54 protein-coding genes, 3 tRNA genes and 1 pseudogene (1 of these 58 cut by a window edge) are annotated in these 55,471 nt (G+C 72.8%); 39 read left to right on the top strand and 19 right to left on the bottom strand.

Features of this window, described 5'->3' with window-relative positions:
- Positions 1-186: 186 nt before the first annotated feature.
- Complete coding sequence (locus ACGFZK_RS28520; protein ID WP_393851720.1) at positions 187-1,287, bottom strand: Gfo/Idh/MocA family oxidoreductase; 1,101 nt, start codon at positions 1,285-1,287, stop codon at positions 187-189.
- Positions 1,288-1,414: 127 nt separating this feature from the next.
- Here ACGFZK_RS28520 and ACGFZK_RS28525 point away from each other — a divergent pair, with 127 nt between their 5' ends.
- From ACGFZK_RS28525 to ACGFZK_RS28585, 13 genes are all read left to right on the top strand, one after another.
- Positions 1,415-2,506 carry an ROK family protein gene (locus ACGFZK_RS28525; protein WP_393851826.1) on the top strand — a complete coding sequence of 364 codons (1,092 nt, stop codon included), beginning with the start codon at positions 1,415-1,417 and terminating at the stop codon, positions 2,504-2,506.
- A 473-nt stretch (positions 2,507-2,979) separates the two neighbouring features.
- Positions 2,980-3,723, top strand: coding sequence for a hypothetical protein (locus ACGFZK_RS28530; RefSeq protein WP_393851721.1), 744 nt, complete (start codon positions 2,980-2,982; stop codon positions 3,721-3,723).
- Positions 3,724-3,800: 77 nt separating this feature from the next.
- Entirely contained in the window at positions 3,801-4,565 is a 765-nt protein-coding gene (locus ACGFZK_RS28535; protein WP_393851722.1) for a GntR family transcriptional regulator, read from the top strand.
- 148 nt (positions 4,566-4,713) lie between these two features.
- Positions 4,714-5,835: a TIGR03364 family FAD-dependent oxidoreductase gene (locus ACGFZK_RS28540; protein WP_393851723.1), complete on the top strand. Its 1,122-nt coding sequence runs from the start codon at positions 4,714-4,716 to the stop codon at positions 5,833-5,835.
- Between the two features lie 5 nt (positions 5,836-5,840).
- The gene (locus tag ACGFZK_RS28545; RefSeq protein ID WP_393851724.1) at positions 5,841-6,620 is read left to right on the top strand and encodes a phosphonatase-like hydrolase; all 780 of its coding nucleotides are present in this window, start codon (positions 5,841-5,843) and stop codon (positions 6,618-6,620) included.
- Positions 6,617-7,666 carry an ABC transporter ATP-binding protein gene (locus ACGFZK_RS28550; RefSeq protein WP_393851725.1) on the top strand — a complete coding sequence of 350 codons (1,050 nt, stop codon included), beginning with the start codon at positions 6,617-6,619 and terminating at the stop codon, positions 7,664-7,666. The genes ACGFZK_RS28545 and ACGFZK_RS28550 overlap by 4 nt, the downstream gene beginning before the upstream one ends.
- Positions 7,659-8,660 (top strand): 2-aminoethylphosphonate ABC transporter permease subunit, encoded by a 1,002-nt coding sequence (locus ACGFZK_RS28555; RefSeq protein WP_393851726.1) that lies wholly within the window; start codon positions 7,659-7,661, stop codon positions 8,658-8,660. Before ACGFZK_RS28550 ends, ACGFZK_RS28555 begins: the two co-directional genes overlap by 8 nt.
- A complete protein-coding gene (locus ACGFZK_RS28560; protein WP_393851727.1) occupies positions 8,647-9,453 on the top strand; it encodes an ABC transporter permease in 807 nt (268 codons plus the stop codon). Before ACGFZK_RS28555 ends, ACGFZK_RS28560 begins: the two co-directional genes overlap by 14 nt.
- A gap of 53 nt (positions 9,454-9,506) precedes the next feature.
- Positions 9,507-10,580 carry a 2-aminoethylphosphonate ABC transporter substrate-binding protein gene (locus ACGFZK_RS28565; protein ID WP_393851728.1) on the top strand — a complete coding sequence of 358 codons (1,074 nt, stop codon included), beginning with the start codon at positions 9,507-9,509 and terminating at the stop codon, positions 10,578-10,580.
- Positions 10,581-10,723: 143 nt separating this feature from the next.
- Positions 10,724-12,268 (top strand): alkaline phosphatase family protein, encoded by a 1,545-nt coding sequence (locus tag ACGFZK_RS28570; protein WP_393851729.1) that lies wholly within the window; start codon positions 10,724-10,726, stop codon positions 12,266-12,268.
- A gap of 108 nt (positions 12,269-12,376) precedes the next feature.
- The gene (locus ACGFZK_RS28575; protein ID WP_030016791.1) at positions 12,377-13,156 is read left to right on the top strand and encodes an HAD-IIA family hydrolase; all 780 of its coding nucleotides are present in this window, start codon (positions 12,377-12,379) and stop codon (positions 13,154-13,156) included.
- A gap of 172 nt (positions 13,157-13,328) precedes the next feature.
- Positions 13,329-13,925 (top strand): hypothetical protein, encoded by a 597-nt coding sequence (locus ACGFZK_RS28580; protein WP_393851730.1) that lies wholly within the window; start codon positions 13,329-13,331, stop codon positions 13,923-13,925.
- Positions 13,926-13,930: 5 nt separating this feature from the next.
- Positions 13,931-14,623, top strand: coding sequence for a class F sortase (locus ACGFZK_RS28585; RefSeq protein ID WP_393851731.1), 693 nt, complete (start codon positions 13,931-13,933; stop codon positions 14,621-14,623).
- A gap of 58 nt (positions 14,624-14,681) precedes the next feature.
- Here the strand turns inward: ACGFZK_RS28585 and ACGFZK_RS28590 are convergent.
- Positions 14,682-14,755 (bottom strand) — tRNA-Lys (locus ACGFZK_RS28590).
- A gap of 215 nt (positions 14,756-14,970) precedes the next feature.
- Between ACGFZK_RS28590 and ACGFZK_RS28595 the strand changes: the two genes are divergently transcribed.
- From ACGFZK_RS28595 to ACGFZK_RS28615, 5 genes are all read left to right on the top strand, one after another.
- Positions 14,971-16,302 (top strand): peptidoglycan-binding protein, encoded by a 1,332-nt coding sequence (locus tag ACGFZK_RS28595; protein ID WP_393851827.1) that lies wholly within the window; start codon positions 14,971-14,973, stop codon positions 16,300-16,302.
- Positions 16,299-18,218: an SPFH domain-containing protein gene (locus ACGFZK_RS28600; protein WP_393851732.1), complete on the top strand. Its 1,920-nt coding sequence runs from the start codon at positions 16,299-16,301 to the stop codon at positions 18,216-18,218. The genes ACGFZK_RS28595 and ACGFZK_RS28600 overlap by 4 nt, the downstream gene beginning before the upstream one ends.
- A 190-nt stretch (positions 18,219-18,408) precedes the next feature.
- The gene (locus tag ACGFZK_RS28605) at positions 18,409-19,002 is read left to right on the top strand and encodes a lytic polysaccharide monooxygenase (protein ID WP_393851828.1); all 594 of its coding nucleotides are present in this window, start codon (positions 18,409-18,411) and stop codon (positions 19,000-19,002) included.
- Between the two features lie 26 nt (positions 19,003-19,028).
- Complete coding sequence (locus ACGFZK_RS28610; RefSeq protein ID WP_393851733.1) at positions 19,029-20,699, top strand: AMP-binding protein; 1,671 nt, start codon at positions 19,029-19,031, stop codon at positions 20,697-20,699.
- A gap of 175 nt (positions 20,700-20,874) precedes the next feature.
- Positions 20,875-20,948 (top strand) — tRNA-Lys (locus ACGFZK_RS28615).
- Between the two features lie 92 nt (positions 20,949-21,040).
- On the opposite strand, the gene ACGFZK_RS28620 is transcribed toward ACGFZK_RS28615, so the two are convergent.
- Positions 21,041-21,799 (bottom strand): IclR family transcriptional regulator, encoded by a 759-nt coding sequence (locus ACGFZK_RS28620; RefSeq protein WP_393851734.1) that lies wholly within the window; start codon positions 21,797-21,799, stop codon positions 21,041-21,043.
- Between the two features lie 250 nt (positions 21,800-22,049).
- Between ACGFZK_RS28620 and ACGFZK_RS28625 the strand changes: the two genes are divergently transcribed.
- The 4 genes from ACGFZK_RS28625 to ACGFZK_RS28640 all read left to right on the top strand — a co-directional run bounded on the left by ACGFZK_RS28625 (position 22,050) and on the right by ACGFZK_RS28640 (position 26,357).
- Positions 22,050-23,213, top strand: a complete 1,164-nt coding sequence (locus ACGFZK_RS28625; RefSeq protein ID WP_393851735.1) for an LLM class flavin-dependent oxidoreductase — start codon at positions 22,050-22,052, stop codon at positions 23,211-23,213.
- 255 nt (positions 23,214-23,468) lie between these two features.
- Positions 23,469-25,154: a glycosyl hydrolase family 18 protein gene (locus ACGFZK_RS28630; protein ID WP_393851736.1), complete on the top strand. Its 1,686-nt coding sequence runs from the start codon at positions 23,469-23,471 to the stop codon at positions 25,152-25,154.
- A 158-nt stretch (positions 25,155-25,312) separates the two neighbouring features.
- Complete coding sequence (locus tag ACGFZK_RS28635; protein ID WP_393851737.1) at positions 25,313-26,161, top strand: helix-turn-helix transcriptional regulator; 849 nt, start codon at positions 25,313-25,315, stop codon at positions 26,159-26,161.
- Positions 26,121-26,357: a DUF397 domain-containing protein gene (locus tag ACGFZK_RS28640; protein WP_393851738.1), complete on the top strand. Its 237-nt coding sequence runs from the start codon at positions 26,121-26,123 to the stop codon at positions 26,355-26,357. The genes ACGFZK_RS28635 and ACGFZK_RS28640 overlap by 41 nt, the downstream gene beginning before the upstream one ends.
- A gap of 3 nt (positions 26,358-26,360) precedes the next feature.
- On the opposite strand, the gene ACGFZK_RS28645 is transcribed toward ACGFZK_RS28640, so the two are convergent.
- A complete protein-coding gene (locus ACGFZK_RS28645; protein WP_393851739.1) occupies positions 26,361-27,347 on the bottom strand; it encodes a LuxR C-terminal-related transcriptional regulator in 987 nt (328 codons plus the stop codon).
- Positions 27,348-27,612: 265 nt separating this feature from the next.
- On the opposite strand from ACGFZK_RS28645, the gene ACGFZK_RS28650 reads away from it, so the two are divergent.
- From ACGFZK_RS28650 to ACGFZK_RS28665, 4 genes are all read left to right on the top strand, one after another.
- On the top strand, positions 27,613-27,795 hold the full coding sequence (locus ACGFZK_RS28650) for a hypothetical protein (RefSeq protein WP_393851740.1): 183 nt from the start codon (positions 27,613-27,615) through the stop codon (positions 27,793-27,795).
- 5 nt (positions 27,796-27,800) lie between these two features.
- Positions 27,801-28,076 (top strand): hypothetical protein, encoded by a 276-nt coding sequence (locus ACGFZK_RS28655; RefSeq protein WP_393851741.1) that lies wholly within the window; start codon positions 27,801-27,803, stop codon positions 28,074-28,076.
- A 44-nt stretch (positions 28,077-28,120) separates the two neighbouring features.
- Complete coding sequence (locus ACGFZK_RS28660; RefSeq protein WP_393851742.1) at positions 28,121-29,326, top strand: peptidase S1 and S6; 1,206 nt, start codon at positions 28,121-28,123, stop codon at positions 29,324-29,326.
- A 97-nt stretch (positions 29,327-29,423) separates the two neighbouring features.
- On the top strand, positions 29,424-30,734 hold the full coding sequence (locus tag ACGFZK_RS28665; RefSeq protein ID WP_393851743.1) for a tachylectin-related carbohydrate-binding protein: 1,311 nt from the start codon (positions 29,424-29,426) through the stop codon (positions 30,732-30,734).
- Between the two features lie 40 nt (positions 30,735-30,774).
- Here the strand turns inward: ACGFZK_RS28665 and ACGFZK_RS28670 are convergent, their stop codons facing one another.
- Positions 30,775-31,485, bottom strand: a complete 711-nt coding sequence (locus ACGFZK_RS28670; RefSeq protein ID WP_393851744.1) for an ALF repeat-containing protein — start codon at positions 31,483-31,485, stop codon at positions 30,775-30,777.
- Between the two features lie 137 nt (positions 31,486-31,622).
- Positions 31,623-33,569: a putative bifunctional diguanylate cyclase/phosphodiesterase gene (locus tag ACGFZK_RS28675; RefSeq protein ID WP_393851745.1), complete on the bottom strand. Its 1,947-nt coding sequence runs from the start codon at positions 33,567-33,569 to the stop codon at positions 31,623-31,625.
- Positions 33,570-33,840: 271 nt separating this feature from the next.
- On the opposite strand from ACGFZK_RS28675, the gene ACGFZK_RS28680 reads away from it, so the two are divergent.
- Positions 33,841-35,076: a M6 family metalloprotease domain-containing protein gene (locus tag ACGFZK_RS28680; protein WP_393851746.1), complete on the top strand. Its 1,236-nt coding sequence runs from the start codon at positions 33,841-33,843 to the stop codon at positions 35,074-35,076.
- A 41-nt stretch (positions 35,077-35,117) separates the two neighbouring features.
- Here ACGFZK_RS28680 and ACGFZK_RS28685 read toward each other — a convergent pair.
- From ACGFZK_RS28685 to ACGFZK_RS28700, 4 genes and pseudogenes are all read right to left on the bottom strand, one after another.
- Positions 35,118-35,191 (bottom strand) — tRNA-Lys (locus ACGFZK_RS28685).
- Positions 35,182-35,806: pseudogene (locus ACGFZK_RS28690) on the bottom strand (bifunctional DNA primase/polymerase). The gene ACGFZK_RS28685 and the pseudogene ACGFZK_RS28690 overlap by 10 nt, the downstream one beginning before the upstream one ends.
- A 141-nt stretch (positions 35,807-35,947) precedes the next feature.
- Positions 35,948-36,295 carry a hypothetical protein gene (locus ACGFZK_RS28695; protein WP_393851747.1) on the bottom strand — a complete coding sequence of 116 codons (348 nt, stop codon included), beginning with the start codon at positions 36,293-36,295 and terminating at the stop codon, positions 35,948-35,950.
- A 262-nt stretch (positions 36,296-36,557) separates the two neighbouring features.
- Positions 36,558-37,127, bottom strand: coding sequence for an NADPH-dependent FMN reductase (locus ACGFZK_RS28700; protein WP_393851748.1), 570 nt, complete (start codon positions 37,125-37,127; stop codon positions 36,558-36,560).
- Between the two features lie 114 nt (positions 37,128-37,241).
- On the opposite strand from ACGFZK_RS28700, the gene ACGFZK_RS28705 reads away from it, so the two are divergent.
- Positions 37,242-37,718, top strand: a complete 477-nt coding sequence (locus ACGFZK_RS28705; protein ID WP_393851749.1) for a MarR family winged helix-turn-helix transcriptional regulator — start codon at positions 37,242-37,244, stop codon at positions 37,716-37,718.
- A gap of 45 nt (positions 37,719-37,763) precedes the next feature.
- On the opposite strand, the gene ACGFZK_RS28710 is transcribed toward ACGFZK_RS28705, so the two are convergent.
- Genes ACGFZK_RS28710 through ACGFZK_RS28720 form a run of 3 tightly spaced genes read right to left on the bottom strand, consistent with a single transcriptional unit; the run spans position 37,764 to position 41,880 of the window.
- On the bottom strand, positions 37,764-39,104 hold the full coding sequence (locus ACGFZK_RS28710) for an AAA domain-containing protein (protein ID WP_393851750.1): 1,341 nt from the start codon (positions 39,102-39,104) through the stop codon (positions 37,764-37,766).
- Positions 39,101-40,684, bottom strand: a complete 1,584-nt coding sequence (locus tag ACGFZK_RS28715; RefSeq protein WP_393851751.1) for a hypothetical protein — start codon at positions 40,682-40,684, stop codon at positions 39,101-39,103. The genes ACGFZK_RS28710 and ACGFZK_RS28715 overlap by 4 nt, the downstream gene beginning before the upstream one ends.
- Positions 40,672-41,880, bottom strand: coding sequence for a hypothetical protein (locus ACGFZK_RS28720; protein ID WP_393851752.1), 1,209 nt, complete (start codon positions 41,878-41,880; stop codon positions 40,672-40,674). The genes ACGFZK_RS28715 and ACGFZK_RS28720 overlap by 13 nt, the downstream gene beginning before the upstream one ends.
- Before the next feature lie 122 nt (positions 41,881-42,002).
- On the opposite strand from ACGFZK_RS28720, the gene ACGFZK_RS28725 reads away from it, so the two are divergent.
- Positions 42,003-42,599, top strand: a complete 597-nt coding sequence (locus tag ACGFZK_RS28725; protein WP_393851753.1) for a histidine phosphatase family protein — start codon at positions 42,003-42,005, stop codon at positions 42,597-42,599.
- 621 nt (positions 42,600-43,220) lie between these two features.
- Here the strand turns inward: ACGFZK_RS28725 and ACGFZK_RS28730 are convergent.
- Complete coding sequence (locus tag ACGFZK_RS28730) at positions 43,221-44,546, bottom strand: tetratricopeptide repeat protein (RefSeq protein ID WP_393851754.1); 1,326 nt, start codon at positions 44,544-44,546, stop codon at positions 43,221-43,223.
- Positions 44,547-44,788: 242 nt separating this feature from the next.
- Here ACGFZK_RS28730 and ACGFZK_RS28735 point away from each other — a divergent pair, with 242 nt between their 5' ends.
- From ACGFZK_RS28735 to ACGFZK_RS28745, 3 genes are all read left to right on the top strand, one after another.
- Positions 44,789-45,190 (top strand): hypothetical protein, encoded by a 402-nt coding sequence (locus ACGFZK_RS28735; RefSeq protein ID WP_393851755.1) that lies wholly within the window; start codon positions 44,789-44,791, stop codon positions 45,188-45,190.
- A 44-nt stretch (positions 45,191-45,234) separates the two neighbouring features.
- Positions 45,235-46,113 carry a spermidine synthase gene (locus ACGFZK_RS28740; protein ID WP_393851756.1) on the top strand — a complete coding sequence of 293 codons (879 nt, stop codon included), beginning with the start codon at positions 45,235-45,237 and terminating at the stop codon, positions 46,111-46,113.
- A 157-nt stretch (positions 46,114-46,270) separates the two neighbouring features.
- Positions 46,271-46,924, top strand: a complete 654-nt coding sequence (locus tag ACGFZK_RS28745) for a class I SAM-dependent methyltransferase (protein ID WP_393851757.1) — start codon at positions 46,271-46,273, stop codon at positions 46,922-46,924.
- A 10-nt stretch (positions 46,925-46,934) separates the two neighbouring features.
- Here ACGFZK_RS28745 and ACGFZK_RS28750 read toward each other — a convergent pair whose 3' ends face one another.
- Entirely contained in the window at positions 46,935-47,489 is a 555-nt protein-coding gene (locus ACGFZK_RS28750; RefSeq protein ID WP_393851758.1) for a hypothetical protein, read from the bottom strand.
- A gap of 79 nt (positions 47,490-47,568) precedes the next feature.
- Here ACGFZK_RS28750 and ACGFZK_RS28755 point away from each other — a divergent pair, with 79 nt between their 5' ends.
- The 6 genes from ACGFZK_RS28755 (at position 47,569) to ACGFZK_RS28780 (ending at position 51,641) form a co-directional block, all read left to right on the top strand.
- Positions 47,569-48,258, top strand: a complete 690-nt coding sequence (locus tag ACGFZK_RS28755) for a response regulator transcription factor (RefSeq protein WP_393851759.1) — start codon at positions 47,569-47,571, stop codon at positions 48,256-48,258.
- 7 nt (positions 48,259-48,265) lie between these two features.
- Positions 48,266-49,666 carry a sensor histidine kinase gene (locus tag ACGFZK_RS28760; protein ID WP_393851760.1) on the top strand — a complete coding sequence of 467 codons (1,401 nt, stop codon included), beginning with the start codon at positions 48,266-48,268 and terminating at the stop codon, positions 49,664-49,666.
- A gap of 36 nt (positions 49,667-49,702) precedes the next feature.
- Positions 49,703-49,867, top strand: a complete 165-nt coding sequence (locus ACGFZK_RS28765) for a DUF5993 family protein (RefSeq protein WP_393851761.1) — start codon at positions 49,703-49,705, stop codon at positions 49,865-49,867.
- 2 nt (positions 49,868-49,869) lie between these two features.
- Positions 49,870-50,523, top strand: coding sequence for a disulfide bond formation protein B (locus tag ACGFZK_RS28770; RefSeq protein WP_393851762.1), 654 nt, complete (start codon positions 49,870-49,872; stop codon positions 50,521-50,523).
- A gap of 30 nt (positions 50,524-50,553) precedes the next feature.
- Positions 50,554-51,246 (top strand): NADPH-dependent F420 reductase, encoded by a 693-nt coding sequence (locus tag ACGFZK_RS28775; protein ID WP_393851763.1) that lies wholly within the window; start codon positions 50,554-50,556, stop codon positions 51,244-51,246.
- 101 nt (positions 51,247-51,347) lie between these two features.
- A complete protein-coding gene (locus ACGFZK_RS28780; RefSeq protein WP_393851764.1) occupies positions 51,348-51,641 on the top strand; it encodes a hypothetical protein in 294 nt (97 codons plus the stop codon).
- A 57-nt stretch (positions 51,642-51,698) separates the two neighbouring features.
- Here ACGFZK_RS28780 and ACGFZK_RS28785 read toward each other — a convergent pair whose 3' ends face one another.
- On the bottom strand, positions 51,699-52,280 hold the full coding sequence (locus tag ACGFZK_RS28785) for a TetR/AcrR family transcriptional regulator (RefSeq protein ID WP_393851765.1): 582 nt from the start codon (positions 52,278-52,280) through the stop codon (positions 51,699-51,701).
- Positions 52,281-52,360: 80 nt separating this feature from the next.
- Between ACGFZK_RS28785 and ACGFZK_RS28790 the strand changes: the two genes are divergently transcribed.
- Positions 52,361-53,182 carry an SDR family oxidoreductase gene (locus ACGFZK_RS28790; protein WP_393851766.1) on the top strand — a complete coding sequence of 274 codons (822 nt, stop codon included), beginning with the start codon at positions 52,361-52,363 and terminating at the stop codon, positions 53,180-53,182.
- 9 nt (positions 53,183-53,191) lie between these two features.
- Here ACGFZK_RS28790 and ACGFZK_RS28795 read toward each other — a convergent pair whose 3' ends face one another.
- The 3 genes in view from ACGFZK_RS28795 to ACGFZK_RS28805 are tightly spaced (each overlapping or abutting the next) and all read right to left on the bottom strand, a layout consistent with a single transcriptional unit that may run on beyond the window.
- Positions 53,192-54,613, bottom strand: coding sequence for a GH1 family beta-glucosidase (locus ACGFZK_RS28795; RefSeq protein ID WP_393851767.1), 1,422 nt, complete (start codon positions 54,611-54,613; stop codon positions 53,192-53,194).
- Positions 54,610-55,434: a carbohydrate ABC transporter permease gene (locus ACGFZK_RS28800; RefSeq protein WP_393851768.1), complete on the bottom strand. Its 825-nt coding sequence runs from the start codon at positions 55,432-55,434 to the stop codon at positions 54,610-54,612. The genes ACGFZK_RS28795 and ACGFZK_RS28800 overlap by 4 nt, the downstream gene beginning before the upstream one ends.
- Positions 55,431-55,471, bottom strand: the 3' end of a protein-coding gene (locus tag ACGFZK_RS28805) for a carbohydrate ABC transporter permease (protein ID WP_393851769.1). The gene runs 958 nt beyond the window's last position; only the last 41 of its 999 coding nucleotides appear in the window; its start codon lies off the right edge, out of view — the gene reads right to left on this strand; it ends in the stop codon at positions 55,431-55,433. The genes ACGFZK_RS28800 and ACGFZK_RS28805 overlap by 4 nt, the downstream gene beginning before the upstream one ends.

Raw genomic sequence — 55,471 nt, forward strand, 5'->3', positions numbered from 1 at the left:
AACGACTCCCCGCTGCCCGCACCCGGCGGCGACGACCCGCCCGCACCCCGGAACCCGGCCCCCCCCCCCGCCCCCGCCCCCCCCCCCCGCCCCCCCCCCCCCCCCGCGCCCGCCCCCCCCCCCCCCCCCCCCCCCCCGCCCCTCATGCGTGGACTCGCCCGTCGGGCCCGTCGGGCCCGGTCGGCCTCATTCCGTGGCCGGGATCTCCACCACCACGCCCTCCTGGGACGACCGGCGGGCCGCCTCCAGGACGTCGAGGCAGTGCGCGGCCTCGTGCGCCGTCACGGGGGCGGGCCCGCCCGTGCGCAGGGCCGCCGCCACCGCCGCGTAGTACGCCGGGTAGTCGCCCTGCTCCGTCGGCACGGGGATCCCGCCGCCGGTCAGCGGGGACTCGCCGGAGCCGAGCCGTCCCCACAGGTGCGGGGGCTCCTCGCCCCAGGGCAGGTCCCCGTCCGGCCGGAGCCCGTCCCGCAGGGCACCCTCCTGCGGGTCGAGGCCGTACTTCACGTACCCGGCCCGGGAACCCAGGACGCGCATCCGCGGGCCCAGCTGGGCGGTCGTCGCGCTGACGTAGAGGTGCGAGCGGATCCCGTTCGCGTGCGTGACGGCAATGAAGGTGTCGTCATCGGTCTCGGCGCCCGGGCGGCGTACGTCGGCCTCCGCGTAGACCCGTACGGCCGGGCCGAACAGCACCAGCGCCTGGTCCACGACGTGACTGCCGAGGTCGTACAGCAGGCCGCCGATCTCCTCCGGGGCGCCCGACTCGCGCCAGCCGCCCTTCAGCTGCGGCCGCCACCGCTCGAAACGGGACTCGAAGCGCTGGACCTCGCCGAGTTCGCCGGAGGCGAGGAGGCGGCGCAGGGTGAGGAAGTCGTTGTCCCAGCGGCGGTTCTGGAAGACGGAGAGGAAGGTTCCGCTGCGGTCCGCGAGGGCAGCCAGCGCGCGGGCCTCGGCGGCGGTGGCGGCGAGCGGCTTGTCCACGACCACCGGGGTACCGGCTTCGAGGGCGGTGGTGGCGAGCGGGACGTGCGTGCGGTTCGGGGAGGCGATCACGACCAGGTCGAGGTCCCGGTCCCACAGCTCGGCGGCGGTGGCGGCGATGTGCACGTCGGGGAACTCCGCGCGGACCTGGGCCTGCCGGGCCGGGTCGGAGGTGACGACGGTGTCGAGGGCGAGCCCGTCCGTGGCGGCCACGAGGGGGGCGTGGAAGACGGAACCGGCGAGTCCGTACCCGATGAGGCCGACGCGGAGGGGCTCGGGGGAGGAGGGGGAGGCGGGGTTGCTCATGGAACCACTTTGACAACAGTGTTGCCGAAGTGCAAGGAAGGTGGACAATGGACTGGTGAACAGGGGTAGCGGGGACGGACGCGGCGGGGTGAACCTGCCGGTGCTGCGCGGGCACAACGAGGCGCTGATGCTGGATCTGCTGCGCGGCGCGGGCCCGGCGGGCCTGGGCCGCGCCGAACTCGCGGCCCGTACGGGGCTCACCCCGCAGGCCGTCAGCAAGATCACGGCGCGGCTCGGAGCCGACGGTCTGGTCGCGGAGGCCGGCCGCGCCGCGTCCACCGGCGGCAAGCCGCGCACCCTGCTCCGTCTGGTGCCGGACGTGCACCACGCCGTCGGAGTGCACCTGGACCGCGACGAGCTCCGGGCGGTACGGGTGGACCTGGCCGGCCGCGTCGTCGCCGAGAGCCGTGGCCCGCTGGACTTCGGGGCCGGCCCGGAGGCGGTGGTGGAGGCCGTCGTACGGGCGGTCGCGAGGGTCGGGGATCCGGCCGGGCTGCCGCTCCTGGGCGTCGGGGTGGCCGCACCGGGGCCGCTCGACCACCGGGCCGGGACGATGGGGCGGGTGACGGGGTTCCCGAGTTGGAAGGGCTTTCCGCTGCGGGGGGTGCTACAGGGGCGGCTGGGCCTGCCGGTACTGCTGGACAAGGACACGAACGCCGGTGCGGCCGCGGCTGCCGGGGCGTGGCTCCGGGTCGCCTGGCCGGACGCGGATTCCGGGCGCGGCACGGATGCCGCCCCGGACGGGTATGCGTACCCGCTTGCCGGCGGAGGGCCACGGACCTGCGTGTACCTGCACGTCGGGACCGGGCTCGGCGCGGGGTTGTGGCTGGGCGGCGCGGTCTACCGCGGTGAGCGCTCGGCTGCGGGGGAGTTCGGGCACCAGGTGCTCCTGCTGGACGGCCCGCCCTGCCGGTGCGGGGCGCGCGGCTGCGTGGAGGCGCTGTGCCTGGGGGCGGTGGCCCGAGGTGACATTCCCGAGGCGGCACGGATCCTGGGCGAGGCCGCGGCCAATTTGGTCGCGCTGCTGGATGTGGACCGTGTGCTGCTCGGAGGACGTGTGGTGGCGGCGGCGCCGGACGTCTTCGTGGCCGGGGTCGGGGCCGTTCTCGCGGCCCGCGCGCTGGATCCGGGCCGGCCGGTGGTCGCCCTGGCGGGGGCGGGGGTGGCGGAGGGGGCGGCGGAGCTGGCGCTCGGGCCGGTGTTCGGGCGGGTGGGGTGACGTTCCGGGTGCGGGTGCGGGTGCGGGTGCGGGGTGCCGGTGCCGGGTGCGGCGCCGTTGCGGGGGGGGGGGGGGGGGGGGCCGGGCCGGGGGGGGGGGGGGGGGGGGGGGGGGGGGGGCCGGGGCGGGGGGCGGCGCGGTTGCGGGGGGCGCTGCCCCCGGACCCCCGCGCCTCAAACGCCGGCGGGGCTGAAGGGCGCCTCAAGCGTCGGCGGGGCTGAAAGAGCACCTCAAGCGTCGGCGGGGCTGAAAGGGCGCCTCAAGCGTCGGCGGGGTTGAGTGGGGTGACCGGGCCGGATTGGGCCGGTCAGGTTGAAGGGGCTTGACCCCTGCGGCATTCGGGCGTAAACCGGAACAACTCAGGCGTGGCGCCCGGAGGGGGTTCGCGCGGGGGTGGCAGGGTGCGGGCAGGGCCGGGGTGATTGTCACCTGGTCTGATCATCGTCCCGTCCGGCGAGCAGCGAAGGTCTTCCATGCGACTGCGCAAAGCCCTTGCCCTCACCGCCGTTCTCTCCGCCGCCCTGGCCGCCGCCACCGCGCCCACCGCCGGGGCCGACATCGGCGCGGGCGGTGGCCGCCCCGCGCCCGCGCTGCCCTCCCGCGCGCAGGCCACCTGCGGCGACGGGAAGAGCACCGCCTTCCCGATCGGCGCGCGCATCCGCGGCGGCCCCGCCGTGTACCGCGCCGGGGCCGCGCCGCAGACCTGGTTCCTGGACCTGACCAACACCACGAACTCCGAGTGCACGGCCATCCACCCGATCGTCGTCTTCACCGACAAGGCCCGCACCCTGCGCCCCGCGCACCTGCGCATGGAGTTCGACGCCCCCGGCGGCACCTTCCCCGTCAGCCTGGAGCGGAGCGACCGCGACGAGATCATCGCCGTCTTCGACGGCGGCGACGCCTTCCCCGGTTTCGCCGTCGGCCCCGGCGGGTCCATGACCGTCAAGGTGGGCCTCTCCTTCGCCCCGGACGCCCCCCTCGGCGAGGTCGTCGCCGACGCCGCCCTCGTCCAGCGCAAGGGTGACGACGGCGACTGGATCGGCGAGGCGGGCGGCTACCAGTTCTCGGTCGAGAGCCCCGCGGACCCCGTCGAGGCGGGCTCCCTCGCCCACACCGGACCGCGCGACTGGGCGTACGGCGCCGGGGCCGTGGCCGCGCTCGCCACCGGTGGCGGACTGCTGCTCGGCGCCCGGCGGCTGCGCCGTTCCGTGAGCTGAACGCAGGCCGCAGAACGCGGCGGCCGCCCCTGCGCCCCCTCACCGTGCGGCGCCGGCCGCCCGCATAGAGTCCGAACGTGGAAGAACAGACCCAGCGCCACCGCCCCGGCTCACCCGTGCGTTCCGGCATCCCCGAGCACGGCCGCATCCCCAAGTACTACGCCGTCAAGGCGCGGATCGCCGAACTCCTCGGCGAGCTCGGCGAGGGCGGCACGCTGCCCACCGAGCGTGATCTCGCCGAGCGGTACGAGGTGTCCCGCGAGACCGTCCGCCAGGCCCTGCGCGAGCTGCTGCTGGAGGGCCGGCTGCGCCGCTCCGGCCGCGGGACCGTCGTCGCCGGCCCCAAGCTGGAGCAGCCGCTCTCGCTCGCCAGCTACACCGAGGGCGTACGCCGCCAGGGCCGCCGCCCCGGCCGGCACCTCATCGGCCTGGAGCAGTTCCCCTGCCCGCCCGACCTCGCTCCCGGCATCGGTGCCGAGCCCGGTGAGCCCGTCTGGCACCTGGAGCGGGTCCTGCTGGCCGACGACGAGCGCGTCGGCCTGGAGAGCACGTACATCCGGGTGGGCCGGGTCCCTCGCCTGGACAGCGATTTCCGGCCGGACTCCTCCTTCTACGGATACCTCCGCGACAGCCTCGGCATCTCCTTCGGCGAGGCCGACGAGAAGCTGGAGACGGTCCTGGCGACCCCACGCGAAGCCCTGCTGATCGGTACCCCGCCCGCTCTCCCCATGCTGCTCATCCACCGCTTCTCGCGGGATCAGGAGGGCCGGCCGCTGGAGCGGGTGCGTTCGCTCTACCGTGGTGACCGGTTCAGCTTCACGACCCGTCTGCGGGCCGAATAGCCCAGGAGGGACCGGGCAGTAACGGACGTAAAGGGATGTATTCACATCACAGAAAGGTAACGGGTCTAGTCCAAGTGTCGAGCTCTGTTCACCGGCGCTTTGCCGGACCGATCCCCCCGGGTCACGGGACCCACCCACGGTGGACGACGTGAGAGTCATAGTCGTCGGAGGCGGCGTGGTCGGCACCATGCACGCCTGGCAAGCAGTCGAACGCGGCCACGAGGCCGTCCAGATCGAGCGAGAAGCGGAGGCCCGCGGCGCGTCATTGCGTAATTTCGGCCAGATCTGGGTCAGCGGACGGGCCGGGGGCGAGGAGCTCGACACCGCCCTGCGGGCCCGCGAGCTCTGGGAGCGCATCGGCAGGCAGGTGCCCGGCCTGGGCTTCCGGGCCAACGGCTCCCTCACCCCCGTCCGCACCCCCCGCGAACTCGCGGTCGCCGAGGCGGCCCTGGACCGCCCGGACGCCGCCGCCCGCGGCTACAAACTGGTCACCGCGGCCGAGGCGCGGGAGATCAACCCGGCACTGAGCGGCGCGTTCGAAGCCGCCCTGTGGTGCGAGCGGGACGCGGCCGTGGAGCCGCGCACCGCGCAGCTCCACCTCCGCGAGGCCCTGCGCGCCACCGGCCGCTACACCTTCCTCGCCGGCCGCGAGGTACGCGAGGTGGTCGGCCCCGGCGCCGTCCGCGACGACCACGGCGATGTCCACCGCGCAGACGCGGTGGTCCTGGCCACCGGAGCCTGGCTGTCCGGCCTGGTCCGCGAACTGGTCCCCGGCCTGCCCGTGCGCCGTGTCCGCCTCCAGATGATGCAGACCGACCCGCTCGGCGAGCGGCTGACCACCTCGGTCGCGGATGCCGACAGCTTCCGCTACTACCCGGCCTACCGATCCCCCGCGCTCGACGACCTCAACGCCGCGCAGGAGCAGGCGCCGATCGCCGCCGAGCACAAGATGCAACTGCTGATGGTGCAGCGCCTGGACGGCGGACTGACCATCGGTGACACCCACGAGTACGAGCACCCCTTCGCCTTCGACACCCTCGAAGACCCCTACGAGCACGTCGCCGCCGTGGCCGAGTCGTTCCTGGGCCGCCCGCTGCCGAGGATCCGCCACCGCTGGGCGGGCGTGTACGCGCAGTGCACCGACACCACCCGCGTCGTCCACCGCCAGCAGGTGGCCGACGGCGTCTGGCTGGTGACCGGACCCGGCGGGCGCGGCATGACCTGCTCGCCCGCCATAGCCGAAACCACCGCGAACGAACTGGGCTGGTAAGTCAGATGACCACCGCGAACACTGCCGATACGGCCGACACCGCGAACACCGCCGACACCGCGACCACCGCCACCGCCACGAGCACCGCGCACAAGCTGATCGTCCTCGACATGGCCGGCACCACCGTCGCCGACGGCGGCCTCGTCGAGCGCGCCTTCGGGCAGGCCGCCGAGCGCCTCGGCGTCGTACCCGGCACCCCCGACCACGCCGCGAAGCTCCAGTACGTCCTCGACACCATGGGCGAGTCCAAGATCTCGGTCTTCCGCCACCTCTTCGGTACGGAGGAACTCGCCCGGCGCGCCAACTCCGCCTTCGAGGAGGCCTACGCCGATCTCGTCGACGGCGGTCTCGTCACCCCGCTCCCCGGCGCCCGCGCCGCGATCGACAAGCTCCGCGCCGACGGCCGCACCGTCGTCCTGACCACGGGCTTCGCCCGCGTCACCCAGGACGCCATCCTCGACGCCCTCGGCTGGCAGGACCTCGCCGACCTCACCCTCTGCCCCGCCGACGCGGGCGGCCGCGGCCGCCCCTACCCGGACATGGTGCTCACCGCGTTCCTGCACACCGGCGCCGTGGCCGACGTACGCGACGTCGTCGTCGCGGGCGACACCGCCTACGACATGCTCAGCGGCCGTCGCGCCGGAGCCGGGATCGTGGCGGGCGTCCTCACCGGCGCCCACGACCGCGCGGCGCTCACGGACCACGGCGCGACCCACGTCCTCGGCTCCGTCGCCGAACTCCCCGCCCTCCTCGCCACCCTCGCGCCCCGCGAGGAGCGGGCGTGAGCGGTATCCGGTTCGACGGGGTCAGCGTCGCCTACGGCGGCAACACCGTCCTGGACTCCCTCGACCTCACCGTCGAACCGGGCGAGGTGATGGCCCTGCTCGGCCCCTCCGGTTCGGGCAAGACCACGGCCCTGCGCGCCGTCGCCGGTTTCGTACGGCCCTGCGCGGGCCGGGTGCTGATCGGCGGTCGCGACGTCACCGCGCTCCCACCGCACAAGCGCGGCATCGGCATGGTCGTCCAGCAGTACGCGCTCTTCCCGCACATGCGGGTCGAGGACAACGTCGCCTTCGGTCTCAAGGCGCAGAAGGCCGCCAAGGCCGAGATCCCGGGGCGCGTCGCCGAGGCGCTGGAGATGACCGGGATGGCGGCCTACGCCAAGCGCTACCCCCGCGAGCTCTCCGGCGGCCAGCAGCAGCGCGTGGCCATCGCCCGCGCCCTCGCGATACGGCCCGGGGTGCTCCTGCTCGACGAACCGCTCTCCGCGCTCGACGCGCAGCTGCGCTCCGGGATGCTCACCGAACTGGCCCGCCTGCACCGCGAACTGCCCGACGTGTCGATCCTGTACGTCACCCACGACCAGGTGGAGGCGCTCACCCTGGCCGACCGGATCGCCGTCATGGACCGGGCCCGGCTGCAGGACTGCGGGACCCCGCAGGAGCTCTACCGGGCCCCGCGCACCGAGTTCACCGCCTCGTTCGTCGGCAACGCGAACCTGCTGCCCGTGACGGTGGCGGAGCGCGGCGCCGTCTTCGAGGGCCGGGCGCTGACCCTCGACCGCGGCCGCGCGGAGCCGGGCTCCACGGCCACCCTGTGCGTACGGCCGCACCTGCTCGGCCTCGGCGCCGGCCCCAACGCGCTGAGCGGCACCATCGCCGAGGTCCAGTGGCGCGGCTCGACGCACCGGCTGTACGTGGACGTCGGCGGGCACCGGGTGAAGGCGGACCTCCCCGAGCTGCGGGAGACGCCCGCGCTGGGGGACCGGGTCACGCTGCACTTCGAGCCGCGGGACGCGGTGCTGCTGGCCGCGGGGGTGTCGGATGGCTGAGCGCACACGGCGCGCCGCGGCCGTCCCGGCTCAGGAACGGGGCTCCGCCCCGGACCCCGCGCCTCAAGCGCCGGCGGGGCTGAAAGACCGGGGCCCCGCCCCGGACCCCGCGCCGCGCACGCCGGCGGGGCCGAAAGGCCGGGGCCCGGCCCCGGGCCCCGCGCCCCGCACACCGGCGAGGCTGGATCCAGTCTGGGCGCTGCCGCCCGTGGTCGTGCTCGGGCTGGTGTTCCTGTACCCGCTCGCGCTGGTCGTCCAGCAGTCGTTCAGCCCCGAGAACGGCGGCGGCGCCTTCGACTCGTACGCCTCCGTCTTCGCCTCGCAGAGCTTCCGCGAAGCCCTCGGCACGACCGTCTGGCTGGCCGTCGGCGCCACCGTCGGCTGTCTCGTCCTCGGCTTCACGCTCGCGCTGGTCATCGCCTTCGTGCCCTTCCCCGGGGCCCGGGCCGTCGCCAAGTTCATCGACGTCTTCCTCTCCTTCCCCTCCTTCCTCATCACCCTCGCCCTCCTCTTCGTCTACGGAACCGTCGGCATGGCCAACGGCCTCGTCACCGACCTCACCGGCGCCGCCGAGGGGCCCTTCCACTTCCTCACCACCCCCTGGGGCGTCCTGCTCGCGGAGATCACGTACTTCACACCCTTCGTGATGCGCCCGCTGCTCGCGGCCTTCTCCCAGCTGGACACCGCCCAGCTGGAGGTCGCCGCCGGCCTCGGCGCCCGCCCGGCCCGGATCGTCCGGCAGGTGATCCTGCCGGAGGCCCGGCCCGCGCTCGCCGCCGGCGGCAGCCTCGTCCTGGTCATGTGCCTCAACGAGTTCGGGATCGTGCTGTTCACCGGCGCCAAGGACGTCACGACCCTCCCGATGCTGATCTACGGCAAGGCCATCCTCGAATCGGACTACTCGGCCGCCTGTGTGGTCGCCGTCGTCAACATCGCGATCTCCGTGGGCCTGTTCGGCCTCTACCGGGTGGTGGGCCAGCGTGCTGGTGCATAGCAAGAGCGGCCGCTGGGCCGCCTGGGGCCTGTTCGGCCTCCTCTTCCTGCCGCTGTTCGCGCTGCCCCTGCTCGTCGTGGTCGCGGCCTCCTTCTCGACCCACTGGTCCGGGGCCTTCCCCTCCGGCCCGACGACCGGGAACTACGCCGCCGCCGTGCGCGGCGAATCTCTCCAGGCCCTGACCACCAGCCTGGTCACCGCCGTCGCGGCAAGCCTCCTCGCGCTCGCCGTCGGCACCTGGGCGGCGCTGGCCGCGGCCGCGCTCGGGAAGCGCGGGAAGCGCGGGAAGCGGATCCTGGACACGCTGTTCATGCTGCCGGTCGCCGTTCCGTCCGTGGTGGTCGGGCTCGCCGTGCTCGTCGCCTTCAGCCGGCCGCCGGTCCTGCTCAACGGCACCAGCTCGATCGTCATCCTGGCGCACACGATCCTTGTCACGGCGTTCGCCCACCAGTCGGTTTCGGCGGCGATCGTACGGCTCGACCCCGCGTACGAGCAGGCGGCGGCCTCTCTGGGCGCCCGTCCCGCGTACGTGCTGTGGCGGGTCAGGCTCCCCCTCCTGCTGCCGTCCCTCTCGGCCGCGGCCGGACTCTGCTTCGCCCTGTCCATGGGCGAGCTGAGCGCCACGATGATGCTCTACCCGCCGGACTGGATGCCCCTGCCGGTGCGGATCTTCACCGCCACCGACCGCGGTTCGCTCTTCGGCGGCTCCGCCGTCGCCGTGGTCCTGATGGCCATGACCCTGCTGGTCCTCCTGGCCGTCTCCCGCGTCCGTACCAGGGCCTCGTACCGCTGAACCGTGCACGGCCCCGTCACCCTGCTGACTCCCTTTCCCCGTAAGGAAGTTCCATGACCGGCAAGAGACTTCTCCGCGCCACCGCCGCCGTCACCGGCAGCCTCGCCCTCGCCGCCCCCCTCACCGCCTGCGGCGGCTCCTCCTCCGCCGACTCCGCGGGCGGCGAGCAGGTCGTCACCGTCTACAGCGCCGACGGCCTCAAGAGCGAGAAGGGCGACGGCTGGTACGACAAGGTCTTCGCCGACTTCACCAAGAAGACCGGCATCGAGGTCAAGTACGTCGAGGGCGGCTCGGGCGAGATGGTGCAGCGCGCCGTCCGCGAGAAGACCAACACCCAAGCCGACGTACTGATCACCCTGCCGCCCTTCATCCAGCAGGCCGACGGCAAGGGCCTCCTCCAGTCCTACAAGCCGCAGGGCTCCGACAAGGTCAACGGCGCGGACAAGGCCGCCGACGGGAAGTGGACCTCGGTCGTCAACAACTACTTCGGCTTCGTCTACAACAAGAAGGAGCTGGCCGAGGCCCCCAGGACCTGGGAGGAGCTGCTGGACGCCAAGTACAAGGGCAAGCTGCAGTACTCCACCCCGGGCGTCGCGGGCGACGGCACCGCCGTCCTCATCAAGTCGATGCACGACTTCGGCGGCAAGGAGCCGGCGATGGAGTACCTGAAGAAGCTCCAGGCCAACAACGTCGGCCCGTCCTCCTCCACCAGCAAGCTCGCGCCGAAGACCGACAAGGGCGAGCTGCTCGTGGCCAACGGCGACGTCCAGATGAACTTCGCGCAGTCCAAGTCCATGCCCAACCTGGGCATCTGGTTCCCGGCGAAGGAGGGCGGCAAGCCCACCAGCTTCGCCCTCCCGTACGCGGCCGGCCTGGTCGACAAGGCCCCGCACACCGAGAACGGCAAGAAGCTCCTCGACCACCTCCTCAGCGAGGAGGCCCAGAAGCTGGTCAGCGGGGTCGGCGGCGGCTTCCCGGCGCGCACCGACGTCAAGCCCACCGACGCCAACGCCGTCGAACTCACCAAGATCATGTCCGGTGTCGAGATCTTCGAGCCGAACTGGGCGGACATCGACAAGAACCTCACCGGCTACGTCGACGCGTGGAAGTCGGCAACCGGAAGCTGACCGGCTACTTCCTGGCCACCCAGCACCGGCAGAGTGACGCTTGCATAACTGGTCTGGACCGAGGACCGCACCCTCGGTCCGGACCCGGCGTATGCGGAATGTCCCCGCTCTTTTCGCCGCTCACTTGCTCCCAGGAGGAGTACGTGTCCCCTGCCCTGCCCGGACGTCGTGCCGTCAGCGCGAGCGCCGTCACCGCCGTCACCTCCGCCCTGATCGCCGCCGCCGTCGCGGCCACCCCCGCCGCCGTCGCGGCCACCCCCGCCGCCGCCGCGGCCAACACCGACAAGGTTCTCGTCATCGGCATCGACGGCGCGGTCCTGGACCGCGTCAAGGTCGCCAACGCGCCGCACCTGAACGGCCTGATGGCCCAGGGCCTGACCGCCCGCAGCACCCTCTACGCGGGCCCCATGGCCGCCACCTCCTCGGGCCCCGGCTGGTCCACCATCGCCACCGGAGTCTGGCCCGACAAGCACGGCGTGAGGGACAACTCCTTCACCGGCAAGAACTACACCGCCTACCCGGACTTCCTGACCCGCATCGAGAACGCCAAGCCGGCGCTCAACACCTACGCGGCCGCCGACTGGGAGCCCATCACCTCCACCGACCAGAACGGCCCGGTCTTCTCCTCCAAGGTCGACAAGCGCCTCTCCCTCAAGGGCGACCGCGACGGCTACCGCAGCGAGGACCCGAAGATCGCCGCGGCCGCCGCCACCGAACTGCGCGACCAGAACCCGGACGCCGCCTTCGTCTACCTCGGCGAGATCGACGCGGCCGGCCACTCCTACGGCGCGGACAGCCAGCAGTACCTCGACACCGTCGCCCGCGTCGACACCCTGGTCGGCCGGCTCCTCACCGCCGTCCGCAACCGCCCGACGTACGCCCAGGAGAACTGGAAGATCCTGGTCACCACCGACCACGGCCACACCAACTCCGGTGGCCACGGCGGCTCGACCGTCCAGGAGCGCGGCACCTTCGTCATCGCCAAGGGCGCGGGCATCCCGGCCGGCTCGGTACGCGACGACGTCCGGCTGGCCGACGTCGCCGCCACCGCGCTCGCCCAGGTCGGCGTCAGCGGCACCGGCCTCGACGGCGTCCCGCTGAACGCCCCGGACAACGACCCCTTCGACACCCTGCGCCCGAACCTCCAGGCCCGGGTGGACGAGACGGGCATCCCGGCCGGGGTGAAGGGCTTCACCCACACCCCGCCCGCCGGCTGGTCCGTCGACAACTCCGGGATGGGCACGGGCGGTGTCACCGAGTGGGCCGGCTGGGCTTTCGCGACGGACGAGTTCTGGAGCCAGTCGCAGCGCGACCAGTGGCGCGAGCTGAACGTCCGCGGCCGTGACGTCTTCGCCGTCGCCGACTCCGACGAATGGGACGACAAGAGCCACACCGGCACCTTCGACTCCACCCTCGTCACCCCCAAGTGGAAGGTCGGCGGCGGCAGCACGCGCCATCTGACCTTCCAGACGCACTACCGTCACGAGGCCGGCCAGACCGCCCAGGTCCTGGTCTCCTACAACGGCGCCGCCCCGGCCGTGCTGAAGACCTACGCCGCCGACGCCCTCGCCACGTCCGAGTCCCTCGCGCTCCAGGTCCCGGCCGGTGCCACCGACGTCCAGGTCCGCTTCCGCTACAGCGGCAACAACAACTGGTTCTGGACCGTCGACCACGTCCGCCTGGGCTGATCCCCACCTCGCGGTCCGGGCTGTGGACGGCCAGGACGTCCACGGCCCGGCCCCGATAAGGTGGTACAGACCAGAGGTCGCAGGTCACCGAGAGCGGAGAACAGTCCAGTGGCAGAGCGCAAGCCGATCGAATCCTGGCTCACCGACATGGACGGGGTGCTCATCCACGAGGGCACCCCGATCCCGGGCGCCGATGCCTTCATCAAGCGGCTGCGCGAGTCCGGCAAGCCCTTCCTGGTGCTGACCAACAACTCGATCTACACCCCCCGCGACCTCCAGGCCCGCCTGAGCCGCATGGGCCTCCAGGTCCCCGTCGAGAACATCTGGACCTCGGCGCTGGCCACCGCGAAGTTCCTCGACGACCAGCGTCCGGGCGGCACCGCGTACGTCATCGGCGAGGCCGGCCTGACCACCGCGCTGCACGACATCGGCTACATCCTGACCGACCACGAGCCCGACTACGTGGTCCTGGGCGAGACCCGGACGTACAGCTTCGAGGCCATGACCAAGGCCGTCCGCCTGATCAACGCGGGCGCGCGCTTCATCTGCACCAACCCCGACGAGACCGGCCCCTCCACCGAGGGCCCGCTCCCGGCCACCGGCGCCGTCGCCGCGCTGATCACCAAGGCGACCGGCAAGAAGCCGTACTTCGCCGGCAAGCCGAACCCGCTGATGATGCGTACCGGCCTGAACGCCATCGGCGCGCACTCGGAGACCAGCGCGATGATCGGCGACCGGATGGACACCGACGTGCTGGCCGGTCTGGAGGCGGGCATGCAGACCTTCCTCGTCCTCACCGGACTGACCACCGAGCAGGACACCGAGAAGTTCCCGTTCCGCCCGACCAAGACGGTCGCCTCGATCGCCGACCTGGTCGACCTGGTCTGACACGGAGCGCCGATTCCGGATTTCGGATTCCCGATCGCCGATCGCGCCGCATCGCGGATCGCGTACGGCCGAACGGGCGTGCCGCGTTTGGGCCCAAGGCTGACCCGTACGGCGCCGCTCCGGATGCGCGGCGCCGCGCCGCGCGTGAATCTCCTTGTCGAGGAGGTTCATCATGCGCAGTGTTCCGATCGCTGTCCGCGCCACCGCGATGGCCGTCGTCCTGGCGGCATTCTCGGCGGTGACCGCGCCGATCGCCCTCGCGGGCGAAGAGGACCGCGGTGACCGCGGCGACCGCGGCAGCGTCACGGTCGACCCGAATCCGGCTCACCCCGGAGCGCAGGTCAAGCTGCGCGTCCAGGGCTGTGACGGCACCCGCGGAGCGGCCAAGTCCGCCGCCTTCGTGTCGGACGTCGACCTCTACGGCCGGGACGGCGGCCGCAGCCCGCTCTACGGCGACGCCCTGATCAGCTCGCACATCTCGCCCGGGTGGCACTCCGTCCGGGTGATGTGCGACGGCCACGAGAAGATCAGCGGGTCCGTCCAGATCTCCCAGTACCGCCCGTCCCACCACGCCACTCCCGTCTGGCCGGTCCACGCGGGCGGCGGCGGCATGTCCGCCGAGCTCGCGGCGGAGTCGGCCAAGAAGGACCACAGCGCCGACGGCCCGGGGCTTCCGCACACGGTGATCGGCGCCGTCCTCGCCGCCGTGGCCACCCTGGCCGTGGCGGGCCGGGCGCTCACCCTGCGCCGCCGCCGCAGCGGTGAGTGAGGCCGGTGAGCAAGGACAAGGCCTCCGCCGGCGGCCGGCTGCTGACCTTCGCCGCCTGGGCGGTGCTGGTGCTCGGCCTGTGGCTGTGGGGCCGCCAGCTCACCGTGCCGCCGGCTCCGCCCGCCGGTCAGGCGGGCGGGACGGTCGGTCCGGGGCTGCCGGCCGCGCACGCCCCGCTCGCCGCGGCCCCGCCCCAGCGCGTCGACGTGCCCTCCATAGGCATCCAGGCCCCGGTGATCCCCCGGGGCCTGGACAAGGACGGTGCGATCGAGCCGCCCCCGTACGACCAGCCGGGCACCGTGGGCTGGTGGGACCGGGGCACCCAGCCGGGGACGGCCGGGACGGCGCTGATGGTGGGGCACGTGGACACCCGGTCCAAGCCGGCGGTGTTCTACGGCCTGAGCTCGGCGCAGCCGGGGGACAAGGTGCGGGTGGTGCGGGCGGACGGTTCGGTCGCCGAGTTCACCGTCGAGGACGTACGGGTCTACGAGCGCGCGGCCTTCGACGCGGACAAGGCGTACGGCCAGCGGGTGCGGGGCCGCGCGGAGCTGAGGCTGGTGACCTGTGGTGGCACGTACGACAAGGTGGCCAAGGAGTACACGGCGAACGTGGTGGTCTCCGCCTACCTGACGGGTGCGGCACCCCGCCCGGCCACGCCGGCCACGCCGGTCCCGGCCACGCCGGGCACGTCGCTCTGAGCAGCGGGAAACGAAGAAGCCCCTCACAGCTTTCGCCGTGAGGGGCTTCCTCCGTCTGTGCGCCGCCAGGGACTCGAACCCCGGACCCGCTGATTAAGAGTCAGCTGCTCTAACCAACTGAGCTAGCGGCGCTTGCTGACAGGGAAAACTCTACCCCACGTCCGGGGGTGTCCGTGACCAGCCACGCCCGCCTTGTCCGATTAACCCATGTTTGAGGGGTTCATCGTGCACGATATGTCTGCGCGTGCCGGATCTGATGCTTTATCAGGTCCGGCTCCCGCCGACCAGTGGACGAGCAGGGGAGTGGACGGAACCGCATGACGATGCAGCCTCCGACGCATGTGCAGATGCCGATGCCCGGTTTCGAGGAGTACGAGCCCGCGGGCGACTGTGTGTGCCGGGGATGCGCCCAGCGCCGCCGCGCCCTCGCCCGCGCACGGGCCATACCGCTCCGGGACGGGGGGCACCCGGCCGTACGTGGCGCCCGCAGGGCGCTGGTGCTGGCCACCGCCGCGGGAGTGGTGCTGGGCGGCGGCGGCGCGACCGCGATGGCCGCCGCCGCTCCGGCCGCCGGGCCGGGACCGGTGGCCCTGGACGACCCCGGCTCCCCGCAGGGCGCCCGGACCCCGCTGCACGGCCCGAAGGGCGGTCCGGTGGGCAAGCCCGGCGCTCCGGCCAAGCCGGGCGCCGTGCGGCGGATCGACCGCGCGACGATCATCAACCGGGCGAAGCTGTGGCTGGACGCCAAGGTCCCGTACAGCATGTCCGAGTACTGGACGGACGGTTACCGGCAGGACTGCTCGGGCTACGTCTCCATGGTCTGGAACCTCGGTTCGAACGAGTGGACCGGCAGCCTCGACAAATTCGCCACCAAGATCACCAAGGATGAGCTGCTGCCGGGGGACATGCTGCTCTTCCACAACCCGGCGGACCCCAACAACGGCTCCCACGTGGTCATCTTCGGCGGCTGGGTCGACGAGACGCACACGCACTACGTCGCCTACGAGCAGACGCGCCCGACCACGCGGAAGCTGGCCACGCCCTTCGGGTACTGGAGCAACGCGACCAAGTACCTCCCGTACCGGTTCAACGGGGTGCCGGGCGGGATCCTGCCGGAAGCCCCGGCGGGCCCCAAGCCGGGCGACGCGAAGGCCTTCCCGGGCGCGGGCAAGTTCGGCCCCGGCGTCACGAACGACTACGTGGCCCAGCTCGGCCGGATGCTGATCGACCGCGGCGCGTACCGCTTCTACCCCAAGGGGCAGCCGAGCCGTACGTGGCGGGACGCCGACCGGCTGGCCACCCAGGCCTTCCAGCGCGCACAGGGCTGGTCGGGCGCGGAGGCGGACGGCATCCCGGGCGCGCACACCTGGCGGCTGCTGGTCGAGAAGCAGGGCAAGGACATCCCGCCGACGGTGGCGGGCGCGCCGGGACCGGGCGGGGTACGGGCCTACCCGGGCGCCGCGGTGTTCCGCCCGGGCCAGTCGGCCGAGGCCATCAGGGCCCTCGGCCGTCAGCTGGTGAAGAAGGGCTTCGGCAAGTACTACACATCCGGTCCGGGGCTGCGCTGGAGCGAGGCCGACCGCCGCAACGTCGAGGCCTTCCAGCGCGCGCAGGGCTGGACCGGCGCCTCGGCCAACGGCTACCCGGGCCCGGAAACCTGGCGCCGGCTGTTCGCATGACGGAGGTAACGATGTTCCCCACGCGCACCACCTCGACCACGGGCACCCTCCGAGTGCCGCCGCTGGCCGCCCCGGTGGCGGTCCGCGCTCCGGAGCCCACTCCGGCGCCCGCGCCCGCGCCCGCTCCCGCACCTGCGGCCGCATCCGTTGCTGCGCCCGCGCCCGTGCTCGTGCCCGCAGCCCACCCGGTGTGGGCCGCGGAGCCGATGCCGATGCCGATGCCGACGCCGACGCCGACGCCGACGCCGGAGTACGTGGCCGTGGCCACGGCCGAGGCGGCACCCGCCCCTGCCGCCGCCCCCGCCCCCGTCGCCGTTGCCGTCGCCGTGCCGCGCGAGGCGGCCGCGCCGGACCACGCGGTCGCCGAGACCTCGTTCGGCTGGGCCGCGGCACAGGCCGCGCGCCCGACGCCCGAGCTGCCGCACGGCTGGGAGGTGCCGGCGGCCCGGGCCCACCCGTACGACGAGGGGGACCAGGGCGCCGAGCCGCCGGCCGCCGCCGGTCTGGACATTCCGCACCCGCAGGACGAGGAGGCCCACGCCGGGGTGGCCACCCTGCGCCTGCGGACCGCCGAAGCCGAAGCCGCGCCCGAAGCCGCGCCCGAAGCCGCGCCCGAAGCCGCGCCCGAAGCCGCGCCCGAAGCGGAGGTCGTGGCGGAAGTCGCCGCCGAGGCCGAGGCCGCGCCCGGACCGGCGGCAGCCGGCCACGCAGCCGGCCCCGCTCCCGAACCGCCGGATGCGGCGACGCCGCACTCCGGCATCCCCGGGCCCGGACCGGTCGAGATCGTCGCCCAGGCGGTGGCGCGCGGTCTCGCCGAGGACGGCGTGCCGGACCTTCCGCGCCCCGGCGCCCCCCACGGCACCTCGGTGATCGAGGTGCCGGTGCACCTCCCGTTCCGCGGTACGCAGCAGCCCCCGGCCCCGGTGGCGCCCGTAGCTCCCGCCCGGGCCACCGCACCCACCGGCCGCGCCGACCGCGCCGACGGCGCCCCCCGCCCCGCCCCCGGCCGCCGCGTCCCCCGCGGCGACGACCGGCTCCGGGAGCACCGCGGCCCGGTGCTGCCCGGCTGGGTCGGCGTCGCCGTCGGCGGTCTCGCCCTCGCCGGCTGCGTGGCCGTGCTCTGGCGGGCCGGGGTCGTCCCCGCCGCCTTCGTGGCCGCGTTCGGCGCGGCCCCCCGCGCCTACCACGGCCTGCGCGCCACCCACTGGCCCCCGCTCGCCTTCCTCGGCATCGTCGCCCTCGTGGCGCTCGGCGGACTGGGCCGGGCCCGCACCGGCCACGCCTGGGTGCTCACCCTCTTCGGCCGCTACCGCGGCACGGTCCGCCGTACCGGCCTGACCTGGGTGAGTCCCCTCCTGCTGCGCCGCCGGGTCGACGTACGCCTGCGGCACTGGCGCAGCGACCCCATGCCCGCCGTGGACTCCGGGGGCCTCGCCCTCCAGGTCGTCGTCCAGGTCGTCTGGCAGGTCAGGGACACCGCACGGGCCACCCTCGCCGTCGAGGACCACACGGAGTACCTCGCCGAGCAGGTCGAATCGGCCATGGCGCGCGTGCTGTCGCAGCTGCCCGCCGACGCCTTCCACGAGGACGCCCCGACCCTGCGCGACGCCGAGGCCGTCGGTGACGCGCTGACCCGGATGCTGGCGGCAGAGACCGAGGCCGTCGGGATCGAGGTGTTCTCCGCCCAGCCGACCCGGATCGAGTACGCGGCCGAGGTGGCCGAGGCCATGCGCCGCCGCCGGGTCGCGGCGATCGACGCCAAGCACCGGGACACGGTGCTGACGTCGGTGGTGGACGCCGTGGACGACACCGTCCACCGGCTGACCTCGCGCGGGCTGGTCGAGCTCGACGACTACGAGCGCAAGGCGCTGGTGAAGGACCTCACGGTCGCCTTCTACACGGGCCGCTCCGAGTAGGGAGCGGCAGGGGGAGTTCGGCGGTACGGGAACGGGTGGCCGGAAGGTAACGGACCACCCGTTTTCCCATTGGTATGGACATGGCCAACTCTCGTCAATAATCTGGGACTTGGTCTAGACCTAATCCCCACACGCGCGCGCTCTCATCGAACTCCCCCCACGTTCAAGGAGCATCATGCGTCCCATCCGCATGCCCAAACGGGCCGGCGTCGCCGCGCTCGGCCTCGGCCTCGTCGCCGGAATCACCCTCGTCAGCGCCCCCGCCGCCAGCAGCCACGGCTACACCGACACCCCGATCAGCCGCCAGAAACTCTGCGCCAACAAGACCGTCTCCGACTGCGGCGCGATCCAGTGGGAGCCGCAGAGCGTCGAGAGCTTCAAGGGGTTCCCGGCCGCCGGCCCCGCCGACGGAAAGATATGTTCCGGCGGCCTCTCCCAGTTCTCCGAGCTCGACAACCCACGGGGCGGCGCCTGGCCCGCCACCAAGGTGACCAGCGGGCAGAGCTACGGCTTCCGGTGGCAGTTCACCGCCAACCACTCCACCACCGACTTCAAGTACTACGTCACCAAGAACGGCTGGACCGGCACCAAAGCCCTCACCCGCGCCGACCTCGAACCCCAGCCCTTCCTCGCGGTCGCCTACAACGGCGCCCGCCCCGCCATGAGCACCGTCCACCAGGGAGCGATGCCGAGCGGCAAGACGGGCCGGCACCTGATCCTGGCCGTCTGGACCGTCAACGACACCCCGATGGCCTTCTACGCCTGCTCCGACGTTCAGTTCTGACGCTACGTCAGCTACCCTCCGGCGGCATGCGGACGACGACTGCGCCCGAAACCGTCGCGGAGCTCATAGCGCGCCAATGGGGCGACCACCGGCCCGGGCTGAAACACGAGGACGGCATCCTCACCCACCACCGGACCGCCCAGGAGGCCGCCGCGCGCGCCGCGCTGCTCGTCGACCTCATGCCTCCGGGGGCCGAGCCACACCTCGGGATCCTGCTCGACAACACCCCCGAGTTCCCCTTCTGGCTCGGCGCGGCGGCCCTCGCCGGGGCCGCCGTCGCCGGGATCAATCCCACCCGGCGCGGCCCCGAGCTGGCCCGCGACATCCTGCACACCGACTGCCGGATCCTGATCACCGAGCGCGCCCACCTGCCGCTGCTGCGCGGCCTCGACCTGCCCGGCGTACGCGTCCTGGTCACGGGCACCGAGGAGTACGGGGCCCTGCTCGCCCCGTACGCGGCCGCCAAGCCCGGCGAAGCGGCCCTGCGCGCCCCCGCCCCCGACTCCCGCCTCCTCCTCTACTTCACCTCCGGTTCCACCGGCGCTCCCAAGGCCGCCATCTGCACCCAGGGCCGGCTCGCGGCCGCCGGATCCGCCCTGGCCCGCCAGTTCTCCGTCACCCCGGACGACGTCCACTACATCTGCATGCCGCTCTTCCACGGCAACGCCGTCATCGCCGACTGGCTCCCGGCGCTCGCCGGCGGGGCCCCGGTGGCGCTGCGGCGCCGTTTCTCGGCCTCCGCGTTCCTGGACGACGTGCGGGCGTACGGGGCGACGTACTTCACCTACGTCGGGCGGGCGGTCCAGTACCTCCTGGCCACCGAGCCCCGCCCCGACGACCGCGAGCACACCCTGCGGCTCGGCTTCGGCACCGAGGCCGGGGCGGTGGACGCGGCCCGCTTCGCCGAGCGGTTCGGGGTCCGGCTGGTGGAGGGCTACGGAGCCACCGAGGGCGGCGCCTCCGTCCAGCGCACCCCGGACACCCCGCCGGGCGCCCTGGGCCGGGCGGGTGCGGGGGACGACCTGGCGGTGATCGACCCGGCCACGGGCGCGGAATGCCCGCCCGCGGCCCTCGCCCCGGACGGCCGTCTGCTCAACGGCTCGGAGGCGATCGGCGAACTGGTCAACCGGGGCCGCAGCCTCTTCGAGGGCTACTGGCGCAACCCGGCCGCGGAGGCCGACCGCACCCGGGACGGCTGGTACTGGACGGGAGACCTCTTCTTCCGCGACGCGGACGGGTTCCTCTACTTCGCGGGGCGCACGGACGACCGGCTCCGGGTCGACAGCGAGAACCTGGCCGCGGCGATGATCGAGAACATCCTGGCCCGCTGGACGGACGCGGCGGCGGTCGCCGTCTACGCCGTCCCGGACGAGGTGGCGGGGGACCAGGTGATGGCGGCGCTCGCCCTCCGGGAGGGCGCGGAGTTCTCCCCGGAGGCCTTCCGGGCCTTCCTCTCGCGCCAGCCGGACCTGGGCACGAAGATGGCCCCGCGCTACGTCCGCATCGTCGAGGCCATGCCCACCACGGCGACGAACAAGGTCCACCGCGTCTCGCTGCGCGGCACGGGCTTCCGCTGCTCCGACCCGGTCTGGCACCGATCACCGGCCGGGACCTACACCCCCCTCGACCCCCCGACCCTGACCACCCTCCTCGCCGCGTACAAAGCCCAGGGCCGCAGCCACCTCCTGCCCCGCTGACCGATGGGCGTCCACGCCGGGCCATCTCAGCCTCGCCGGCGTGTGAGGCGCGGGGTATGGGGCGGAGCCCCAGGTTCTTCGGGCCGCGCGGGCCCCGCGACGTGGCGCCCGCCACCTCCCCGGGTAATGGTTTTGAGCACTCCTGAGGACCGGGTAGTATTTTCTCTGTCAGCAGGCGCCGCTAGCTCAGTTGGTTAGAGCAGCTGACTCTTAATCAGCGGGTCCGGGGTTCGAGTCCCTGGCGGCGCACCTGTCCTTCGGGCGGTTTCCGGTCACCGGGAACCGCCCGAAGTGTTTTCCGGGCCTGTCCGCCCACCCGCCCACCCGCCCGCCCACCGCCGCTAGAGCGTGAGCGACAGCAGCAGCGGTGCGGCCTTCCGGTTCAGGGTGTCGGCAGCGGCCCGCAGCCGGTGCGCGTGCTCGACCGGCATCGACAGGGCCAGGCAGCCCACCGAGGCCCCGGCCGTGATCGGAACGGCCGCGCAGACCGTGCCCACCGCGTATTCCTGCAGGTCCAGCATCGGCACGGTGGCCGGCTGGGCGTCCAGCTTGGAGAACAGGATCCGCTCGTTCACGATCGTCTTGGACGTGAGACGGGCGATCTTGTGCCGGGACAGGTGGTCGCGCCGCCCGTTCAGGTCGAGCTGCGTCAGCAGGCACTTCCCGACCGCGCTGGCGTGCGCGGCGGAGCGGAAGTCGACCCACTCGTGGACCTTCGGGGTACGGGGACTGTCCGCGAACTGCGTGATCCGGACCTCGCCGTCCACGTACCGGCTGATGTACACGGCCGCGCCGACCGAGTCGCGCAGCCGGTCCAGGGTCTCCTGGAGCTTGTCCGTGAGTGCCTGCTGCCGGTCGATCCCGGAGCCGAGCAGGACGAGGGAATCCCCCATGGCGTAGGCACCGTCGGACACCTGCAGGACATATCCCTCCCGGCGCAGCATGAGCAGCATCGGAGCGAGATGGACTGCGGGCAGGCCGGTCTCACGCGCGATCTGCACGTCCGTCACACCACCGGTGTGACGCGCGATCGTTTCGAGTACGCGTAGTGCGTACTGCACCGAGTGGAACGGCGCGGTCGGCTCGGGCTTCAGCGCCACGGTTTCCCCCTAGCAGGTTGTTACCGCTTGCCCTACCACGATAGCCATCAAGAGGCCCATGTGGAGCGCCTGTTGAGGAGATTGATGGCTCAATCATGTCTGTCTGCCTCGATCTACTCCATTGGCATATGCCAAGGTCATGCGCGCCACGCCGCCGCACCGGGAATGCCTGGCGGCCGCTCACGGTTCGAGTTCTTCGTACGGTGTCGCACTGATGTCGTGCGCACGGTAGAGCGAAACAGGAGCGACGATGAGTGACACAGGGGACGACACCCGGGACAGCGCGAGCGCCGGCGCGGGCGCAGGCGGGGACGGGAACCGGAACGGGAGCGCGGGCCGGAACGGGATCCGCGGCACCGCGCACGGCCGGGCGACCGTGCCCCTCTCCGTTCTGGACCTCGTCACCGTCGGCGCGGGCAGCACCGCCCACGCCTCCCTCCGCACGAGCGTGGACATCGCCCGCCTCGCCGAGTCCCGCGGCTACCACCGCCACTGGGTGGCCGAGCACCACTCCATGCCCGGCGTCGCCAGCTCCTCGCCCGCCGTGATCCTGGCCCACCTCGCCGCGCACACCTCCCGCATCCGGCTCGGTTCCGGCGGGGTCATGCTGCCCAACCACGCCCCGCTCGCCGTCGCCGAGCAGTTCGGCACCCTTGAGGCGCTCGCGCCCGGCCGCATCGACCTCGGACTCGGCCGCGCCCCGGGCACCGACGGCCGCACGGCCGCCGCACTGCGCGGGCCCGGGCGCCTCGACGAGGCCGCGGACGAGTTCCCCCGGCGCCTCGCGGAGCTCACCCGCTTCCTCGACGACGACTTCCCGGACGGGCACCCGTACGCCCGCGTGCACGCCGTACCGGGGCCGGTCCAGGGCCCCGCCGGACGGCCGCCGCTGTGGCTGCTCGGCTCCTCCGGCTTCAGCGCCCGCCTCGCCGGCGAGCTCGGCCTGCCCTTCGCCTACGCCCACCACTTCTCCGCGGCCGGCACCCTGCCCGCACTCGACCTCTACCGGCAGAGCTTCCGCCCCTCGGCCGTCCTCGACGCCCCCTACGCCGTCATCGGAGTCTCGGCGCTCGCCGCCGACACCGACGCGCAGGCCCGCGCCCAGGTGCTCACGGGTGCGCTGTCGATGCTGCGCCTGCGCACCGGACGGCCCGGCCTGATCCCGACGCCCGAGGAGGCGGCGGCGTACGACTTCTCCCCGCCGGAGCGGGAGTTCGTGGACGGCTGGCTGGCGAACGTCGTCCACGGCACCCCGGACGAGGTCCGCACCGGACTGGACGACCTGGTGAAGCGGACGGGCGCGGACGAGCTGATGCTGACCGCCAACGCCCATAGCGGGGCGGCCCGGTTGCGTTCGTACGACCTCGTCGCAGATGCGTACGGCATGCCCGCGCAGGCGCCCGCCGCTGATTGACGGCATGCGAACGGCGTTTGGCTGGTTTGTTGCCGAAACCTTGCGAGGGGCCGCCTGAAGGCAGCCTTAAACCGCTCGTCACCCGGGGTGGCGAGCGGTTTCTGATGTGCGCTCAGGTCTCTGACTTGGGGAAATATCGCGGGAGTGGTCTAGTCCTTCTTTGGTCCGAACCATTGACGCGGGGCTGAGGTGATCGCTATCACTTCTCTCACCCGAACCGCTTGATCTCCCCTCCCACCCCCACGGAGACAGTTCATGCACATCCGTAAACCCCTCATCGCTGCCGCCGCCACGGCCGCGCTGGCAGCCGGAGCGCTGGCCTCCTTCGCGGGACTCGGCACGGCCCAGGCCGCCGGCGCCGGCACCACCGCCGCGGCGGGTGGTGTCCGCATCGCCTACTACGACCAGTGGAGCGTGTACGGGAACGCCTTCTACCCCAAGCACCTCGACACCCGTGGCATCGCGGGCAAGCTGGACGTCATCAACTACTCGTTCGGCAACATCCACCCCACCAACCTCACCTGTTTCGAGGCGAACAAGGCGGCGGGCGACGACAACAACCCCAACGCCGGTGACGGCGCGGGTGACTCGTACGCCGACTACCAGAAGTCCTTCAGCGCCGCGGACAGCGTCAGCGGGGTCGCCGACAAGTGGGACCAGCCGATCGTCGGCGTGTTCAACCAGTTCAAGCAGCTGAAGGCCAAGTACCCCCACCTGAAGATCAACATCTCGCTGGGCGGCTGGACCTACTCCAAGTACTTCAGCGACGCGGCGAAGACCGACGCCTCCCGCAAGAAGCTCGTGTCCTCCTGCATCGACCAGTACATCAAGGGCAACCTGCCGGTCGAGGGCGGCTACGGCGGCCAGGGCGTCGCGGCCGGCATCTTCGACGGCATCGACATCGACTGGGAGTACCCCGGCTCGTCCGGCGGCCACCTCGGCAACCACTACGCCCCCGAGGACAAGCAGAACTTCACGCTCCTGCTCAAGGAGTTCCGCGAGCAGCTCGACGCCCACGGCGCGGCCAACGGCGGCAAGAAGTACCTGCTGACCTCGGCGCTCCCGGCCGGCCAGGACAAGATCAAGTACATCGAGACGGACAAGATCGGCGCGTACCTCGACTACGCGAACATCATGACGTACGACATGCACGGCGCCTGGGACAGCGACGGCCCGACGTACCACCAGTCCCCGCTCTACTCCCCGGCGGGCGACCCGACCGACCCGATCGCGCCGGGCACCCAGAAGTACAGCATCGACAACGCGATCGACTCCTGGATCGACGGCAACGCGGCCTACGGGATCACCGGCGGCTTCCCCGCCGGCAAGCTGACCCTGGGCTACGAGTTCTACTACCGCGGCTGGAAGGGCGTCCCCGTCGGGGCGAACAACGGCCTCGCCCAGTCCGCGACCGGCGCCTCGGGCGCCCGGCCCACCAGCCAGCAGGCCGGCATCGCCAACTACAAGGAGCTCGGCGGCCTCGTCGACAACCCGGCGACCACCTTCTGGGACGACCAGGCCAAGGCCTCGTACTTCTACAAGGACGGCGAGTTCTTCACCGGCCTGAACCAGAAGTCCATCCAGGCCCGGGTCGACTACGGCAAGCAGCGCGGCCTGGCCGGCGCGATGATGTACTCCCTGCTCGGCCTGGACAACAACACCACGCTGCTGAACCAGATCTCGGACGCGCTCGGCTCCGCCACGGTCCCGCCGACCACGCCGCCGACCACCCCGCCCACGACGCCGCCGACCACGCCTCCGACGACCCCGCCGACCACCGGCTGCGGCTCGACCCCGGCGTACGTCGCGGGCACGGTCTACACCGGCGGCACGGAGGTCTCCCACAACGGCCGCAAGTACAAGGCCCAGTGGTGGACACAGAACGAGACCCCGGGCACCACGGGTGAGTGGGGTGTCTGGAAGGACCTCGGCGCCTGCTGATCTCCCCCCACCCCGCGCCGAGCGACGCCTCCGCCCTGCCCCCTCTCCGGGGGTGGGGCGGAGGTGTGTGACATGGTTGCGGGATTCCCGACACCGGTGCGTGTCGACGTCGCTACGCTCGGCCACAAGCTCGTTCTCCGCTTGGAGGTGCCGTTCCCATGGCTGTCGTCCGTGACATCGATCCCAGCGCCTCGCCGCTGGACTACTACAGCTACGAGCTGCGCCGGCTGAGAGAAGAGGCGGGCCTCAAGCAGGCGCAGCTGGGCGCGATCATCTTCTGCACCGGTTCCCTGATCGGCATGATCGAGAACGGCAAGCGGGTCCCGACGCGGGACTTCTCCGAACGGGTGGACGCTGCGCTGGGCACGGGTGGTGTGTTCTCCCGCCTGGTGGGGTTGGTCCTGCGGAGTCAGCTGCCAGCCTGGTTTCAGGCCTATGCGGAGATGGAGGCCAGGGCGACGCACATCTCCTCGTTCCAGCCTCAGCTGGTCTACGGACTCCTGCAGACCGAGGCGTACGCACGAGCGGTCCTCCAGGCGGGGTGGGGAGAGAAACTCGACGAGGCGGTCGCCGCGAGGATGGAGCGCCAGCGCATCCTGACCCGGGAACGTCCGCCACTTGTCTGGGTGGTGCTGGATGAAGCGGTGCTGCACCGGCCATTCGGCGGCCGCGAAATAATGCGGGACCAGCTGAGCCACCTGCTGAAGTTCCGGGATTCTCGCGAGATGCGGATCCAGATCCTTCCCTTCAGTGCCGGCCATCACCCTGCCACTGTTGGGGCGTTCAACGTTCTCCGGTTCGAAGGAGACCCGGATATCGTCTATGCCGAGAGCTACGGTTCGGCTCATGTGACAGCGAATCCCGAGACGGCCAGTGACTGTGCACATCGCTACGACCATTTGCAGGCCGCAGCGCTCTCTCTGGAGGAATCGGCGGCTCTGATCGCCCGTGTACGGGAGGAACGTTATGGGGACCACGCAGGACCTGACGGGCGTGCTGTGGCGTAAGTCCAGCTACAGCGGCGGGACCGGCGGCGATTGCGTCGAGTGCGCCCCGGTCGGTGCCGCCGCCTGGCGCAAGGCCTCGTACAGCGGAACCACCGGAGGAGACGGCCGGGTGGCTGTCCGGGACTCCAAGAACCCCGACGGGCCGGTCTTCACGGTCACGGCAGCCGCGTTCGACAGCTTCGTCCGGAGTCTCTGACCGTCAGAGCCAGCCCTGCTGCGCCGCCTTGAGGCCCGCTTCGAAGCGGCTCGTCGCGTGGAGGCGTTCCATCAGGGCGGACATCTGACGGCGGACGGTCCGCAGGGACACCCCGAGGCGCTTGCCGGCGGCCTCGTCCGTCATGCCCGAGGCCAGGAGCTTCAGCAGTTCGAGCTCCGTCGCGGTGGGGCGGCTGTCGCTGGGGCGGGGGCGGTCCGCTCCCAGCGGTACGGCGGAGTTCCACGTCTGCTCGAACAGGGTGGCCAGGGACGCCACGATCCCGGGCGCGCTGGTGCACAGGGCGCCCAGCCGGGAGTGGTCGGGGTCGATCGGGACCACCGCCACGGTCCGGTCGAATATCAGGAGGCGGGGCGGCAGGAGCGGGCTGGTCCGCACCTGGCCGCCCTGCTCGGTCAGCCACCGGGCGTAGGCCAGTGTCGTGGGATCGTTGCGCGCGCTGTCCTGGTAGACCGAACGCATCTCGATGCCGCGGGCCAGCGCACGCCGGTCCAGCGGCCGGGAGGACTCCAGGCTCGCCTCGGACAGCGCCCCGCCCGGCAGGATCGCCAGGCATTCCCGCGTCAGCCCGTGGGCCAGCTGCTCCAGTCGGCTCTGGATGGCGTCCATGCCCACGAGCCGTTCCGCGCCGTCGACCTCGGTGTTCGGGCTGAGCTCCGCGAACTCGGAGACCACCTGCGCTGCCGCCGCCTTGCTGCGGGCCAGCTCCTGCTGCTGCCGGGCCAGTTCTTCCTCCTGGCGGCGCAGCAGCAGCTCCAGGCCCAGTTCGGGTCTCACCGCCCGCAGCGCGCCCGGGCAGTCGCGTGACGGTCTGAGCAGGTCGAGGTCGACGAGCCGGTCCAGGCCCTCGCGGACCTGGGTCTCGGTGAGGCCGAGGCGGGCGCTCAGCTCGGCCACGCCTCCCGAAGGGTCGGCCAGCATGCCCCGGTACACGGATTCCACGTCGGCCCCGAGGCCCAGTGTTTGCAGCAAGTTCCAGCCCCCCAGCAGTAGTTGGGCGGGCCCGGCGAGCGCCGCCCCGGTGATCGTAGGCGAAGTCTGTCACCAAGGTGCCAGGCCTGTTGGTGACAGTCGGAACCTCTTCTTCGCGGGTCCTGACGGCAGCAACATGGTGTTCACCGGGACGGCGGGGACGAAAGTCACCGACTCAGGCCAGAGCCGCAAGGACGATCCGGATCAGCGCGCAGCACACCGCACCGAACGAATCGCTTCCCGGCTCCTGACCTTGGGGGAAACCATGTCCCGCACCGCCCGCTTCGCCGCCGTCGCCGCCGTCTTCACCGCCCTCTGTGCCGGCGCGGTCACCACCACCTCGGTGACCGTCTCCGCCGAGAGCCGCCACATCAGTGCCTCCGCCGACGGCAGCATCAACTGGGACACGGCGCCCACGTCCGTCGAGGACAGCATCAACTGGGACTAGCCGGCATGCGCGTCGTGCGAGCCTCCCTCTCAGGGCCTTGTCATGATCCGGTCAGCACCCGTGTGCTCGCCCTCGTCTCCGATCTGATCTGGGCCCACACCCCCGCCGCGCACGGACTCGAGCACTTGCGGACCAAAGCCGCCGACGACGGCGTGCACGTCTACCTCTTCCTGCGGGCCGCCTCCGAAGCCGCGGCCCTCACCCAGGCCCACGCCATCCTCGACGGCGCCCGCGCCCCGCTGCGGGCGCACGGCTACCGCACCACCGAGCCGCACCGCTGACGGCACCCCCGGCCCTCCCCGCGCACGTTCCCCAGGAGAACGCAGTGACCACCACCCTCCGTCAGGCTGCCCGCAAGAGCGCGGTAGCCGCCCTCTCCACCGCCCTCGGTGCCGGACTGCTCACCGCCGCGGCCGTCGCCGCCGCCCCGGCCGCACAGGCCGCGACCACCTGCGGCGGGACCGCCTCGATCTACGGCGTCCTGCCCGACGGCCGCCTCACCTTCAGCACCATCACCCCGGCCACCGGCCAGTTGAAGAAGGTGCGGGTCGGAGCGGCCCTGGGGTTCGAGCCCAAGGCGATGGCCACCCTCAACTTCAACACGATTCTGGTGACCTCGACGTCCGGTGCGCTCTACCGCCTCGACGTCCTCACCAACAACGAGTCCCTCGTCCTGGAGCGCCCGCCCGTCAAGATCTTCGACAGCGGCTGGACCCACGACAAGCTCACCTACGACGGACACGGGCACCTGTACGGCACGGCGGGCGGGGTCCTCCTCCAATATCTGGTCTCGCAGCCCAAGCCGACCGGCTCGGCGCACATCGGCCAGCGCAGGGAGATCGGCACCGGCTTCGTCCTGAAGACCCTCACGGCCGCCGGCGACGACCGGCTGCTCGCCACCACGTCGGCCGGCGCGCTCCACTCCTACAAGATCGGCAGCGACGGCAGCTGGGACCGCGACGACCTCAAGACCACCGGCTGGTCCGGCTTCGACCAGGTCGTGTCTCCCGGCGGGGGCCTCTACTACGGCCGGATCGAAACCACGGGCGCCATGTACTGGTACAAGGACGCCAACCCGGCCGACGGCAGCGGCACCGACATCGCCTACCACAACGACACCCCCGTCAACACGGGTGGCTGGACGCAGGCGCTGCTCTCCGCCCAGCCGGCGTCCTTCAGCTGCACCACCACCGTGGACCCGCTCGACGGCAAGGACATACCCGCCGTGAAGGCGGCCGGCCGCGACCTGATGAACAAGCACGACGGCGGCGCCTGGAACAGCACCGCCCAGTGGAACTGCCTGGAGCAGCTGTGGGACAAGGAGAGCGGCTGGCGCTACTGGGCCGACAACCCGAACTCCACGGCGTACGGCATCCCCCAGGCCCTGCCCGGTTCCAAGATGGACGCCTTCGGCGATGACTGGCGCACCAACCCGGTCACCCAGATCAAGTGGGGCCTGTCCTACATCGACGGCCAGTACGGCACGCCCTGCGGCGCCTGGACCCACTTCCTGAACAACAACTGGTACTGAGCGGCCCCCGAGTCCCGCCCGCTCTCCCGCTCTCTCCCCCCTCACCTCCCCGGCCCGACGCGCGTACGTCAGGGCTGCCCAGAATCCGGAGACACCCATGTTCTCGTCGTCCCTCAAGCGCCGCCTCGCCGCCACCCTGGCCGTCTCTGCCACCACCCTCGGCATGGTCACCCTCACCTCGGCGCCGGCCCAGGCCGCCGCGATCTGCGGCGGCGACGTGTCGGTCTACGGCACCCTCGCCGACGGCCGCCTCACCTACACGGCGATATCCCCCAACACCGGCGACCGGGTGAAGACCCTGATCGGCTCGAACCTCGGCTTCACGCCCAAGGCGATGGCCACCCTCAACTTCAACACCGTTCTCGTGACCTCGACGGCCGGCGACCTCTACCGCGTCGACATCCAGACCAACGACAACGCGCTGGCCCTGGCCGGAGTCACCAAGATCTGGGACGGCGGCTGGACCTTCGACAAGATGACCTACGACGGCGCCGGCCACCTCTACGGCACGGTCGCCGGCGAGCTCCACCGCTACAACGTCTCCCAGGCCAAGCCCAGCGGGCCGGCGCACATCGCCAAGCACGCGGTGATCGACACGGGCTTCGTCCTCAAGACGCTGGCCGCCGCGGGCGACGACGTCCTCATCGCCAGCACCGCCGACGGCCGGCTGCTCTCCTACCAGATCAACGGCGTCGGTGACTGGGAGAGTTCGGAGCTCAAGGGCTCCGGCTGGTCGGCGGTCGACAGCCTGGTCTCACCCGGCGGCGGGCTCTACTACGGCCGTACGAACGGCGGCATGTACTGGTACCACGACGCCGACCCCACCGACGGCAAGGGCGATGACATCGCCTACCACCCCGCCGACCCGGTCGACGCGAGCGGCTGGACCCAGACCCTGCTCTCCGCCTTCGCGGGCGACTGCACCTACCGGCCGCCGGCGCCCCCGACCCCCACCCCCTCCACCAAGGGCGGGCAGATCGCCCGCAGCGAGATCATGAGCCGCGCCGCGAACTGGCTGAGCCGGGACGTCCCCTACAACCAGGGCGCGTACGCCTCCGACCCGGACGGCGACCACACCTACCGCACCGACTGCTCCGGCTTCGTCTCCATGGTCTGGCACGCCAGTACCAGCTACACGACGCAGAGCCTGCCGGGCGTCACCGCCACCATCTCCAAGTCGGACCTCCAGCCCGGTGACGCGCTGAACACCCTGGACGGGCACGTGGTGCTCTTCGAGAAGTGGGTCGACAAGGCCGCCGGCAAGTTCTCGTACATCCACGAGGCCAACACCAACGACGACATGATGCGCGGCCAGGACTACCTCAACGGGGGCAGCGACGGCCGCATCGCCGGCCACGCCGCCTCGGGCTACGTCGCCCTGCGCTACGACAAGGTCGTGAACGGCTAGCCCAGCCGGACCGCCCGACGGGCGGTCCGGCCTCCTCGTGTCAGAACTGGTACTGGCCGACGGTGATGAAGTACCGGAGCTCCTCCGGAGTGCCGCCGTCCAGGAGCCGCTGGATCTCCGCATACAGCGCGTCGCTGATGCCCGGGCGGGCGAGGATGGTGGCGACGGCGACGCGGTCGTCCTCCGCCTGGGCGAGCCGCAGGCCGGTGGCGAGGAAGGCGACGCGGTCGGCCGCGGTGCCGTCGAGGGCCTTGTTGATCTCGCGGGTCACGCCCTTGCCGGGCTTGCCGGCCAGGATTCGGAGGATGGCGACCGTGTTGTCCTCGTCCTGTGCCTTGGCGAGGCCGGTGGCGAGGAAGGCGACGCGGTCGGCCGGGGTGCCGTCGAGGGCCTTGTTGGCCTCGCGGGTCACGCCCTTGCCGGGCTTGCCGGCCAGGATTCGGAGGATGGCGACCGTGTTGTCCTCGTCCTGTGCCTTCGCGAGGCCCGTGGTCAGGAACGCCACGCGGTCCTCGGGGGTGCCGCTGAGGGCCGCGTTCGCCGCGCGGATCACGGACTTGCCGCTCGCCGGGTCCGCCAGGATCTTGGCGATGGCGGCGGCGTTCTCCGTGTCGGAGCCCAGCGCCGCGCCGGCCGGCGCCGTGACCGACGCCTTGACCGGCGCGGCGGAGGCGAGGGCCGGGGTGGCGAGCAGCAGGGCCGGGGCGATGGCGACGGCGGTCAGGGCGAGTGCGGTACGGGTGAGCTTCATGGCGGTTTCCCCCACAGATCAAGGAACTTGGTCAAGAACCTTTGGCCTGAAGATCGTTACAGGGGGATTCGGGGCTGTCCAATGAGGAAAGACCCCCTGGAAGCCCGCGAAACAGCCAAGCGGAACGGCTAGCAGGGCTATTGCGCACCCGGCTTGGTGCCGATCATCTCGGCGATCCGCTCGGGCGCCACCGCCCGCGAGTAGAGCCAGCCCTGGCCCGTGTCGCAGCCGACGCGCTTCAGTCGTGCGGCCTGTCCCGCGGTCTCCACGCACTCCGCGGTCACCGTCAGGCCGAGCCGGTGCGCGAGCTGGACCAGGGCCTCGACGATCGTTTCGTCGGCCGGGTTCGGGTGCGTGCCCTCGTCGTAGCGGAATCCGCGCACGAACGAACCGTCCAGTTTCAGAACTGATACAGGAAGCCTGCTGAGGTAGGCGAGGTTCGAGTAGCCGGTGCCGAAGTCGTCGATCGCGATCCGCACGCCCATGTCGCTGAGCGCCTGAAGGGCCTGGAGGGGACGGCCGGCCGAGCCCATCACCGCCGACTCGGTCAGTTCCAGTTGCAGCAGCTGCGGGGCCAGGCCCGTCTCGGCCAGGATCTCCGCGACATCGCCCACGAGGTCCGAGTCCCAGACCTGCCGGACGGCGACGTTGACGGACACGAAGACGGGGGAGTCGCTGGGCTGTTCGATCTGCCAGCGCCGGGCCTGGCGGCAGGCGGTCCGCAGGACCCACTGTCCCAACTGGACGATGGATCCGTCCTCTTCGGCGATGCCGATGAACCGATTCGGCGTCAGCGTGCCGAATTGCGGGTGGTTCCAGCGCACCAGGGCCTCGACCCCGCGCACCGCGCCGCTCTCCAGGTCCACCAGCGGCTGGTACTCCAGCTCGAACTCGTTTCTCTCCACCGCCGGCCGGAGCGTGGAGGAGAGCGCCTGGCGGGTCATGCGGTGCGCGTTGCGCTCCGGGTCGAAGAGCGTCCAGCGGGCCTTGCCGTCCGCCTTGGCCCAGTAGAGGGTCGTGTCGGCGGCCTGCATCAGACCGGTCGCCGAGGTGCCGTCCGTTGCCCGCTCCACGACTCCGATCGACGCGGAGACCGACAGCCGCTGCCCGGCCAGGTCGAAGGGTTCCTGTACGGCCGCGAGGACGCTCCGCGCCAGGTCCGTGAGCTGTTCGGTGCCGGTGGAGTCCTCGACCAGCAGGGCGAATTCGTCGCCACCGAGGCGGGCGACCAGATGCCCGCCGGTGCGCCCGTACCCGGACTGGTCGGCGCACTGGGTCAGCCGGGCGGCGACGGCGGTCAGCAGCCGGTCCCCGACGCGGTGGCCCAGGGTGTCGTTGACGGCCTTGAACCCGTCGAGGTCCAGGTAGACCAGGCCGATCCGGCCGGTGCCGCCGCCGTGTTCGTACGAGGAGGCCTCCAGGGCGGCGGAGAGCCGCTCGAAGAACAGCGCACGGTTCGGCAGCCGCGTGACCGGGTCGTGCATCTGGAGGTGCCGCAGGCGGGCCTGGAGGTCGCGGCGGTCGCTGATGTCGGCCACCGACAACAGGACGTCCCCGGTGCCGGGGACGGGCCCGAGGGTGACCTCGGTCCACAGCGAGTGCCCGTCGGGGTGCTTGAGCCGGCGGGTGCAGCGCAGCCGGGCCTGCCGGCCGCGGAGCACCTCCTGGTACGCGGCCCAGGTGCGGGCCTCCGCGGCCAGGTCCACCAGGTCGGCGGCGCACCGGTGGACGAGTGCGTGCGGCTCGCTGCCCAGCATCCCGGCGAAGGCCTGGTTAGCGGCGACCACGTAGCCCTCGCGGTCCACGACCGCCATGGCGAGGTGGGCCGCGTTGAAGGCGGCCCGGTAGTCGCGCAGCTCGGACTCGGCGCGGTGCGGGGACGGCGAGGCCGCCCGGGCGGCCTGGGTGGCCGATGTCGACGGCACTGCCGGCACTGCCGGGTAACGCTCCGTAATGGCCGATCGGATGCTGTCGGCCGCCGAACCGGTTCCTTCTGAGGTTCCGCTCACCGTTGGCTCCCGCAGTGTTCGTGAGTGTCCGCGCAGGAAAGTGTGCCGATCATAGAGGCTGCCGGGAGGCCCCATCCAGCGGCGCCGCCGGTTGAGACGGGGGAGTTCGGTGTGATGACGGATCGACGGCCGAAGAGCGCGCGATCGTTTCTGCGCGGCTCTGAGCGAGCGAGGGCTCCTGCTGATCTCGGGTGATCGGTCGTGACGTTCTGTAGGCAGGCGCGTGAAGTCCGGGGGTCACCGGCTTGCCGTATTACTCACTCGTGTGGTGCAGCGGAACAGGGCATTAGTAAGACAATCGCCTCAAGGTGGATGAACAGGTACGAATCCACCACCGGAGGTCGATGTGGCGCGACAGCAGACACCCGGGGGAGTGGACTGTTCCCGCATCCGAAGTACCGCCGCGGCGCTCACCTCCCTGACGGCGCTCGCCGCCATGTCGCTCGTCGCGGGGCCCGCGGTGGCCGATTCCGGGGCCGGACCCTGCGCGCTGACCCGCACCGCGGCGCACCACTCCCTCGGCCTGGACAGCTGGAACGGCGCCTATCCCAAACCCGAGCGCACACTCGACGCGGTCATGGTCTTCCTTTCCTTCCCCGACCACCCCAGCGCCCTCAAGACCGAGGAGATCGTCGGCGACTACTTCCCCGCCACCAGCGACTTCTTCGAGCAGGCCTCGTACGGGCGGTTCAAGCTGGCCCCGCATCCGCAGAAGGAGTGGCTGCGGATGCCCAAGCCGTCCACCGCGTACGGGATAAAGCGCGACTGGGCCGCCGGGGACCGGGCGGCCTACCTGCGGGACGCGGTCTCCACCGCCGACGCCCAGGTGGACTTCCGCAAGTACGACGTCGTCTACTTCGTCGCCGACCCGGACGCGCCCGGGGTGGACTCCGATGCCACGAAGGTCGTCAACTTCGAGCACCCGATCGTCGCGGACGGCACCGAACTGCGGCGGATCGTCACCGTCTTCGAACGCCACCCGCCCGACCGCAACGTCCTGGCCCACGAGACCGGGCACGTCTTCGACCTGCCCGACCTCTACCACCGGCCCACGGACGGCAAGGGCGACTGGGACACCTACGTCGGGGACTGGGACGTCATGGGCAGCCAGTTCGGCATGGCCCCGGACCTCTTCGCCTGGCACAAGTGGAAGCTGGGCTGGCTGGACGAGTCCCAGGTGGACTGCGTGCAGTCGGGCTCCTCGCTGCACACCCTCCAGCCGCTGGCCGAGGCTCCGCCGAGCGGCGGGACGGGCGGCACCCGGCTCGCGGTCATCCGTACGGGCCCCGGCAGCGCGATCGCCGTCGAGGCGCGGGGCTCCGCCGGCAACGACGGGGACACCTGCACGGAGGGCGTCCTGGTCTACCGGGTGCGCAACGAGGCCTCGTCGGGCGGCGGTCCCATCGAGGTGCTGGACGCGCACCCGTCGACGGAGGCCTGCTGGGACCGCTCGGTGTACCCGCCGCTGGCGGACGCGCCGCTGGAGGTGGGCGAGACGTACACCGTGCCGGGGGAGCGGATCACCATCGAGGTGGCGGACCGCACCAGGTCCGGCGCGTACACGGTGAAGATCACGACATGACGAAGAAGGCCCCCACTCGCGTGGGGGCCTTCTTCCGTCTGTGCGCCGCCAGGGACTCGAACCCCGGACCCGCTGATTAAGAGTCAGCTGCTCTAACCAACTGAGCTAGCGGCGCTTGCTGACGAGGAAGACATTAGCAGGAGGATCCGCGGAACGAAAAATCGATATCCCCAGGTCCGGTCGGTGCGGGGGTGCGGGCCGCCCGTACGAAGGCCCAGAGCAGGGCCTCGGGCCCGGGAAGCCACGGCTCCCGCGCGTCGGGCGCCACGAGCCACCGGGAGGCGCCGGACGTGGCGGCGAGCGGCGGCACGGTGACGGCGTCGCCGCGGCCGTGGCAGAGCGGCGCCGGAGCGGTGCGGGAACCTCCCCACTCCTCCCACGCCAGCAGGGCGGGCAGCCGGTGCGCGGTGCCGGGAGCGGCGAACAGCAGGATCCGGCCGCGGTGCACGGCGACCGGACCGGAGCCGGGGCCTTCGGCCCAGAGCAGGTCCAGGATGCGGCGCCCGAGGACGAGCGGGACGTTGACGACGTCGAAGGGATCCCCGCAGGGCAGCGTGGCGGGCAGCCCGGGTCGCGCCTCCCACAGCGCGAGGGTGCGCCGGGGGTGGGCGGATGCGGAGCTGAGCCAGGCGGCGCCCTGCGGGGTGACGTGGGTGGCGGGAGCCGTGCGCGTGCGCTCGCCGCGCGCTTGGAGGGCGGTGCATCCGTGGGCCGTCGTCAGCGTCGTCATATGCCAAGGTCTACCCGCCGTAGCGGGTCGAACCCCGGGAGTTACCGAAATTCGGGACAGGGCCCCTGCGGAAGGAGTATGTTGCGCCCCGCATATGCCGGACCGCTGCCGTACTCACCGGCACCCGCGGTGGTGCGCCCCCTAGGTGAGGTCCGGGCCCGCGCCGCGTTGGAGGGTTTCGCCGAATTCGATCATCTTGCGTGCATAGTCCTCGGTCCACTCCGCCTGCTCGGCGATCAGCGCCGGCGACAGCCGGTCGAACCGTCGCGGATCGGCCAGCTGGGCCGCCGCCAGGGCCTGGAACTCGACCGCCCGCTCCTGCGCGGCCCGGAAGGCCAGCGTCAGCTCGGTCGCACGGGTCAACAGCTCCCGCGGGTCCTCGATCGACTCCAGGTCGAAGAAGTGCTCCGGGTCCGCCACGGACTCCGAGGGCTCGAAGAGCAGCGGCGCCGGCCGTAGCCGTCGCTCGGTCCGCTCGGGCTCTGCCATGCGTGTCCTCCTGCTGCGCGTGCGAAGTGATTCCGGGCCACCGTCCATTGTCCAACGCCACGCAAGACCCCTGCGCGACGGACTGGAACACCTGTACGGCTGATGGGGTGCCCGAGCAGACGGACAGGTTCGGTGGCGGGAGAGTCGTACAGGTGGTCGGCCGGCGCCGGTCAGGCGCCGGCCGCGGCCTTCGGAATGCACGTCACCCCGCACCCCAAGTACCCGCCGTCGGCACGCTCCTGCGCCGACGGCGACGCGCCGGTCACACCGTGACGGCCTCCGCGGCGCGCTGCGCCGCCAGTTCGGCCACGTCGTCCAGGACTGCGGCGAGCTCGCCCGCGAGTGCCTCGGGGGCCTGGAAGCCGTCGGGTCCGATCAGCTTGGGGATGCCCGGGACGGCGACGGAGTGCTCGGCGGGCAGCATGCCCAGCCGGGTGAGGACCGGGAGCAGCATCGCGGCGGCCGGGGCGCCGCCGGTGGGGCCGGCGCTGTAGCTGACGATGCCGACCGGCTTGCCCTTCCACTCGTTGTAGAGGAAGTCGATGGCGTTCTTGAAGGGGGCGGTGAAGCCGCCGTTGTACATCGGCAGGACGAAGAGGAAGGCGTCGGCCGAGTCGACCAGGGCGCTCCAGTCGCGGGTGTGCTGATGGGCGTAGTTGCCGGTGGAGGCGTACTCGGGTTCGTCGAGGAAGGGCAGGGCGATCTCGGCGAGGTCGACGGACGTGACGTCGAAGCCGTCACGCTCGCGGGCCTGCTCGGTGACCCAGGCGGCGAGGGGGCGGCCGGAGGAGGTCGGGCGGGTCGCGGCGGAGATGACGTGCAGACGGGTCATGGTGGGTGCTTCCGGTCGGTGCGGTTGTTGATGTGTCATCTGATGAAACCCAGGATCTGAATGACATGTCAACTAGATAAGTGATGTGTCACCGACCTGGCTAGAGTGGCAGGCATGACCCCCGCACCCGGGCCCCGCTGGCTCACCGCGTCCGAACAGGACGCCTGGTACGCGTGGCGGCGCATGTTCCCGCTGGTCAACGCGGAGATCGCGCGCGACCTCAACCAGGACAGCGGACTCAGCGAGGCCGACTACGACGTCCTGTCGGTGCTCGGCTCCACCGACGGCCACCGGATGCGCATCAGCGCCCTGGCCGAGCTGATGCGCTGGTCACGCAGCCGGCTGTCCCACCAGCTCACCCGCATGGAACAGCGCGGCGCCGTCCGCCGCGAGGAGGTGGCCACCGACGGCCGCGGCGCGGAAGTGGTCCTCACCGACGCCGGCGTCACCATGATCACGGAGGCCGCCCCGCTCCACGTGGAGTCCGTACGCCGCCACCTGATCGACGCCCTGACGCCGGAGCAGCTGCGCACCTTCGCCGAGGTGGGCGAGGTCCTGCGCGAACGCCTCGGCGCCCGCCGCAAGGCCTGACCCGGCGCGACCCGGTTCCGCCCCCGGGCTCATGGAACCCCGCCCCTACGGGCGCCAGGACACCCGGTGCTCCGCCAGATGGGCCAGGACCGAGTGGTTCGCCTCCCAGCCGTCCGGGAACTTCACCGTCACGCCCAGCTGGACCGGTTCCGTCGAGGGGTGGTCGTCCAGCAGCTCCGCTATCCCCGCCCGCGCCACCACCACGCACGCGTGCCGGTGCCGGGAGGCCAGCACGCACAGGCGGCCCGTCTCCAGGTGGAAGGCCGTCGCGTCCGGGCGGCCCGACAGGGGGTGCAGGACCACCGTGAGGTCGTACTCGCGGCCCTGCAGCCGGTTCGCGGTGTCCACCGTGACCCCGGTGACCCCGAGCGCGGCCAGCGCCGCGCGGACCGCGGACGCCTGGTCGCGGTGGGCCGTGCCGACCGCGATCCGGTCCGCCGTCAGCGGGGCCGGGTCCGGGGACTGCTCGTCCGAGGTCACCGCCCCGCGGTCCAGCGCCCGGCGGACCACCGCGGCCACCGCCCGGACCGCCTCCGGGTCGGTGCGCGGGGTGTGCCGGGCGGGCAGCTCCAGCAGGCCCCAGCCCGCCTCGGCCGCCTCGTCCAGGACCCGGTCCGGGCCCGACCCGTCCGAGGGGACCCCGTACGACAGCCGCCGCTCGCCCGGGCCCGTACCGCTGCGGAACTGCGTGTACGGGTAGAAGGCGCGGGAGACCAGCGGGGCCGCCGACGCCGGGAGCCGCCAGGACACCGGCAGCCGGTGCTGCGGCAGCTGCGGGTTGTGCGCGAGCAGGGTGCTCACCGCCGAGGCGGAGGGGTCGTAGGACAGGCCCGCCCACTGCTCCGCGCCGACCACGCTGAACGGGTCCAGCTGCCCCGGGTCGCCCACGAACAGCGCCCGCTCGAACAGCCCGGCCACGGCCAGCAGCGCGTCCGAGCGCATCTGGTACGCCTCGTCGACGATGGCGTGCTGCCAGGGCTCGACGTCCTTGACGAAGGCCCACTTCGCCGCCGTGGAGATGGTGATCGGCAGCTCCGCCAGGTCCCCCGGCTTGGCCGAGAGGGTCACCGAGGGCAGCTCGCGCAGCGCCGGGTCGTACGCGTCCCCCTCGCTGCTGTGCAGCCGGCCGACCTTCAGCTCCGGATCCTTGTCGGCGAGCCGCAGCACCAGGTCGTCGACCTGCGCGTTGGTCTGCGCCACCACCATCAGCCGGCGCCCGGCGGCGGCCAGCTCCCGCGCCGCGCGCACCACCAGCGTGGACTTGCCGGCCCCGGGCGGGGAGTCGACGACCACGCCCCGCTCGGTCCCGTGCAGGGTGTCGGCCAGGATCGCGGCGGTCGCCCGGGCGGCCGCCGCGCCCGGGTCGAAGGGAGCGGTCGTGGTCACAGGAGGTCCTCGTCGGTCACGGAGTCGGGCAGGGGGAGGGCGCCCGCCGACCCGGGCGGGCCGCCGTGGGTCCACGGGGTCTGCTCGGGCTCCGGGAGCTTCGGGCCGCCGCGCGCGTCGTGCTCGAAGAGCGTCCAGCAGACCCGGTCGCCCTTCTCCGGGACCGACCCCGGCTCCGGGTCCCTGCCGCGGCCCATCTTGTCGAGGAGCCGCAGCACCAGCTGCCCGTCCTCCTCCCAGCGTACGAACCGCGCGCTCTGCGGGCGCCCGTCCAGCGAGCGGAACACCTTCCCGCCGCCCCCGTCCGCGAGCTGCGGCCGGTCCTCCGTGGCCACCGTCACCAGCGGGCGCGGGCTCGGCCGCTTGGACTCCGTCCACTCCATCACCACCTCGGTGACCTCACCGGCGAAAGCCTCGCCCGCGAACCGCCGGCCCGCCATCACCAGGGGGTCGTCGAGCGCCTCCTGGGCGTCGAGCCGCACCTGTTCCGTCTCCCGCGTGGCCAGCTTCTGGGCCGCCGTCACCGCGTCGTCGCGGCGCGGCTGCGGCGGCTCGCCCGCCCGCACCCGGTCCCGGTGGCCGGTGTACGACCAGCGGTCGCGCGTCCAGCGCTCCTCCGCGCGCTCGCCCGGAGGCAGGGTGCGCAGCAGGTCGATCGCCTCCCAGGTCTTCCACCACGTGCCCGACATCTGCGACACGACAAGGCGGCGCACCTCGTCCTCGGCCGACCGTACGTGGCGGTCGTCGTCCCCGGGACCGGCCGCCAGGGCTGCGCGCGCCGCGTCGTAGCGGACGATCGCCGGAGCCAGCAGCCTGTTGTCGAAGGCCGGGTCGGTGGCCGGACCGGCCGGCGGGCACAGCAGCTGTCCGTCCCGGTCGCGGCCCAGCTCGGCCCGGTGGGCCTCTTCGGCGCCCGACCGGCCCTCGGGCGGGTCGATCCAGCCCAGGAGCGCGCCCAGGTGCTGGTCCTCCAGATTGCTCTGACCGGTGGCCCAGTGCCGGGACAGCAGGTCGGTGGCCGACAGCAGCATCGAGGAGCCGGGCACCCGAGAGCGCTCGGCGAGGTGGGTGAACCAACGCCCGAGCATCGGCACCTGCGAGGGCGCCGGATACGGATTGTCCGGGTCCTCCTCGGCGGTGCGCCGGAACCGCATCGAGCGCCCGAGCAGCCGTACGTACTCGATGCCCGCCCGGCTCGGCACGATCAGCTGGGGCGCGTCCACGCACAGCTCGGTCTCGACCTTGACCCGCTTGCCCGTCTCCGGGTCGGTCTCGCTGCGCTCGGCCGGCTCCACGGCGTCCGCGTACGCGTCGATGTGGGTCAGGACCTGCACCGCGAGGTCCGCGAGGAAGGCCCAGCGCCGGTCGCGGTCGCGCGGCTGGGGTATCACGAACACCTGCGGCGCGTGCCGGTCGGTGCCGACCATGGCGCCCAGCGGGGCGCCCGCCTCACCGGCCGTGGTCAGCGGCACGAGGACCAGCGGGGTCTCGCTCAGGTGGCGGTGCCGTACGGTCGCGAGCGGCTGGGCGCGGCCCGCCCGTACGGCCTGCAGCCGGGCCAGGGTGCTCAGCAGGGGCATGCGGGGGTCTCCGGGACGTGGTGCGGCGGACGGGCGGCGGCCGGCTCCAGGGCCTCGGCGCGCAGCCGGGCGGCGCGGAGCAGGGCGGCGGCGGTCGGATCCTCGGAGCAACCGGTCCCCGAGGCCGCCGCGAGGGCGGCCCCGACGGTGGTCAGCGCGCCCAGCTCACCCCGTACGGACCGGCCCAGCGCGGTGACGCTGTCGTCGGCGCGGGCCCGGTCGCGGCAGTGGAAGGCCAGCTCGCAGGCGGCCAGGCACTCGGGGGCGTAGGCGGCGTCCACCGCGGACACCGCCTCGACGAGCTCCTCGGCGGTTCTGGTCGCCGGGTCGAAGCTGAGGCCCTCGGGCAGAGCCGCGGCCAGCTCCTCGACGCGGGTCAGCCGGTCCAGCTGGCGGCGGGTCACGGAGCGCTCGCGGCGGATGTCGACGGGGGACGCGGTGGGCAGGTTGGAGAAGTCCTTGGGGCAGACCAGCAGCACGGTGTGCCCGACCTCGGCGCCGGGCAGTTTCGCGGCGGTCTTCTCCAGGGCCAGGACGTAGACGGCGGCCTGGCGGGCGGCGGCGCCCACCTTCGCGGCGTCGGCGGCGCCGTCGATCATCGGGAACGACTTGATCTCCACGACGGTCCAGCGGCCGTCGGGGTGCACGACGACGGCGTCGGGCTCCAGGTAGGCGGGGGAGCCGGCCACCTCAAGGGCGAGCATCGGGTGGTCCAGCAGCGTCCACGCCCCGGTCTCCAGGCCGGCGGCGGTCGCCTCGCGCAGGGCGAGCGCCGTCCGGGCGGCGCGGCCCTCGGGCCCGGCGGCGGTGAGGTCGGGGACGCGGGCGCCGGGGCCGGGGGGCTCGGTGGCGGCCGCGAGGTGCGCGTGGACCAGCCGCAGCAGTTCGGCCCCGCCGTCGCCCTTGACCTTGGCCTCGAAGGAGTTCCCGCGGACGATGGCGAACTGCGACTGCCCGAAGGAGGCGGGGGAGCCGAGTGCCGTGGCGAGGGCGGTCTTGTCGACGCCGGCGCCGTCGAGGAGGGCGCGTCTGCCGCAGCCGGGATTGGCGGCGAGGGCTGCGAGCGCCCGGGCGTCGAGCGGGCGGGGCGGCACGGCGGGGCCGCGCAGACCGGCGAGCCGCTGCCGCAATGTCGTCGGCGGCGCGATGTTGCTGGGCGGGTAGGAGCTCACCCGCGGAAGTGTCCCATCCGCCACTGACAATCGTGGACTTAGTGCGGAAACCGGCCGTGGGGGCGGGGTGGGGCGGGTGATGGATGATGTACGGACGAGGAACCACCGTATAACCGTACGAACTCTGAGGAACCAGGAGAATTCACATGGCCCCCCGCATCCTGCTGGCCCGCCACGGCCAGACGGCGTGGTCACAGCTCGGCAAGCACACCGGACGCACGGACGTGCCGATGCTGGAGGAGGGCAAGCGGGGTGCCAAGCTGCTCGGCGAGCGGCTGGCCCGTGACCCGTGGCGGGGCCTGCGGGGTGTGGAGGTCCGCACCAGCCCGCTGGTGCGCGCGAGCGAGAGCTGCGACCTGGCCGGCTTCGGGGCGCAGGCCGAGCCGTGGGACGCGCTGATGGAGTGGGACTACGGCGACTACGAGGGCATGACCCCGGCCGAGATCCAGGCGGTCCGGCCCGGGTGGCTCATCTGGCGCGACGGCGTCCCGGGCGGCGAGTCCGTCGCGGATGTCGCGGCGCGGGCGGACGAGGTGGTCGCCTGGGCGCGGTCGGCGGAGCGCGACGTCCTGGTCTTCGCGCACGGGCACATCCTGCGGACGCTGGCCGCGCGCTGGCTGGGCTTCGAGGCGTCCTTCGGCGCGCGGATCCGGCTGGAGCCGACGTCGCTCTCGGTTCTGGGCTGGGCCTATGGCGCGCCGGCGCTGGAACGGTGGAACGACACGGGCCACCTCGACGCGTAGCGCTGGCTTCGGCGCTCTGTCCCGGGCTCTGCCCGGACCTCGCGCCTCAATCGCCGGCGGGGCTGGGGTGGTGCGGGCCCGTTGGTGGGGGCGGTGCGTGGGGGCGGGGGGCGGGGTGTCTCCTCGGGCGGTTGCCCTGCGGGCGGCTCGGCGGTGTGCGGGCCTGGTGGGTGGGGTCGGTGCGTGGGGGGGGGGGGGGGGGGGGGGGGGGGGGGGGGGGGGGGGGGGGGGGGGGGGCGGGGGGGGGGGGGGGGGGGGGGGGCGCGGGGGGGCGCCCCCGGGGTGTCTCCTCGGCTCGGCGCGTGCGGGCTCTTCTCGGCTGTACGGGGTGGTTGCGCGCTCGTCCTGCGGGGACACCCCGCCCCGTCCCCACTCCCCTCACGCCGTCGAAGCCCGGCCCCACCCTTCGAGCCCCGCCGGCGATTGAGGCGCCCGCCCTGGGAAGGCGAGGCCGGGCCGCGCATCTTCAGCCCCGCCGGCGTTTGAGGCGGCCCGCCTGGGAAGGCGAGGCCGTGCCGGGCGTCGGCACACCAACTGAGCCTCGACGGCGATTGAGGCGCCCGCCCGGGGAGGGGGAGGCCGGGCCGGACACCGCCGGGCCGGACACCGCCGGGCCGCCGGTCAGGCTGAGGCGTGGCGGGTGAGGAAGGCGCCCACGCGGGGGGAGCGCTGGTGGGGGACGAGGGCTGCGGCCGTGGTCGACAGCATCGAGCGGATCCGCGTGGACTGGACCTCGGCCAGGAGGTCCAGGACCCGGCCGCACGCCCACGCGGCCTCGTCGGGGGCGCCCGCCCGGGCCAGGTCGCCGGCCAGCTCGGCGGTGTAGAGGGCCACGTTCCGGGCGAAGTGCGGGTCCTGGAGGTCGGCGGCGCGGCGGGCGTGCCGGGCCGCGCGGGCGTGCTCGCCCAGCGCCGACCAGCAGCGCGCCTCCAGGGACTCCAGCTCCGCCTGCCCGAAGAAGGACATCCACTCGGGGTCGTTGCCCGACTCGCCCCGCGAGAACTCCGTGTGCGCCCGGGTCAGCGCCTCCTCGCAGGCCTTGCGGTCGGCCAGCCCCGCCCAGCCCCCGGCCTCCCGCAGCGCGAGCAGTGCCAGCAGCCGCGGGGAACCGAGGGAGCGGGCGGCGCGCAGGCCCGCCTGTGCGGCCCGTACCGCCTCGCGGGAGCGGCCGCAGTCCCGGGCCAGGAAGGCCATGTTGCTGAAGGCGTGCGCCTCCAGGCCCGCGTCCCGCGCGACCCGGGCCGTCGCCAGGGCCTCCGCGTAGTGCGAGCGCGCGTCGTCGAAGCGGCCGGAGTCGTGGGCCAGCCAGCCGACCGACACGGCCAGTTCACCGGCGCCCGCGTGCAGCCGGTCCTCGGTGGACTGCCGGGTGGCCCCCGCGTCGAGCAGCGCGTAGGCGGTGCGCAGCGGTTCGGCGGCCCTGCGGTACAGCGAGTCGGCGCCGTGCCGGTCGTCCAGCAGGCGGATCTGGCGTACCGCGTCCTCGACGGCGGCGGCCTCGGACTCGCCGGCGCGGGAGGGGAGCCGGCGGGTGTCACCGAGCAGGGTGAGGCTGAGCGTCGCGGCCGCCACGGTCGCGGAGCCGCCCGCCATGAACGCGCGACGCAGCACGTCGCTCTCCTTGGAACTGGAAGGGGAACGGTGGTTGGGTGTGGAGAAGGGACGGGTGGCGCGCTGTGCCGAGCGGCCGCGGACGCTCTCGCGGGGGGAGAAGCCCAGATCGGCCAGGGTTCGGCCGGGGAACATGTGGAGGAAGACCCGCTCGTACGCGTAGTTGGGGCAGCGGATCTCGCCGGACTCGACCCGGCCGATGTAGCGCGCGTCGCAGGAAACCGTTTCTCCGATTTCCTTCGCCGCCCGGCGCACCAGGGCCGCGAACTCGGCCGGGGAGTGCTGCGCGCGCAGCCGCCGGAACGTGGAGTTGGGTGAGTGGGGGGACGCCGCCATGGACGTGGCCTCTCTGGCAAGGAGCGCAGCACCGGTGCTGTGACATGGGGCCCGGCGCGCATGAACGTACCGCCAGTGACAGGGTGTTCATGCGATGTTTGGCTACAAAACGGATATCTCACCCGCGATCCGCCATGAACTGCCATCCTTTGCGGCGTCTTGCCACCGCACCCGTTGACGTTCCCGTGCGTTGAACCCATGCGGATACGGATCGAGGAGGGGTTCCCTTGGTGGAGGGCGGCATGGAGAGCACTGGAACGAATACCGCGTCCGAGCCCGGCGCGGCCCTGGACCTGGACCTGGTGACCGTTCCCACGCGCCAGGGGCTGGAGGCGGTGGACATCATCCGCCGCGCCGCCAGCCAGGCCGGCGGAGTCGGGCCCGTCCTGCACGACGGATCAGGCGACACCCTCGGCTTTCTCGTACCGTCCGGCACCGCCGACGCCTGGGACCTGCCCGGCAGTGCGTGTACGCAGACCAACGGGCGCGGAATGCGTTTCGGCGACGCCGCCTCGCCCACCGCGGACGCCACCGGCTGGCTGCTTCCGCCGGACGCCGTCGGGCCGGTCACCGATCCGGACGTGCTGCGCGCCGCGCTCGGCGAGGCGGCCCGGCTGATCGAGGCCGCGGACAACTGCCGCTGAGACGTCCGGCCCGGTCGTCCGCCGCCGCCCGTCACAATGGGGTGGTGGCAGGCAAGGACAGGAACAAGGGCAAGCAGCGCGGACGCGGCAGCGCCGAGGCGGTCGTCGGGCAGGTGGACGGCGGCCGGGCGGAGCTGGAGCCGGACCGGGAGCGGGCCGGCGCCTGGACCCTGCTGATCGACGGCGCCCCGCAGTCGCACGTGGACCTGGGCGATCCCGGGTACCTGGACTTCGCCTACCAGCGGCGGATCGGTCACCTGATCGACCTCGTCGCGCCCGCCCGCCAGCCCCTGAACGTCGTGCACCTGGGCGGCGGCGCCTTCACCCTCGCCCGCTACACCGCCGCCTCCCGCCCCCGCTCCACCCAGCAGATCGTGGAGATCGACGCCGCGCTGGTGGCCTTCGTACGGGAACACCTGCCACTGGATCCGCAGGCGCGGGTCCGGGTCCGCGCGGTGGACGCGCGGGCGGGCCTGGCCAAGGTCCCGGACGGCTGGGCGGACCTGGTGATCGCGGACGTGTTCAGCGGCGCGCGCACCCCGGCGCACCTGACGAGCACCGAGTTCCTGGACGACGTACGCCGTGCCCTCGCGCCCACCGGGTGGTACGTGGCCAATCTGGCGGACGGTCCGCCGCTGGCCCACCTGCGGAGCCAGATCGCGACGGCCGCGTCCCGGTTCACGGAGCTCGCGCTGGCCGCCGACCCGGTGGTGTGGCGGGGGAAACGCTTCGGCAACGCCGTCCTGGTGGCGGCCGGCCGTGAGCTGCCCGTGGCCGAATTCACCCGCCGGGTCGCGAGCGACCCGCACCCGGGCCGGGTCGAGCACGGCCGGGCGCTGGCTGACTTCGCAGGTGGCGCGGCCCCGGTCGCGGACGCCTCGGCGGTGGCCTCCCCGCAGCCGCCGCCCTCGGTGTTCCGGTAGCCGCGCCGGGGGTGCGGCCCGGCTCCGGACGCGGACCGTGCCGTCGCGGACAAAGATCTGCGGAGTACTCCCGGTGAGCGCCCGGGCTGCGTAGCCTGTGAACCCCTAGGAGGTCGGTTCGCCCCTTCTACGACGCGTTCAGGAGACGGCAAAAGCAATGTCTGATTTCCCCGCAACCTCCGGTGCACCGGCCTCGGAAACCCCGAGCGCCCAGAGCACTCCCAGCACCGCCACGTCCGACTACACCAAGCGGCTCGCGCGGCTGGAGCAGTCCGGGATCAAGCGGTTCGTGCCCACGCAGGCGCCGTACCGGTGGAACCTGCAGCGGCTGCAGCTGGGCCGGGTGCTCGACGTCGGCTGCGGACTGGGGCGGAACCTGCTGAACTGCGGACCCGACAGCGTCGGGGTCGACCACAACCCGCACTCGGTGCAGACCTGCCGTGAGCGCGGACTGAACGCCTACACCCCGGACGAGCTGGCCGCCGCCCCGGACTGCGGGCCCGGATCCTTCGACAGCCTGCTGATCGCGCACGTGCTGGAGCACATCGACGAGCAGACCGCGGCCTCGCTGCTGGAGCAGTACCTCCCGCTGGTCAGGCCCGGCGGCTCGGTCGTCATGATCACACCGCAGGAGCTCGGCTACCGCACCGACGCCACCCACGTGCGCTGGGTCGGCTTCGAGGAGCTGCGCAGCCACGCCGGCAAGGCCGGGATCGCGGTCCGGCGGACCTACTCCTTCCCCTTCCCCCGCCCGATGGGCAAGGTCTTCCCGTACAACGAGTTCGTGCTGGTCGGCACCGTTCCCGCGTAGGGGTTCGGGCTCACGGGTCGACGATCTCCACCACGGGCGGGTGGTCGTGCCAGGTGCAGAACACCGACACCTCACGGCCGTCCCGGGTGAAGGTGACCCGGATCCAGAAGTCCTGCTTCCACACCTGCATCCGCCACCCGGCCGCCGGAGTGGCCGAGACCAGCTCGGCGGTGGACGCGCCCAGCGAGAAGACGACCCGGCCCCCGGACACGGGATAGGCCTGCACCTCGCCCCCGTCCTGCCCCTCCGGCGGCTGGTACGCGCGCGGGGTGGCCGACGGCTTGGGGGAGGGCTTCCCGGCGCCGGTCCCGGCCCCGGCGGTCGGCGACGTCTCGGGGCCGGGCGAGCCGGAGGGCGAGGGGGATGCGGACTCCGACGGGGACGGGGACGGGGACGTCTTCGCGTCGTGCGTGGACGAGGACAGCGGATGGGTGGTCAGGGGGACCGCGAGCGGCGGATCGTAGGCCGTGCCCGACATGACGGCGTGCACGCCCCACCACGACAGCGTCACCGCCGCACCGGTCGCCAGCGTCCAAGCCATGGCATGAAGTAGTCCTCGTCGCATCAGGGCACATACTGCACCACCCGCCCCAAGAGTGGCCCGACACCCCGGTGGGTCCCTCGGATGGACTACGGTGCGGGCCATGGCAAGTGTGCTCGTGGTCGAGGACGACCAGTTCGTACGTTCCGCCCTCATCCGGCACCTGACCGAGGCCTCGCACACCGTGCGGAGCGTCGGCACGGCCCTGGAGGCCCTGCGCGAGGTCGCGCACCACCGCTTCGACGTCGTCATCCTCGACCTCGGACTGCCCGACCTGGACGGGGCCGAGGCACTCAAGATGCTGCGCGGCATCACCGACGTGCCCGTGATCATCGCCACGGCGCGCGACGACGAGGCGGAGATCGTCCGGCTGCTCAACGACGGCGCCGACGACTACCTGACCAAACCCTTCTCCGTGGAACACCTCTCCGCCCGGATGGCCGCCGTACTGCGCCGCGCCCGGGCCGCCGCCGGGGCCGAACCGCCCTCGCGCGTCCTGCGCGTCGGCGGGCTCGCCATCGACCCGCTGCGCCGCCAGGCCGAGCTCGACGGGGCCGTACTGGACCTCACCCGCCGGGAGTTCGACCTGCTGGCCTTCCTCGCCGGGCGGCCCGGCGTGGTCGTGGCCCGGCGCGAACTGCTCGCCGAGGTTTGGCAGCAGTCGTACGGGGACGACCAGACCATCGACGTCCACCTGTCCTGGCTGCGCCGCAAGCTCGGCGAGACCGCCGCCCGGCCGCGCTACCTGCACACGCTGCGGGGGGTCGGGGTCAAGCTGGAGCCGCCCCGGTGAGCGCGCGATGAGATGGGCCCTGGTCAAGGTGTGCCTCGCGGTCACGGCCATGGTGGTCGTGGCCTTCGCCGTACCGCTCGGACTCGTCGTCCAGGAGATGGCCAGCGACCGGGCGTTCTCCAACGCCGAGCGGCAGGCCGCCACCATCGGGCCGACCCTGTCGATCACCACCGACCCCGTGCAGCTGCGCAAGGCGGTGGAGTCCACCCAGATGGGCGCCGCCCGGCGGATGGCCGTCCACGTGCCGGCGATCGGCGACAGCCCGGCGGTGGACATCGGCGAGGGCCGGGCCGGGGAGCGCGCCGTGGCGGAGACCCGGCGGATGGGACGGGCCACGACGGCCTCGGTGGCGGGCGGGGGTTCGGCGCTGCTCCAGCCGACCGCGCTCGGATCCGGGGACATCGCCGTGGTGGAGATCTTCGTACCGGAAAGCGAGGTCAGCAACGGCGTCGCGACCGCCTGGCTGGTGCTCGCGGGCGTCGGGCTGGCCCTGATCGTGGGCTCGGTCGGGGTCGCCGACCGGCTCGGCGCCCGGCTGGTCCGGCCGGCCGAACGGCTCGCGGACGCGGCGCACCAGCTGGGTGAGGGCAGGCTCGGCGCCCGGGTGCCCGAGGACGGGCCGAAGGAACTCCGGTCGGCGGCCGTCGCGTTCAACGCGATGGCGGACCAGGTGGTCGAACTCCTCGCCAACGAGCGGGAACTGGCCGCCGACCTGTCGCACCGGCTGCGCACCCCGCTGACGGTGCTGCGGCTCAACACGGCCTCGCTCGGCGACGACCCGGCCGCCGAGCAGACCAGGGCGGCCGTCGAGCAGCTGGAGCGCGAGGTCGACACGATCATCCGCACCGCCCGGGAGCAGCGCCCGGCCACCGGCCTGGGGGCCGGGGCGGGCGCGGGCTGTGACGCCTCCGAGGTGATCCGCGACCGGATGGCCTTCTGGTCGGCGCTCGCGGAGGACGAGGGCCGCGAGGTGCGGCTCGCGGGGGTGGACCGTACGGTACGGATCCCCGTGGCCCGGCCGGAACTCGCGGCCGCCCTCGACGCCATGCTCGGCAACGTCTTCCGGCACACCCCCGAGGGCACCCCCTTCGCGGTGGACGTGCACGACGCGTCGGACGCGGTCATCGTGCTCGTCTCGGACGCGGGCCCCGGCATCGCCGATCCGGACGCGGCCCTGCGCCGCGGCAACGACGGCGGCCGGGACGGGTCGACGGGCCTCGGCCTGGACATCGTGCGGCGGGTCGCGGAGTCGACCGGCGGCGACGTACGGCTGGGGCGCTCGGTGCTCGGCGGGACCGAGGTCCGGGTCTGGATCGGGCTGGACGGCCGGAGCCGGGGCGGGGCGGGCGCGGAGCGGGTCCGGCGCGGGGTCCGGCGCGGCAACCGACGTAACCGGGGGCGCGCCTAGCAGGTGTGATGTCGCCGTCTCGGTACGGTCCGCGGCATGGACACCCTGATCTTCGGCGGGCTCCTCGCCACGCTGATCGCCCTGTACCGGGACGCGTCCCGGATGGTCGTGCTCGGCGCGTGGTGGGTCGTGCTGATCGCCGTCACCCTGCTGACGGCGCACCACGTCACCAGCGGCCTCGCGCTGACGCTGAGCTACTGACCGTGGCCGCCACGATGCACAGCCTCCTGCGGGACGCCCCGCCCGAGGGCGGCCTGCTGGGCCGGGCCCAGTACTGGTTCGCCTGCTTCTTCGCCCTCGGCTGGACGGGTGTCGTCTGCGGCGGCCTCTTCTACCAGTTCGGGCGGGGCGAGTACCCGTGCCCGCTGTGCATCGTGCAGCGGATGTTCATGCTGCTGGCGGCGCTGGGCGCGGCGTACATCGTCCGCACGGCGCTGATCAACGGCTCGGTGACGGGCCGCGACTACATGACGGGCTGGGGTCTGTCCCTGGTCGCGGTGATCGCGGGCTCCTTCGCGTCCTGGCGCCAGACGATGCTGCACGTCCTGCCGGGGGACAAGGGGTACGGGAGCGAGGTGTTCGGTCTGCACCTGTACGTGTGGGCGTGGATCCTCTTCCAGGTCTCGGTGGTCGCCGTCGGCATCGCCTTGGCCTTCGCCCACGCGACGGCGGACCGCGCCGTCCCGGCAGCCGGGCCGGGGCCGCTGCGCACGGCGGGCATGTGTGCGCTGTGGTTCCTGGGCCTGGTCATCGCGGTGAACCTGGTGGCGGTCTTCCTGGAGGAGGGCTTCCACTGGTTCCTCCCCGACGATCCGGACCGGTACCGGTTCTTCCACGACATCGGAATCCCCGGCTGACCGGGCTTTCCGCGAGAAGGGACTTCCGCAATGCGCTACGCAGTCCTCGGCACCGGCACGGTGGGCCGTACGGTCGCCGAACGGCTCGTCTCCCTGGGCCACGACGTCGTCCTCGGCACCCGTGACCCCGCCGCCACCCTGACCCGGACCGGGGCGGCCGGTACGGGAGCACCGGCCGTGCCGTACGCGGTGTGGCAGGCCGGGCATCCGCGGGTGGGGCTCGCGACCTTCGCGGAGGCCGCCCGCACCGGTGAGGTCCTGGTCAACGCCACCGGCGGCCGGGTCAGCGTCGAGGTGCTGACCGCGGCGGGCGCCGAGCACCTGGAGGGCAAGGTGCTCGTCGACCTCGCCAACCCGCTGGACTTCTCGGGAGGCTGGCCGCCCGTGCTCGACCCGGCCAACAGCGACAGCCTGGGCGAGCTGATCCAGCGGACCTTCCCGGGGGCGCGGGTGGTCAAGACGCTGAACACCATGAACTGCGCGGTGATGGTCGACCCGGCCCGGGTGGCGGGGGAGCACCACGTCTTCCTGTCCGGCGACGACGAGGAGGCCAAGGGAAGCGTGCGGGAGCTGCTGCACTCCTTCGGCTGGCCGCCGGCGAGCATCCTCGACCTCGGCGGGATCCAGACCGCACGCGGGGCCGAGATGCTGCTGCCGATCTGGCTGACGCTGATGGGCCGGCTCGGGCACGCCGACTTCAACTTCCACGTCCAGGGCGCCTGACGGCGCGCCCGGCAGCGGGCCCGGCCCGGCCCGGACGGGGGCGCAAATGTTGCCGCACCCCCGGCCCGCGCCGAGGGTGGGCGTGACGGAAGGAGCCACGCATGAGAGTCATGCTCAGGGCGCACATGGACACGGCCGCCACCAACGAGAGCATCAGGACCGGCGCCCTGCCCCAGGCGATCACGCAGCTGATGGACCAGGTGAAGCCGGAGGCGGCGTACTTCGGCCTGCACGAGGGCGTGCGTTCCTGCTGGATCGTCTTCGACCTCCAGGACAGCTCGCACATGCCGGCGCTGATGGAGGACCTGTTCCTGCAGTTCAACGCCGAGGTCGAGGTGGCTCCCGTGATGAACGCGGAAGACCTGGCGAAGGGCCTCGCGGCAATGAAGTCCTGACCCCGCGTTCCCCGTTGACCTGGGACGTCCGTACGGGGGCACGCGCTCCGGACGCCCTCAGGCGAGGGAGTCGATCCAGCGTTCCAGGCGGCGGGCCTCGGTGGTCATCAGTTCCGGGTCGCGGAAGGTGTTGGTGAGCAGCGAGATGCCCTGGTAGGCGGCGATCAGGGCGACGGCGAGCTCGCGGGCGTCATCGGCCCGGCCCATCTGGCGGAACTGCGCTTCCGCCCAGTCCAGCAGGACCCGCATGACCGCGGCGATCGACCGGTCGAGGCCGTCGGCGCGCTTGTCGAGTTCCGAGGCGAGGGTGCCGGTGGGGCAGCCGTACCGCGCAGTGACCTCGCGCTGATCGACCCATCCGTTCAGCAGCGCCTTCAACCGGTCCTCGGGGGTGGGGAGTTCGTCGAGGGCGGTGATCAGTCCCGCCAGCGTCCGGCCGTGCGCGTCGATCGCGGCCTCGACGAGCTGGTCCTTGGTCTTGAAGTAGTAGTAGACGTTGCCCACCGGCACCTCGGCCGCCTCGGCGATGTCCGCGAGCGTGGTCTGGGCGATGCCCTGTGCGTGGAGGACCTGGGCCGCGGCGGCCGCCAGCCGCTCCCGCTTGCCGGAGGTCCGCCGGACCTTCTTTGAGTCAGTCACCTGACTGACTGTAGACGAGCCGCCGGAGAGGGGCTATGGTCATAACTAAGTCAGCCGACTAACTCACAAGGGGGATCATCATGATCGTAGTGACGGGTGCGACCGGGAACGTGGGACAGGAACTCGTACGGATCCTCGCCGCCGGCGGCGAGCCGGTGACCGCCGTCTCCCGGCGGCCGGCGCCCCTGCCCGAAGGGGTCCGCCACCACGCGGCCGACCTCGCCGAGCCGCAGGGTCTAGCCCCCGCGCTGGAAGGGGCCGGGGCGCTGTTCCTGCTCGTCGCCGGCGAGGACCCGCAGGGCGTCCTGGAGCGGGCCGCGGCCGCCGGGATCCGCCGGGTCGTCCTGCTCTCGTCCCAGGGCGTCGGCACCCGACCGGAGGTCTACGCCCACCCCGCGCGGTTCGAGGAAGCCGTCCGCCGCAGCGGCCTGGAGTGGACGATCCTGCGCTCCGGCGGCCTCAACTCCAACGCCTACGCCTGGGCCGACAGCATCCGTACGCAGCGCACGGCCGCCGCGCCCTTCGGCGACGTCGGGCTCCCGACCATCGACCCGGCGGACATCGCCGAGGTCGCGGCCGCGGTCCTGCGGGAGCCGGGCCCGGGCCACGCGGGCCGGACCTACGAGCTCAACGGGCCCGCCCCGGTCAGCCCGAGGGAACGGGCCGAGGCCATCGGCGCGGCCCTCGGCGAGCCCGTCCGGTTCGTCGAGCAGACCCGGGAGGAGGCCCGCGCCCAGATGCTGACCTTCATGCCCGAGCCGGTCGTGGAGGGCACCCTGGGGATCCTCGGGGAACCCCTGCCCGCCGAACTGGAGCCGAGCCCGGCCGTGCGGGAGATCCTCGGCCGGGCGCCGCGCCCCTTCGCCGACTGGGCGGCCCGCTCGGCCCCGGCCTTCCGCTGAGCCCTCCGGCTAGAGCACCTCGTCCTCGTAGGTGAGGAAGCCTCCCTTCCGGGCCAGGCGGGCGTACCAGTGGGCGCTGGAGCGCGGGGTGCGGGCCTGGGTCTCGTAGTCGACGTGCACGATGCCGAACCGCTTGCTGTACCCGTAGGACCACTCGAAGTTGTCCATCAGCGACCAGAGGAAGTAGCCCTCCACCGGGGCGCCGTCCGCCAGGGCGCGGTGCAGGGCGGCCAGATGGGCCTCCAGGTAGCCGATGCGCTGCGGGTCGTGCAGGTCGGGGGCGTAGGCCGCGCCGTTCTCGGTGACCAGCAGCGGCAGCCCGGGTGCCTCGCGGGTGAAGCGCATCAGCAGGTCGTACAGGCCGGTCGGGTCGACCGACCAGCCCATGTCGGTCCGCTCGCCCGGAGGCTGGTGGAAGGCGACGGTGTCCGCCGCGGGCCAGGGGGAGTGCGCCGCGGCCCCGTGCCCGTCGGCGCGCGGGCCGTTCCCGTCGGGGGCGGCCGAGACCACCGCCGGGGTGTAGTAGTTCACCCCGAGGAAGTCCAGCGGCTGGTGGATCAGCGCCTCGTCGCCGTGGCGGACGAACGACCAGTCCGTCACCGCGGCGGTGTCCGCGAGCAGGTCCTGCGGATAGGCCCCGTGCAGCAGCGGTCCGGTGAAGACCCGGTTGGCCAGGGCGTCGATCCGGCGGGCCGCGTCCAGGTCGGCCGCCGAACCGGTCAGCGGCCGTACCGCGCTCGGGTTGAGGGCGATCCCGGCCTTGGCCCGGGCGGGCAGGGCCGAGGCGGCCAGCCCGTGCGCCAGGTTGAGGTGGTGGGCGGCGCGCAGGGAGTCGGCGGGGGAGGTGCGGCCGGGGGCGTGGACCCCCGAGGCGTAGCCGAGGAAGGCGCTGCACCAGGGCTCGTTGAGGGTGGTCCAGAGCTCCACCCGGTCGGCCAGCACCCCCGCGACCTGCTCGGCGTACCGGGCGAAGGCGTACGCCGTCTCGCGCTCGGGCCAGCCGCCCGCGCTCTCCAGCTCCTGCGGCAGGTCCCAGTGGTACAGGGTCACGCAGGGCCGGATCCCGTACGAGAGCAGCTCGTCGACCAGAGCGTCGTAGAAGCCGAGCCCGCCGGCGAGCACCCTGGGCCAGGACACCGAGAAGCGGTAGGCGCCCAGCCCGAGCGAGGACATCAGCCGGACGTCCTCCCGCCACAGCCGGTGGTGGTCCGCGGCCACGTCGCCCGTGTCACCGCCGTGCACCTTGCCCGGCGTCCGGCAGAAGGTGTCCCAGATGGACGGCCCGCGCAGTGCGGCCGCGCCCTCGATCTGGAAGGCCGCCGTGGCCGTCCCCCACAGGAACCCGTCGGGGAACCGCAGTTCCCGCGCCCCGGTCTCCGTGTCGGCGTCCGTGTCCGTGTCCGTGTTCGTGTTGGTCGGGATTCGAGTCACCCCTTCACCGCTCCTTGCATGATGCCGCCGACGATCTGGCGGCCGAAGACGAGGAACACCAGCAGGAGCGGGAGCGTGCCCAGCAACGCGCCCGCCATGATCACCGACTGGTCCGGGATGTAGCCCCGGCCCAGCCCGGTCAGGGCCACCTGCACCGTCGGGCTGCCGTTCTGGGTCAGCGCGACGATCGGCCAGAAGAAGTCGTTCCAGGCCATGACGAAGGTCAGCATCCCCAGCACCGCCATCGCTGGCCGGGCCGCCGGGAACACCACGTGCCACAGGACCCGCAGCGAACTGGCCCCGTCCGTACGCGCCGCCTCCACGAGCTCCATCGGCAGCGCGTGCACCAGGTACTGGCGCATGAAGAACACCCCGAAGGCGCCCACCAGGGTCGGCAGGATCACCGCCTGGAGCCGGTCGGTCCACGACAGCTTCGCGATCAGCATGTAGAGCGGCACCACGCTCAGCTGCGGTGGGATCAGCATCGTCCCGATCACCAGCGCCAGCAGCGCCCGGCTGCCGCGGAAGCGGAGTTTGGCGAAGGCGAATCCGGCGAGCGTGGAGAAGAACACGGTGCCCGCGGCGACCGTGCCCGCCACGATCACCGTGTTCAGCAGGGCCGTGCCCATGTTGGCGTCGGTCCACGCGACCTGGAGGTTGCGCCCCAGGTTCCCGCCGAACCAGAACGGCGGCGGCGTCTGGGCCAGGCGCGTGTTGCTCCGGGAGGCCGCGATCGCCGTCCACACGAGCGGGAACAGCGAGCCGGCCGTGAACAGGGCGAGCACCACGTACGTGAGCCTGCCCGCGCGCAGTGATCTCATCGGGAGCCGTCCTTCCGTCCGCGCAGCAGCCGCGCCG

Source organism: Streptomyces sp. NPDC048257, assembly GCF_043201855.1.
Lineage (GTDB): Bacteria > Actinomycetota > Actinomycetes > Streptomycetales > Streptomycetaceae > Streptomyces.

Bases quoted from the DNA above. Each gene is read 5' to 3' on its own strand.
- ACGFZK_RS28520 (WP_393851720.1), bottom strand. From the start codon at position 1,287: ATGAGCAACCCCGCCTCCCCCTCCTCCCCCGAGCCCCTCCGCGTCGGC.
- ACGFZK_RS28525 (WP_393851826.1), top strand. From the start codon at position 1,415: ATGCTGGATCTGCTGCGCGGCGCGGGCCCGGCGGGCCTGGGCCGCGCC.
- ACGFZK_RS28530 (WP_393851721.1), top strand. From the start codon at position 2,980: ATGCGACTGCGCAAAGCCCTTGCCCTCACCGCCGTTCTCTCCGCCGCC.
- ACGFZK_RS28545 (WP_393851724.1), top strand. From the start codon at position 5,841: ATGACCACCGCGAACACTGCCGATACGGCCGACACCGCGAACACCGCC.
- ACGFZK_RS28555 (WP_393851726.1), top strand. From the start codon at position 7,659: ATGGCTGAGCGCACACGGCGCGCCGCGGCCGTCCCGGCTCAGGAACGG.
- ACGFZK_RS28565 (WP_393851728.1), top strand. From the start codon at position 9,507: ATGACCGGCAAGAGACTTCTCCGCGCCACCGCCGCCGTCACCGGCAGC.
- ACGFZK_RS28580 (WP_393851730.1), top strand. From the start codon at position 13,329: ATGCGCAGTGTTCCGATCGCTGTCCGCGCCACCGCGATGGCCGTCGTC.
- ACGFZK_RS28595 (WP_393851827.1), top strand. From the start codon at position 14,971: ATGCCGATGCCCGGTTTCGAGGAGTACGAGCCCGCGGGCGACTGTGTG.
- ACGFZK_RS28600 (WP_393851732.1), top strand. From the start codon at position 16,299: ATGACGGAGGTAACGATGTTCCCCACGCGCACCACCTCGACCACGGGC.
- ACGFZK_RS28605 (WP_393851828.1), top strand. From the start codon at position 18,409: ATGCCCAAACGGGCCGGCGTCGCCGCGCTCGGCCTCGGCCTCGTCGCC.
- ACGFZK_RS28610 (WP_393851733.1), top strand. From the start codon at position 19,029: ATGCGGACGACGACTGCGCCCGAAACCGTCGCGGAGCTCATAGCGCGC.
- ACGFZK_RS28625 (WP_393851735.1), top strand. From the start codon at position 22,050: ATGAGTGACACAGGGGACGACACCCGGGACAGCGCGAGCGCCGGCGCG.
- ACGFZK_RS28630 (WP_393851736.1), top strand. From the start codon at position 23,469: ATGCACATCCGTAAACCCCTCATCGCTGCCGCCGCCACGGCCGCGCTG.
- ACGFZK_RS28635 (WP_393851737.1), top strand. From the start codon at position 25,313: ATGGCTGTCGTCCGTGACATCGATCCCAGCGCCTCGCCGCTGGACTAC.
- ACGFZK_RS28640 (WP_393851738.1), top strand. From the start codon at position 26,121: ATGGGGACCACGCAGGACCTGACGGGCGTGCTGTGGCGTAAGTCCAGC.
- ACGFZK_RS28650 (WP_393851740.1), top strand. From the start codon at position 27,613: ATGTCCCGCACCGCCCGCTTCGCCGCCGTCGCCGCCGTCTTCACCGCC.
- ACGFZK_RS28655 (WP_393851741.1), top strand. From the start codon at position 27,801: ATGCGCGTCGTGCGAGCCTCCCTCTCAGGGCCTTGTCATGATCCGGTC.
- ACGFZK_RS28665 (WP_393851743.1), top strand. From the start codon at position 29,424: ATGTTCTCGTCGTCCCTCAAGCGCCGCCTCGCCGCCACCCTGGCCGTC.
- ACGFZK_RS28670 (WP_393851744.1), bottom strand. From the start codon at position 31,485: ATGAAGCTCACCCGTACCGCACTCGCCCTGACCGCCGTCGCCATCGCC.
- ACGFZK_RS28675 (WP_393851745.1), bottom strand. From the start codon at position 33,569: ATGGGGCCTCCCGGCAGCCTCTATGATCGGCACACTTTCCTGCGCGGA.
- ACGFZK_RS28695 (WP_393851747.1), bottom strand. From the start codon at position 36,295: ATGGCAGAGCCCGAGCGGACCGAGCGACGGCTACGGCCGGCGCCGCTG.
- ACGFZK_RS28700 (WP_393851748.1), bottom strand. From the start codon at position 37,127: ATGACCCGTCTGCACGTCATCTCCGCCGCGACCCGCCCGACCTCCTCC.
- ACGFZK_RS28705 (WP_393851749.1), top strand. From the start codon at position 37,242: ATGACCCCCGCACCCGGGCCCCGCTGGCTCACCGCGTCCGAACAGGAC.
- ACGFZK_RS28715 (WP_393851751.1), bottom strand. From the start codon at position 40,684: ATGCCCCTGCTGAGCACCCTGGCCCGGCTGCAGGCCGTACGGGCGGGC.
- ACGFZK_RS28725 (WP_393851753.1), top strand. From the start codon at position 42,003: ATGGCCCCCCGCATCCTGCTGGCCCGCCACGGCCAGACGGCGTGGTCA.
- ACGFZK_RS28730 (WP_393851754.1), bottom strand. From the start codon at position 44,546: ATGGCGGCGTCCCCCCACTCACCCAACTCCACGTTCCGGCGGCTGCGC.
- ACGFZK_RS28735 (WP_393851755.1), top strand. From the start codon at position 44,789: ATGGAGAGCACTGGAACGAATACCGCGTCCGAGCCCGGCGCGGCCCTG.
- ACGFZK_RS28745 (WP_393851757.1), top strand. From the start codon at position 46,271: ATGTCTGATTTCCCCGCAACCTCCGGTGCACCGGCCTCGGAAACCCCG.
- ACGFZK_RS28750 (WP_393851758.1), bottom strand. From the start codon at position 47,489: ATGCGACGAGGACTACTTCATGCCATGGCTTGGACGCTGGCGACCGGT.
- ACGFZK_RS28755 (WP_393851759.1), top strand. From the start codon at position 47,569: ATGGCAAGTGTGCTCGTGGTCGAGGACGACCAGTTCGTACGTTCCGCC.
- ACGFZK_RS28760 (WP_393851760.1), top strand. From the start codon at position 48,266: ATGAGATGGGCCCTGGTCAAGGTGTGCCTCGCGGTCACGGCCATGGTG.
- ACGFZK_RS28765 (WP_393851761.1), top strand. From the start codon at position 49,703: ATGGACACCCTGATCTTCGGCGGGCTCCTCGCCACGCTGATCGCCCTG.
- ACGFZK_RS28775 (WP_393851763.1), top strand. From the start codon at position 50,554: ATGCGCTACGCAGTCCTCGGCACCGGCACGGTGGGCCGTACGGTCGCC.
- ACGFZK_RS28780 (WP_393851764.1), top strand. From the start codon at position 51,348: ATGAGAGTCATGCTCAGGGCGCACATGGACACGGCCGCCACCAACGAG.
- ACGFZK_RS28790 (WP_393851766.1), top strand. From the start codon at position 52,361: ATGATCGTAGTGACGGGTGCGACCGGGAACGTGGGACAGGAACTCGTA.
- ACGFZK_RS28800 (WP_393851768.1), bottom strand. From the start codon at position 55,434: ATGAGATCACTGCGCGCGGGCAGGCTCACGTACGTGGTGCTCGCCCTG.